Annotated in this window: 52 protein-coding genes (1 of these 52 cut by a window edge); 27 read left to right on the forward strand and 25 right to left on the reverse strand. The window is 56.3% G+C overall.

Going from position 1 to position 56,213, the window contains the following annotated elements:
• Positions 1-537 carry the 5' portion of a carbohydrate ABC transporter permease gene (locus AB8B33_RS28085; RefSeq protein WP_439017877.1) on the reverse strand. It extends 333 nt beyond the left edge of the window, so only the first 537 of its 870 coding nucleotides appear in the window; it begins with the start codon at positions 535-537; its stop codon lies off the left edge, out of view.
• Between the two features lie 63 nt (positions 538-600).
• Positions 601-1,860, reverse strand: coding sequence for an ABC transporter substrate-binding protein (locus tag AB8B33_RS28090; RefSeq protein ID WP_439017878.1), 1,260 nt, complete (start codon positions 1,858-1,860; stop codon positions 601-603).
• 313 nt (positions 1,861-2,173) lie between these two features.
• Here AB8B33_RS28090 and AB8B33_RS28095 point away from each other — a divergent pair, with 313 nt between their 5' ends.
• From AB8B33_RS28095 to AB8B33_RS28105, 3 genes are all read left to right on the forward strand, one after another.
• Complete coding sequence (locus AB8B33_RS28095; protein WP_439017879.1) at positions 2,174-3,238, forward strand: acyltransferase family protein; 1,065 nt, start codon at positions 2,174-2,176, stop codon at positions 3,236-3,238.
• A gap of 275 nt (positions 3,239-3,513) precedes the next feature.
• Positions 3,514-4,710: an acyltransferase family protein gene (locus AB8B33_RS28100; RefSeq protein ID WP_439017880.1), complete on the forward strand. Its 1,197-nt coding sequence runs from the start codon at positions 3,514-3,516 to the stop codon at positions 4,708-4,710.
• Positions 4,710-5,339 (forward strand): SGNH/GDSL hydrolase family protein, encoded by a 630-nt coding sequence (locus tag AB8B33_RS28105; protein ID WP_439017881.1) that lies wholly within the window; start codon positions 4,710-4,712, stop codon positions 5,337-5,339. The genes AB8B33_RS28100 and AB8B33_RS28105 overlap by 1 nt, the downstream gene beginning before the upstream one ends.
• Positions 5,340-5,411: 72 nt before the next feature.
• Here AB8B33_RS28105 and AB8B33_RS28110 read toward each other — a convergent pair whose 3' ends face one another.
• Genes AB8B33_RS28110 through AB8B33_RS28120 form a run of 3 tightly spaced genes read right to left on the reverse strand, consistent with a single transcriptional unit; the run spans position 5,412 to position 8,286 of the window.
• Complete coding sequence (locus AB8B33_RS28110) at positions 5,412-5,963, reverse strand: serine acetyltransferase (protein WP_113320089.1); 552 nt, start codon at positions 5,961-5,963, stop codon at positions 5,412-5,414.
• Positions 5,964-5,982: 19 nt separating this feature from the next.
• Positions 5,983-7,419 carry an oligosaccharide flippase family protein gene (locus AB8B33_RS28115; RefSeq protein ID WP_439017882.1) on the reverse strand — a complete coding sequence of 479 codons (1,437 nt, stop codon included), beginning with the start codon at positions 7,417-7,419 and terminating at the stop codon, positions 5,983-5,985.
• A gap of 51 nt (positions 7,420-7,470) precedes the next feature.
• Positions 7,471-8,286 (reverse strand): glycosyltransferase family 2 protein, encoded by an 816-nt coding sequence (locus AB8B33_RS28120; RefSeq protein ID WP_439017883.1) that lies wholly within the window; start codon positions 8,284-8,286, stop codon positions 7,471-7,473.
• A 207-nt stretch (positions 8,287-8,493) separates the two neighbouring features.
• Here AB8B33_RS28120 and AB8B33_RS28125 point away from each other — a divergent pair, with 207 nt between their 5' ends.
• Positions 8,494-9,660, forward strand: coding sequence for an alginate lyase family protein (locus AB8B33_RS28125; RefSeq protein WP_439017884.1), 1,167 nt, complete (start codon positions 8,494-8,496; stop codon positions 9,658-9,660).
• A gap of 10 nt (positions 9,661-9,670) precedes the next feature.
• On the opposite strand, the gene AB8B33_RS28130 is transcribed toward AB8B33_RS28125, so the two are convergent.
• Positions 9,671-10,165, reverse strand: a complete 495-nt coding sequence (locus AB8B33_RS28130; protein ID WP_439017885.1) for an acyltransferase — start codon at positions 10,163-10,165, stop codon at positions 9,671-9,673.
• A 260-nt stretch (positions 10,166-10,425) separates the two neighbouring features.
• On the opposite strand from AB8B33_RS28130, the gene AB8B33_RS28135 reads away from it, so the two are divergent.
• The 4 genes from AB8B33_RS28135 (at position 10,426) to AB8B33_RS28150 (ending at position 17,341) form a co-directional block, all read left to right on the forward strand.
• Entirely contained in the window at positions 10,426-11,349 is a 924-nt protein-coding gene (locus tag AB8B33_RS28135) for an endonuclease/exonuclease/phosphatase family protein (protein ID WP_439017886.1), read from the forward strand.
• Between the two features lie 163 nt (positions 11,350-11,512).
• The gene (locus AB8B33_RS28140; protein ID WP_439017887.1) at positions 11,513-13,891 is read left to right on the forward strand and encodes a hypothetical protein; all 2,379 of its coding nucleotides are present in this window, start codon (positions 11,513-11,515) and stop codon (positions 13,889-13,891) included.
• A 396-nt stretch (positions 13,892-14,287) separates the two neighbouring features.
• Positions 14,288-16,036 carry a type I secretion system permease/ATPase gene (locus AB8B33_RS28145; protein ID WP_439017888.1) on the forward strand — a complete coding sequence of 583 codons (1,749 nt, stop codon included), beginning with the start codon at positions 14,288-14,290 and terminating at the stop codon, positions 16,034-16,036.
• Between the two features lie 9 nt (positions 16,037-16,045).
• A complete protein-coding gene (locus AB8B33_RS28150; RefSeq protein WP_439017889.1) occupies positions 16,046-17,341 on the forward strand; it encodes an HlyD family type I secretion periplasmic adaptor subunit in 1,296 nt (431 codons plus the stop codon).
• 182 nt (positions 17,342-17,523) lie between these two features.
• Here AB8B33_RS28150 and AB8B33_RS28155 read toward each other — a convergent pair whose 3' ends face one another.
• A complete protein-coding gene (locus tag AB8B33_RS28155) occupies positions 17,524-18,777 on the reverse strand; it encodes a glycosyltransferase family 4 protein (RefSeq protein WP_439017890.1) in 1,254 nt (417 codons plus the stop codon).
• A 65-nt stretch (positions 18,778-18,842) separates the two neighbouring features.
• Positions 18,843-20,108, reverse strand: coding sequence for a nucleotide sugar dehydrogenase (locus tag AB8B33_RS28160; RefSeq protein WP_439017891.1), 1,266 nt, complete (start codon positions 20,106-20,108; stop codon positions 18,843-18,845).
• Between the two features lie 1,032 nt (positions 20,109-21,140).
• Here AB8B33_RS28160 and AB8B33_RS28165 point away from each other — a divergent pair.
• The 3 genes from AB8B33_RS28165 to AB8B33_RS28175 all read left to right on the forward strand — a co-directional run bounded on the left by AB8B33_RS28165 (position 21,141) and on the right by AB8B33_RS28175 (position 25,731).
• Positions 21,141-21,995 (forward strand): calcium-binding protein, encoded by an 855-nt coding sequence (locus tag AB8B33_RS28165; protein ID WP_439017892.1) that lies wholly within the window; start codon positions 21,141-21,143, stop codon positions 21,993-21,995.
• A gap of 584 nt (positions 21,996-22,579) precedes the next feature.
• Positions 22,580-23,779, forward strand: coding sequence for an O-antigen ligase family protein (locus AB8B33_RS28170; protein ID WP_439017893.1), 1,200 nt, complete (start codon positions 22,580-22,582; stop codon positions 23,777-23,779).
• A gap of 620 nt (positions 23,780-24,399) precedes the next feature.
• A complete protein-coding gene (locus AB8B33_RS28175; RefSeq protein WP_439017894.1) occupies positions 24,400-25,731 on the forward strand; it encodes an SGNH/GDSL hydrolase family protein in 1,332 nt (443 codons plus the stop codon).
• A 271-nt stretch (positions 25,732-26,002) separates the two neighbouring features.
• On the opposite strand, the gene AB8B33_RS28180 is transcribed toward AB8B33_RS28175, so the two are convergent.
• The 3 genes from AB8B33_RS28180 to AB8B33_RS28190 all read right to left on the reverse strand — a co-directional run bounded on the left by AB8B33_RS28180 (position 26,003) and on the right by AB8B33_RS28190 (position 30,317).
• A complete protein-coding gene (locus tag AB8B33_RS28180; protein WP_439017895.1) occupies positions 26,003-27,319 on the reverse strand; it encodes a UDP-glucose dehydrogenase family protein in 1,317 nt (438 codons plus the stop codon).
• A gap of 102 nt (positions 27,320-27,421) precedes the next feature.
• Positions 27,422-28,849: a mannose-1-phosphate guanylyltransferase/mannose-6-phosphate isomerase gene (locus AB8B33_RS28185; RefSeq protein ID WP_439017896.1), complete on the reverse strand. Its 1,428-nt coding sequence runs from the start codon at positions 28,847-28,849 to the stop codon at positions 27,422-27,424.
• 43 nt (positions 28,850-28,892) lie between these two features.
• Positions 28,893-30,317 (reverse strand): phosphomannomutase, encoded by a 1,425-nt coding sequence (locus AB8B33_RS28190; protein ID WP_439017897.1) that lies wholly within the window; start codon positions 30,315-30,317, stop codon positions 28,893-28,895.
• Between the two features lie 299 nt (positions 30,318-30,616).
• Here AB8B33_RS28190 and ung point away from each other — a divergent pair, with 299 nt between their 5' ends.
• The 3 genes from ung to AB8B33_RS28205 all read left to right on the forward strand — a co-directional run bounded on the left by ung (position 30,617) and on the right by AB8B33_RS28205 (position 32,994).
• A complete protein-coding gene (ung, locus tag AB8B33_RS28195; RefSeq protein WP_439017898.1) occupies positions 30,617-31,309 on the forward strand; it encodes a uracil-DNA glycosylase in 693 nt (230 codons plus the stop codon).
• Between the two features lie 129 nt (positions 31,310-31,438).
• A complete protein-coding gene (locus tag AB8B33_RS28200; protein ID WP_439017899.1) occupies positions 31,439-32,371 on the forward strand; it encodes a VOC family protein in 933 nt (310 codons plus the stop codon).
• A 14-nt stretch (positions 32,372-32,385) separates the two neighbouring features.
• Complete coding sequence (locus AB8B33_RS28205) at positions 32,386-32,994, forward strand: alpha/beta hydrolase (protein WP_439017900.1); 609 nt, start codon at positions 32,386-32,388, stop codon at positions 32,992-32,994.
• 64 nt (positions 32,995-33,058) lie between these two features.
• Here AB8B33_RS28205 and AB8B33_RS28210 read toward each other — a convergent pair whose 3' ends face one another.
• On the reverse strand, positions 33,059-35,332 hold the full coding sequence (locus AB8B33_RS28210; RefSeq protein WP_439017901.1) for a polysaccharide biosynthesis tyrosine autokinase: 2,274 nt from the start codon (positions 35,330-35,332) through the stop codon (positions 33,059-33,061).
• A gap of 597 nt (positions 35,333-35,929) precedes the next feature.
• Here AB8B33_RS28210 and AB8B33_RS28215 point away from each other — a divergent pair.
• Positions 35,930-36,763, forward strand: coding sequence for a metallophosphoesterase family protein (locus AB8B33_RS28215; protein ID WP_439017902.1), 834 nt, complete (start codon positions 35,930-35,932; stop codon positions 36,761-36,763).
• Positions 36,764-36,777: 14 nt separating this feature from the next.
• On the opposite strand, the gene AB8B33_RS28220 is transcribed toward AB8B33_RS28215, so the two are convergent.
• The 4 genes from AB8B33_RS28220 to AB8B33_RS28235 form a co-directional block, all read right to left on the reverse strand.
• Positions 36,778-37,548 carry a hypothetical protein gene (locus AB8B33_RS28220; RefSeq protein WP_439017903.1) on the reverse strand — a complete coding sequence of 257 codons (771 nt, stop codon included), beginning with the start codon at positions 37,546-37,548 and terminating at the stop codon, positions 36,778-36,780.
• A 150-nt stretch (positions 37,549-37,698) separates the two neighbouring features.
• Positions 37,699-38,379 carry a hypothetical protein gene (locus AB8B33_RS28225; RefSeq protein ID WP_439017904.1) on the reverse strand — a complete coding sequence of 227 codons (681 nt, stop codon included), beginning with the start codon at positions 38,377-38,379 and terminating at the stop codon, positions 37,699-37,701.
• Positions 38,380-38,472: 93 nt separating this feature from the next.
• Entirely contained in the window at positions 38,473-39,681 is a 1,209-nt protein-coding gene (locus tag AB8B33_RS28230) for a polysaccharide biosynthesis/export family protein (protein ID WP_439017905.1), read from the reverse strand.
• 255 nt (positions 39,682-39,936) lie between these two features.
• The gene (locus AB8B33_RS28235; RefSeq protein WP_439017906.1) at positions 39,937-41,004 is read right to left on the reverse strand and encodes an O-antigen ligase family protein; all 1,068 of its coding nucleotides are present in this window, start codon (positions 41,002-41,004) and stop codon (positions 39,937-39,939) included.
• Positions 41,005-41,011: 7 nt separating this feature from the next.
• On the opposite strand from AB8B33_RS28235, the gene AB8B33_RS28240 reads away from it, so the two are divergent.
• Both AB8B33_RS28240 and AB8B33_RS28245 read left to right on the forward strand, forming a co-directional pair.
• Complete coding sequence (locus tag AB8B33_RS28240; protein WP_439017907.1) at positions 41,012-41,215, forward strand: hypothetical protein; 204 nt, start codon at positions 41,012-41,014, stop codon at positions 41,213-41,215.
• 487 nt (positions 41,216-41,702) lie between these two features.
• The gene (locus tag AB8B33_RS28245; protein WP_439017908.1) at positions 41,703-42,296 is read left to right on the forward strand and encodes a transglutaminase-like cysteine peptidase; all 594 of its coding nucleotides are present in this window, start codon (positions 41,703-41,705) and stop codon (positions 42,294-42,296) included.
• 99 nt (positions 42,297-42,395) lie between these two features.
• Here the strand turns inward: AB8B33_RS28245 and AB8B33_RS28250 are convergent, their stop codons facing one another.
• Positions 42,396-43,442, reverse strand: coding sequence for a substrate-binding domain-containing protein (locus AB8B33_RS28250; protein WP_439017909.1), 1,047 nt, complete (start codon positions 43,440-43,442; stop codon positions 42,396-42,398).
• Positions 43,443-43,728: 286 nt separating this feature from the next.
• Between AB8B33_RS28250 and AB8B33_RS28255 the strand changes: the two genes are divergently transcribed.
• The 6 genes from AB8B33_RS28255 to AB8B33_RS28280 all read left to right on the forward strand — a co-directional run bounded on the left by AB8B33_RS28255 (position 43,729) and on the right by AB8B33_RS28280 (position 49,877).
• On the forward strand, positions 43,729-44,763 hold the full coding sequence (locus AB8B33_RS28255) for a Gfo/Idh/MocA family protein (protein WP_439017910.1): 1,035 nt from the start codon (positions 43,729-43,731) through the stop codon (positions 44,761-44,763).
• Between the two features lie 12 nt (positions 44,764-44,775).
• A complete protein-coding gene (locus AB8B33_RS28260; RefSeq protein WP_439017911.1) occupies positions 44,776-45,678 on the forward strand; it encodes a sugar phosphate isomerase/epimerase family protein in 903 nt (300 codons plus the stop codon).
• A gap of 66 nt (positions 45,679-45,744) precedes the next feature.
• Positions 45,745-46,977, forward strand: a complete 1,233-nt coding sequence (locus AB8B33_RS28265; protein WP_439017912.1) for an ABC transporter substrate-binding protein — start codon at positions 45,745-45,747, stop codon at positions 46,975-46,977.
• A 106-nt stretch (positions 46,978-47,083) separates the two neighbouring features.
• Entirely contained in the window at positions 47,084-47,986 is a 903-nt protein-coding gene (locus AB8B33_RS28270; RefSeq protein WP_183743004.1) for a carbohydrate ABC transporter permease, read from the forward strand.
• On the forward strand, positions 47,983-48,810 hold the full coding sequence (locus AB8B33_RS28275; RefSeq protein WP_439017913.1) for a carbohydrate ABC transporter permease: 828 nt from the start codon (positions 47,983-47,985) through the stop codon (positions 48,808-48,810). The genes AB8B33_RS28270 and AB8B33_RS28275 overlap by 4 nt, the downstream gene beginning before the upstream one ends.
• Positions 48,807-49,877, forward strand: a complete 1,071-nt coding sequence (locus AB8B33_RS28280; protein ID WP_439017914.1) for an ABC transporter ATP-binding protein — start codon at positions 48,807-48,809, stop codon at positions 49,875-49,877. The genes AB8B33_RS28275 and AB8B33_RS28280 overlap by 4 nt, the downstream gene beginning before the upstream one ends.
• Before the next feature lie 130 nt (positions 49,878-50,007).
• Here the strand turns inward: AB8B33_RS28280 and AB8B33_RS28285 are convergent, their stop codons facing one another.
• On the reverse strand, positions 50,008-50,199 hold the full coding sequence (locus AB8B33_RS28285; RefSeq protein WP_192730951.1) for a hypothetical protein: 192 nt from the start codon (positions 50,197-50,199) through the stop codon (positions 50,008-50,010).
• A 106-nt stretch (positions 50,200-50,305) separates the two neighbouring features.
• Positions 50,306-50,548: a hypothetical protein gene (locus AB8B33_RS28290; protein WP_439017915.1), complete on the reverse strand. Its 243-nt coding sequence runs from the start codon at positions 50,546-50,548 to the stop codon at positions 50,306-50,308.
• A gap of 1 nt (position 50,549) precedes the next feature.
• Between AB8B33_RS28290 and AB8B33_RS28295 the strand changes: the two genes are divergently transcribed.
• Both AB8B33_RS28295 and AB8B33_RS28300 read left to right on the forward strand, forming a co-directional pair.
• Positions 50,550-50,771, forward strand: coding sequence for a hypothetical protein (locus tag AB8B33_RS28295; protein ID WP_113184867.1), 222 nt, complete (start codon positions 50,550-50,552; stop codon positions 50,769-50,771).
• Positions 50,772-50,909: 138 nt separating this feature from the next.
• On the forward strand, positions 50,910-51,212 hold the full coding sequence (locus AB8B33_RS28300; RefSeq protein WP_439017916.1) for a hypothetical protein: 303 nt from the start codon (positions 50,910-50,912) through the stop codon (positions 51,210-51,212).
• A gap of 6 nt (positions 51,213-51,218) precedes the next feature.
• Here the strand turns inward: AB8B33_RS28300 and AB8B33_RS28305 are convergent, their stop codons facing one another.
• Positions 51,219-51,461, reverse strand: a complete 243-nt coding sequence (locus AB8B33_RS28305) for a DUF6074 family protein (RefSeq protein WP_025668238.1) — start codon at positions 51,459-51,461, stop codon at positions 51,219-51,221.
• A gap of 228 nt (positions 51,462-51,689) precedes the next feature.
• Between AB8B33_RS28305 and AB8B33_RS28310 the strand changes: the two genes are divergently transcribed.
• On the forward strand, positions 51,690-52,469 hold the full coding sequence (locus AB8B33_RS28310) for a DUF1194 domain-containing protein (RefSeq protein ID WP_439017917.1): 780 nt from the start codon (positions 51,690-51,692) through the stop codon (positions 52,467-52,469).
• Positions 52,470-52,485: 16 nt separating this feature from the next.
• Here AB8B33_RS28310 and AB8B33_RS28315 read toward each other — a convergent pair whose 3' ends face one another.
• Both AB8B33_RS28315 and AB8B33_RS28320 read right to left on the reverse strand, forming a co-directional pair.
• A complete protein-coding gene (locus AB8B33_RS28315) occupies positions 52,486-53,406 on the reverse strand; it encodes a TIGR03571 family LLM class oxidoreductase (protein ID WP_439017918.1) in 921 nt (306 codons plus the stop codon).
• 73 nt (positions 53,407-53,479) lie between these two features.
• Positions 53,480-53,623: a hypothetical protein gene (locus tag AB8B33_RS28320; RefSeq protein ID WP_439017919.1), complete on the reverse strand. Its 144-nt coding sequence runs from the start codon at positions 53,621-53,623 to the stop codon at positions 53,480-53,482.
• Between the two features lie 424 nt (positions 53,624-54,047).
• On the opposite strand from AB8B33_RS28320, the gene AB8B33_RS28325 reads away from it, so the two are divergent.
• Entirely contained in the window at positions 54,048-54,194 is a 147-nt protein-coding gene (locus AB8B33_RS28325; protein ID WP_113184802.1) for a DUF1127 domain-containing protein, read from the forward strand.
• Between the two features lie 419 nt (positions 54,195-54,613).
• On the opposite strand, the gene AB8B33_RS28330 is transcribed toward AB8B33_RS28325, so the two are convergent.
• From AB8B33_RS28330 to AB8B33_RS28340, 3 genes are all read right to left on the reverse strand, one after another.
• Positions 54,614-54,781: a hypothetical protein gene (locus AB8B33_RS28330; RefSeq protein ID WP_439017920.1), complete on the reverse strand. Its 168-nt coding sequence runs from the start codon at positions 54,779-54,781 to the stop codon at positions 54,614-54,616.
• A gap of 95 nt (positions 54,782-54,876) precedes the next feature.
• Positions 54,877-55,806 (reverse strand): lytic transglycosylase domain-containing protein, encoded by a 930-nt coding sequence (locus tag AB8B33_RS28335; protein WP_439018867.1) that lies wholly within the window; start codon positions 55,804-55,806, stop codon positions 54,877-54,879.
• A gap of 94 nt (positions 55,807-55,900) precedes the next feature.
• Positions 55,901-56,164: a DUF982 domain-containing protein gene (locus AB8B33_RS28340; RefSeq protein ID WP_439017921.1), complete on the reverse strand. Its 264-nt coding sequence runs from the start codon at positions 56,162-56,164 to the stop codon at positions 55,901-55,903.
• Positions 56,165-56,213 lie beyond the last annotated feature (49 nt).

A 56,213-nucleotide genomic window follows, 5' to 3' on the forward strand; every position in this document is an offset into this window, starting at 1 on the left:
CGGAACGGCCTGCAGGCCGGCGATGTAAATGACGATATCGTAGCCGAGCTGTTTCCAGGTATTGACGAAGATCAGCACCCACAGAGCAAGCTGCGGATCCTGCAGCCATTGCACCTTGCCGAGGCCGAGCGAGGTCAGCGCGGCGTTCACCATGCCGTAATCGGTGGCGAAGACCCAGGAAAAGACGACCGCAATCGAGACGGTCGATGTGACGGAGGGAAGGAAGAGCGCCCCTCGCAAGAGCCGCGAGGGCAAGGTTTCGCGCACGAGATAGCTTGCGACAGCCAGCGCCAGCGCCAGTCTGATCGGTACTGAAATCAGCGCGAAGATGGCGGTGACTTGCAGCGAGTTCCAGAAGTCGCGGGAATTCAGCAGCAGGCGGTAATTGTCAAAACCGACAAAAGGCATGGTCGGCGACAGGAAGTCCCAGTGCCGGAAGCTGAGGTTCACGCTGGTAATGACGGGAATATAGGTGAAGACCGTGATGAAGAGCATCAGCGGTGCAACGAGGAGATAGGGTGTGAGTTTGCGCAACATGGGACCGAAACAGTTGAGACGACGGGCCGTTCAAGGCCCGCCCTCTTGACTTGGGGGAGAGGCTTAGTTGCTGGAACGCTTGGCTTCTTCTCGGGTCTGTTCAGCGAAGTCCTTCATCGTCTCTGTGACATCGCGCTGGCCGAGTGCCATGGCTTCCCACATCTTGTACTCGGTTGTACGCATCCAGGTGACGACAGGCGGGCGAGCACGGCCATGGGCGAATTCGAGCTGCTTGATGGCGACGTCGATACCCTGCTTCTTCGCAAGTGCTTCGGCGGCGGCCGGCTGGGCAGCGCTCTTCTTGTTGATCGGCAGGTAGCCGGTCGCGGCAAACCAGATGGCATTGGCTTCCGGCGAAGCGGCATAGCTGATGAACTTGTAGGCAGCGTCCTGAACGTCCTTCGGCGAGGTCGACAGGATACCGATACCGGCGCCGCCGATTGGAACGGAGCAGACCTTGTTGCAGGGCATCGGGCGGACTTCGAGCTTGTCGCCGAGCGCCTTTTTGGCGCCACCATAATCACCCGTCGAGTTGAGCGAGATGCCGACCTTGCCGGCGAAGAAAGCGTCGCGGCCGACATCCTCATCGGTGACGCCATCGGGAGAGGCGACCTTCTGGTCATGAACCAGCGACGCCATCCATTGATAGGCTTCGATCGTGTTCGGCGAGTCGAGCAGGATATCGTTGGTCTTGGAATTGATCAGTTCGCTGTCGTTGGACATCACGAGACCCCAGCGAGCGAACTGGCCGGGGGCCGCAATACCGCTGATGCCTTCCGCGCCGAGCTTCTCGGTGATTGTCTTCGAAACGGCAAGAATATCTGCGAAAGTCTTCAGCGAGGGTTCCGTCGTAAAGCCGGCACGCGCCAGGATGTCCTTGTTGTAATAAAGGACCGGCGTGGAGGAGTTGAACGGCACGATGTAGTTCTTGCCGTTGTAGACGCCGACCTCACGCGCGTAGTCGTAAAGGTCGTCCTTCAGCGGGTCGGCGTTGAAATAGGGCGTGAGGTCGATCAGCGCGCCGCGGTCGGCGAAGAGACCGTAGCGGGTGACTTCCATGATGACGGCATCAGGCGCACGGTTGGCGGGGATGGCCGCCTGCAGCTTGGCAACGATATCATTGTAGTCACCGACGAATTCGCCTTCGATATGGAGGCCGGGATTGGCAGCTTCGAAATTGGCGATGATCTTGTTCAGCGCCTCGCCGGAGGATTTGCTGAAGCTGTGCCAGAACTTCACGGTCGTTTCGGCATGCGCCGAACCGACCATGGACATCAGGCCGACAACGCTGGCTGCGACCGTATTCTGCAATTTGTTTGACATAAATTTTTCCTCTGCAAAAAAAATTGCATTCCGTTTCAGCGACGATTAGCGCGCAGACGCGACAGCTTCTTGAAGGCTGTGTGAAGTTTTGGTGACGGTGGGAGGCGCGGGATGGATGCTCGCCTAGTCGTCACCTGGCGATGCTGCATCCTTGCGCATGGAAGAGCCTTCATGTGGAAAAAGTCGCACCGCACTGCCGCTGTTCTCGGGGTGGCTTTGTGTGCACTGCGGTAGATTATGCTTCCAAGGTCACCGGCGACATGATATCCCGCTGTCTGCCCGTCTTTCCTCTTCAAGTGCAAACAGAGATCATATGCCCCAGCAAGAAGACACGGCGAATGCGTCGCAGATGAATGCAACCCAACAGCCCGCGGCCAGACCGCAACGGAAATGGCTGGCTGATATCGAACGTCTCAAAGGATTGGCTATCATCCTCGTCGTCTGGGGGCATACCTACGACGCGGCTTTCCCTGTATGGGCGATTGATCTGCGACAGGCGATCTATGCTTTCCACATGCCGCTCTTTATGTTTCTGAGCGGCTATGTCTTCGTCTATGTCGGTGCTCACAAGCTGAAGGGTTCACTAGCGACCTATACGACGAAACGCGCAAAGCGGCTGCTTATTCCGTTTTTCATCATGGCGGCGATCGTCATTTTCGCAAAATTCTTCGCAGGGCAGTTCGTCTCGGTCGACAAGCCCGTTAACGACCTGCTGCTCTCGGTTCAGCATGTCTTCATCCATACCGAGCAGAGCCCGTCGATGTTCGTATGGTACCTGATCGTCCTCTTCTATTTCTCGATCGGTACGACATTCCTCTTTTCGCGCATGAATGTGAGCTTGAACATCCTGTTTGCAGCTTCGATCATCATGTTCGGCCTGCATGTGCTTATGTTCTATAACGATGCGATACTGGACTATGTCTACATCAATCGCATCTTCATGTTTTATGCGTCCTTCATGGCAGGCTGCGTTGCCTGCCTTCACAAGGATTCCTGGGAGGCTTTCGTCGATCGGTATTTCATTCCGGCCGTCGCCGTCTTCCTTGTCCTTCTCTATATCTCGTTCAATTCCGAATGGCGTTACTTCCTCGTTGGTATGACGTCTCTCGTCGTTTTCCACGGGCTGATCCGCTCGCGGCTTTGCAATCAGAGTCGCTTCCTGGAATTCATTGGCCAGAACGCCTTCGCCATCTATCTGCTGAACACGATTTTCGTCGGTGGCGTGAAGGTCGTTTTCGGACGGTTTTTCTCTGTCAGCGATCAGGCACTTCTTCTCCTCGTTGGCGCGACGATTGCAGGCGTCGTGGGGCCGATCATCGTCAAATATGTGATTAGTCGTATCGGCTCGTTGCGGCCGATCGCAGCCGCCATGGAATGAGAAAAACGTGCGGTCAGAATTCAGCTCGACCGGCTGAATTGATGTGCCCTCGCGAAGGAAATCCAGGCTCAGCGGTCGTTATTCTCCAGGAAGCAATCCGGGAGAATCTGCGGAACATGATGTCCGGTGTGAATGGCGGAGTTCGAGGCCAAAGGGTGAGTTATGTTGGCAGGGTGTTTTCGGTTGCTACTCTTGGCTCGATTGAATAGAAAACGCGCGAGCGTTCTATCGCTCGTCCTTCGCAAAGGGCTTCCGAACCGCGTGCTGCCGGGAACGTGCTGAACACGATAACTTGGCAACAGAGCATCAGGTTCATTTTCCAATTTGCTATAAGCGCGCAAGGAACGAACATGCACGAAATCTATCAAAGGGTATTTGGTGCTGCCAAAGGGATTAAAGGTCTCGACGGCTTGCGGGCGATATGCGTTCTCTTTGTACTTACCGACCATGCCGGACTGACCAAAGTTCAGGAAACGGGCACTCTTGCGGTCTGGGTGTTCTTTGCCTTGAGCGGCTTTCTCATCGTACCGATCCTCTTCAAAGCGCGGCAGCGGGTGGAGGCGGGCACATCCGATGGTCCGACCGAGATCGTTCTCTTTATGCGCAATAGAGCTTTGCGAATATTCCCGATCTATTATCTGACACTTGGGCTGATTTTCCTGTCGACGATGACCTTGGTTTCGGGGGACAACGTCGATAAATTCTACGGCAGCATCGGTTGGATTCTGACCTATACGACGAATATTTACATCGGCTTCGTCAGGCACGACTGGCTGGGGCCATTATCCCATCTGTGGACCCTTTCCGTAGAGCAGCAATTCTACGTATTTTTCCCGCTTCTGTTCATTTGGCTGCCATCGCGATTCTGGCGATCCGGCATGCTGATCTCGCTGCTTGTACTGCTTGTGGTTTCCTGCTGGTGGGTATTCGACGACGAGCTTAAATTCCGCGTGAATTCGCTGTCGGGTTTTTATGCCATTGCGGTCGGCGGGCTTTTTGGGCTTGCAGCCAAGCGGCTTGGCTCCATCGACTTGCGATTTTCCGGTTTACTGATCGCCGGTCTAGGCATCGTCCTGGTGCTGCAGCATCTCTATTTCATCCTGAATGGCCATCCCAACGCCGCCTTGATCATCGCGCCGCTCCTGTCCGGATTGCTGATCATGCTTTTGGCAGTCTGCCAGAATTCGACCGCCACCCGGTTTCTTGAGATCCCATTGATCCGCGGTGTCGGTGTTGTCAGCTACGGTTTTTATCTCTTTCACAATCTCCTCCTCGGTCCATCCGGGCGCCTTGTCGCGCTGTTGACGGGGATGCGGGAAGGGACGGCCTTCCAGATCGTCCAGATAGCGACCGCCTTCATTCTCACGATGATCGTGTCGATCATTTCCTTTATCTTCTTCGAGGAAAGGATCATGCAGTTGAAGAAACGCCGGGCGTCATCTGCGGCTGTGGCTGCCGGTTCCAATGGCTGATGAGGTTCTCTGCCGGCCTCGTCGTTATCTTTCTTTTGTCGGTTGCTGATGTGGCCGCGGCACCTCTGAGGATTGTGACGTTCGGAACGTCGTTGACTGCGCGGGGGGGCTGGCAGGCAAGCCTTGAAGAAGGTCTTGAGCGCTGCCTTCATCGCACGGTTGACGTTGCTATCGTGGCAAAGAGCGGAGCGACGACGGAATGGGGATTATCTTCGGTAGAACGCGTAATTGCCGAAAGGCCTGACATCGTGCTTGTCGAGTTCTATGCGAATGATGCTGCGCTGAATCGCTGGATGAGCGTCAGCCGCAGCCGCGGGAACTTCTCGACCATTCTTGAAAGGCTGAAAACCGGGCTACCCGATGCTCGGATCTACATGATGGTAATGAATCCGATGTCGGGTTTAAGGGGTGCGCTCAGGCCCTTTCTGAGCAGTTATATTTCGGCTCATCGCAGCGTCGCGGCCGAACGGAACGTTGTAATCATCGATCACAGCAACGGTTGGTCGATGTTGCCAGCGGAGGAATTGTCGACGGCAATACCGGATGGGGCTCACCCTGTTGCTTCGACTGCAGTCAAGGTTATGGTGCCGACGATTGTCAAGGCGATAGCTGGAGCATGTGCCGAGTGAATTCGCTCCGCCGGCAAGACAAACGCGCGCGAACCAGTTTAGCTAGTTCATCCGTGGATTGGTAATTGCAGCCTATCGGTCCTGGTGTTCAATTGCGGTTGGAGTCTTGGCCGTATCTGGTGTCTTTCGATACTTAATTGCTGCCGGTACGCCGACTGCGATCGCTCCAGCCGGAACGTCTCTGACGACGACCGCGTTCGCGCCGATGACAGCACCTTCGCCAATGACGACGGGGCCGAGAATTTTTGCGCCGGCACCCACGTCCACGCCATTGCCCAGGATCGGCACTTCATTCGGTTTATCGGCCGATTTATTGCCGATCGTCACCCCTTGCCGAAGGCGAACGTCGTCACCGATCCGTACTTCGGAATGAATGATAATTGAGCCGAAATGCTCGATGACGCATCGAGAACCAATCTTCGCATTCGCTCCTATGTAGATTCCGAAAAACACTTCGGAAAATTTTATAAGGAAGAAATGCACGATCTTTAGCGGTATGCGTATCGGCGCAAATTTGATCGAACGGACGGTGCTTCCATATCTGTGGAAAGCAAGTGCCCAAAAGCCCTGCGCAATCAAGGCTCTCTTGTGGCTTCGATAATCTTGGGCAATTTCTCTAAACATGACGCGCTCTCCTCGGAAATTACGCTTGTTTCCAGGCTCTAATTTTTCTTGCTTTGTTCAGCCAACTACGCAGCGCGTCTCGATCAAGCACCCCAATACCTGCGACATAAACGATCACGAAGAGGGGGGCCAGGATTATCGCCCGCAGCAACGCGGGCGAGGCGGGCATCGCATAGGCTCTTACCAAATAAACCACGGCCAGGCTGGCGAAGGATGCCAGGAAAAACGCGCCACATTTACCGAACATCGTCTTCAGTGAAACGTGGGTTTTTCGCGATCCGTAAACTATACCTATCGATATGACGACGATGTGGCAGCAGACGTATACTGTGACGAGCGTAAACACGGTGCTGTGCTGAAGCACCGTCAGTATGATTGCAATGAGCACTGCCGCGCAAACCTGCATGCGCAAAACGATGCGTGGCAGGCCCCACGCGTTCAGCATGACCTCATTGCTATAACCGATCGACTGGGCAGCGCCCAAAATGGCGGCAGGGAACATGATGAGTTCTGAATCGATCCCGTTACTTCCAAAGCAAATTCGCGCAATTTCCGGAGAAAGCGCCGCGATGGAGATAAAAGCGGGAGCGGAAATCATCGAAAGCGAGCGCAAGCTTGAGTAGAACGCTTCCTTCATTTGCGGAGGATTATCGACCAGACGCGATAAATGAGGAAGATTGACGTCCACCATCACGGCCGTCAGCATCTGCGCTATCACGGCTGGAACGCGCGATCCCATGATGTAGAGCGCGAGCGCTGCCGGCCCGAAGAAGATCGGAATAACGATCTCGATCATTCGCAGTGATGCATAGTTCAGGACGCGCGACCCGAAGATGCCGAAGGCGTAATGGAGAATATGGCCGATTCCAGCGAATTGGGGAGCCGCCGGCCGTAAGACCACCGGATACCATAGGAAGACGACATTTATCACCGTCGTCGCCAGGAGCTGGCCAACCATGCTGTAGACGCCGAAACCTAGGAATGCCATTGCCAGGCCGGTAAGAGCGCCGACGACGGTTGATGCCAGAGAGCGGAAGGCGAGGCGCTTGAACTGAAATTCCTTGCGCAGCAGGGCCTGCGGGACATAGCCGAAGCTGTTCAGAACCAGCGACAACCCAACGAGCTGCAATACCGACTCAATACCGGTAACGCCAAGAAGATTGCCGATTTCGGTCGAGAAAACCGTCAGCAAGGCATAAATGGCGAGGGCAAGAGCGAAATTCAGGATCAGAATGCTCGTCGCAATTCCGCGTGTGACGTTCTGCGTTCGAACGATGGCATCACCGAAACCATTATCGGCAAATAATTCGGTCAGCGATACAAGTGCATAGGCTGCCGCGAACATGCCAATTTCGGTTTTATCGAGAATACGCGCCAGCACGAAAAAAGTGATGATCGTGCCGAAGCGCGGCCCCCAATTGCGAACAGCCGACCATATAACGGAACTGCGATTCATCGGCGCCTCGTTTTACCATTAAACGGAGACGTCAAAGGCCCCTTCCTGCGACTAGGCATTCCGCACCGCAGCAATATAGCTTGATAGCGTCAACTTGCCGCTCGCGACCAATGATACTCCGACAAGAAGTTTGCGTATGAACGCGATGATGCCGGGGAGGCTTCGCGTCTTGTGAGCGGCAATGGCGTAAAGCGTGCCAGGGAAATATTTCGGCTTGAGGCTCGAATCGTGATCCCGGTGTCCGACCAGGGCGGCATCGGTGAAAAGAGTGCCGCGGGCCAGGTAGAAAGCCCGAATTGCATAATCCGTGTCCTCGCCGCCGTTCAGACGCGCGCCGACCCCCAGTGCCTCGTCGAATATCTGCAACTCGGGCAGCAATCTCCCACGGAAGAAGAACGTGTTCGACGACGCTCGCGATATCACTTTCTGCAAAGCAGGTTTTTCCGTTGTCAATGCGCTCTTTGTCTCCGGAGTCGAGCTATAACGGCAGAACCAGAAATCAATCTCCGGCTTATCGCGAAAGAGATTGGCGACCAGGGTCAGAAATTTCTCGGGATACCAGCAATCGTCGTCGGGGAAGGCATATATGCTGTCGGCAGTGACGACGCCGGCTTTCACGACCTCTCGAATAAGCAGGTTGCGGGCCGCCGAGAGCGAAATCTGATGATTGATTCGCCGTGTGCTGATCCAGTCCGGAAACTCGGGATCGGCGGCATCATCGGGAACATTCTGCAGAAGAAGATACAGATGGACGTCTATCGATGGGTCTTCGACCTTGGCACGCGCAATCGAGTCAACCATCCTCTGGAGGTGCTCGGAGCGGCCTTGCCTCAGATTGCTTGTCGAGAAAAGCGTAATTTTCGGCATGACTACTCTATTGTTCGGGAACATGTCAGTGGAGCTGGAGCCCCAGCGAGCGGCTCGGCTGGCGACCCCCATCTTGCGGTGCAACATAGACATTGAGATCTGGGTTGAAAAGTAGAAAATAACCCATACGGCTTAACTTCGCTGCAAACACACGTTTATAGATATTGCAACAACCGGCAGTTTCGATCGCCGGATTTGGAGAGTGATATGTCGATGGTTTCGCGGAAAGCCAGACCTTTTAGTTTCACGGTTTCGTGGTTCTTTTCTGGCCTTCTCTTATTCGCAACGCCCGCGGCTGCCGAGCCGCCGCTCCGATACCTGTTCGAGAAAGTGCCCGCCGATACGCAGGAGGACGGTTCTGCCAAAAGAACCCGACCTTTCGTCTGCTCAGTTCCAGTTGCTCCACTGGTCGATATGAGCAAGCTATTTGGTTTTTATAAACCAAGTCAAACCCAGTCAGAGGTCGACCCGGTTGCTATGAAGGCCTACGTGAAGCGTCTATGGCCGACAGGTGCCGTCACGAAAAAAATGCTGGAAATGATGGAGACGGCGCTCGACATGCCTGGACAAGGCAGGAATGCCGCCAACTGCATCATCCGGCAGATGCGCGTCTGGGCTAGTGCAGATGCTTTGCTTGGTAGTGTCGAGGACAATGATCCGCTCGGGCATCGTCAGGCGGTTCTCATCGGAGGCTGGACCAGCATTTCCTTCTCCAACGCTTATGCCGTGGCTGAGGAAGTCTCACCACCGGCCAGCTCTGCTGATGTTCCAATCAAAGCCTGGTTCGCCAAGCTTTCGGATATGATCGTAGCGGAATTCACACCCGCCCCCCGTGAGCGTAAATATGCGTGGCTCGACGGCAACAGCAATCATCGATACTGGGCTGCTGCCGCTGTCGGTCTAATGGCAGTACACCTGCAGGATCGAAAGCGGTTCAACTGGTCGATGGATATATTGAAGTCGGCGCTAGACGAAGTCCCAGAGGACGGCGGGTTGCCGCGTGAGCTTGCCCGCGGCGGACGGGCGCTGAAATATCAGAATTTTGCCATGGACGCGATCGCGATCCTCGTGCGGCTCGCCGATGTCAACGATATCACGCTCGATGCCGACCAGGAGAAGAAGCTTCAGTCAGTCGCCGGATTTGCCGCCACTATGTATCGCCACCCCGACCAACTGGAGACGCGAACGGGGTATCGCCAGGAAGTCGAACCAGAGATGATTGCGTGGATCGACGTCCTGTTACCGCATTTCAAGGGCCGCGATCCGGAATTCGCCGAAAAGCTCGATGCTATAGCTAAGCCCTTGCGGCCGATGACCAATACTTTCATCGCCCTGCCTTCGACGCGCCTGATCGGCGATGAAGGCGCGGAGTGAGAGGCTAGCGCTAAGCCTTGCGAACGTCCGTGCCGCTCTTTTTTTGATCGGCTGCTCTTTCGGCTTCCGGGATATCGGCAAACAGGAACCGGCCGTAAGGGCCGACTTCGATGTTTTCACGAATGATCTTTGCCGGATTGCCAGCTGCGATACAGCGCGAAGGAATGTTCTTGGTAACGACGCTGCCAGAACCGATGACGCATTCGTCGCCGATCTCCACGCCAGGCAGAATGATGCTTCTGGCTCCGATGAAGCAGTGCTTGCCGATCTTGGTATCGCGGTAAACACCGCGCGTTCTGTCGTGAGTCAGGATGGACACGTCGAACGCGACATATGACTTCTCGCCCACATGGATGCCCTTGGGATAGGTCTTGTCCAGGCGAACACTCAACGAGAACGTAGCCGTTGGATGGATATTCATCCCCCAGAACTTCGTATAGTAATGGTACTTAGCTTTTACCAAAAGCGATCTCAGCCAGAGAAATTTGTTCAAGCTGCGTGCCATTAAACACCATCTCCTTGTTGCACGAACATTTCAGTTCCATCGGTGCCGAACGCGGGGCATATAAAGCATGGACGACAGGCCAGTGGAAGCTGCTTTGTGTGCAGTGCGAGAAAAAGCTTTGGATTTTTGAGCTCATTTCGCATGGTGCTAACGAGAATTTTTGTGAGTGTCGCACGACCGTCAGATCGGGTTAACTCATTGTTGCCTAACGGTGTCCGGTCTCATCTGACGTATTTTTCGCACCGCAGGAACCCCGATTGATGAGACATATCGTTTTTTGCGTTGCATGCACCGTGGTCTCCATCGTGCTGTTGATTGTTTGCCTTCGGTATGTCTTGGATATCTGGCCTCTGTTGATCATTGGCGCGCTGCAGATGCAGATCGCAGCGCTATGCTTGGCGATTGTTCTTCTCTCCACTTTCTTTGTTCGTCACTGGTATAGTCTGCTGCTCGGCATCGCCTCTGCCATATTAGTCGCTCACCCCATGCTGATGCTCGGAGAGTTTGCTCAAGCGCCCACGCCAGGCGTCGTGCCTACCTTACGTTTGCTATCCATTAAGATCCTCGATGATGCGGCGGATGATGCCGCACTGCAGCGGACGGTCGACGAGGCGAATGCCGACATCCTCGTCATGACCACAACCGGCTCTCTTGCCGGTCGGCGGGATCTGATGCGCCAATCCTATCCATTTCGCGTCGGCTGCGACGATCCACCCAACTCACGCTGTACCGTTATGCTTTTGTCGCGCCGACCGCTTTCGGATCTCCGGGTCGAGCAGTTGAGTCCGGTTGGCGGCGAACTGGTCTCCGCTATCGTTCCGATCGAAGGGCGGCGCGTGCGCGTTTTCGCGACCCGGCTATCGAAGACCTGGTTCGATACGTTTCACAGCTTCGAGCTCTTCAACATCACCCGTGTTCTGCGGCAGACGAATGAACCTGTGCTGCTTGCCGGAGATTTCAGTGCGCCCGTCATAGTCGCGGACATGCGGTGGTTCCTCGGCAATAACAGGTTGAGCAGCGTCTATCCAGAGCCGGCGACGTGGCCGCTCTCGCTCGGACCTCTCGGCATCAGCAACGATCACGTCTTTTTCAAAGCGCCTCTGTCCGTTCTGTCCGTCAACAGGACCGGCGGGAATGGCCGGTCTGGGTATATCTCACTTCTTTCTAGTATCGCGATTTTATGAACCAGATTCCCGCTTTAAGTGTATTTTGCGCGGCTTGGATGCATTTTATGAGGATCGCTCAGAAAAATGCCTGTTGATTAAACCTTTAGCGATTGGCGCATGCTGATCTTAACCCTGCTCCTACAGGTTGTTCCTGTTGGCACTGTTGCTGCAGGAGTTTCGAATGCCCACAACGATCTATCTCGATGCCACAGCCGGGGAAACCGAACTGCGCAAGGCGCTTACAACCGTTTCCAATGGGGGTGGAACGGTTGTTCTGTCAAAGGATGCTGACATCACCGTTAGCAAGGCCATCTACGTCGCAGTCGGATCAGGTGACGTCACCGTAGATCTCAACGGGGGCACGCTTCACCAGGCCACAGGCTCTGAGAGGGTTCTCGGCGTATTTGGCGCAGAGTCGCCATTGCAGACTGTCGCGCTGGCATCTGACGCGATGAACAACGCAACAATTACCTACACGACCTTGCCGCAAAACATTACGGTCGGCAGCTGGATAAAGGTAACCGCTGACGACAATTTGCCCGGAGACCATGTCGACCCGGGCGATGCCGGCCAGACGACCAAGCTTGGCCAGGCAGCCAAAGTCATCGCCATCAATGGCAACACGGTCACCCTGGAGGGCTCGCTGGTCGAGCAGAACCTTTATGCGACGAATGTCCGTGCCACTGTCTACGCCGAGGGACAATTTGCGATCAAGAACGGCACGATCGATGGCGCAGCCGGCGAATATAACGCAGCCACTGCCGATCTTCTTCATCTGCGCAATCTGGTTGATGCCGTCGTGGAAAATGTCACAGTGAAAGACGGCGGCTTCGGCGTTAACGTTGTCAACAACGTCAACGCGACTCTAAGTGACATTACTGCCACCAATCTCTACTGCGGCATTCATACCGGTTCATCGCTGAGCACCCAGATCAATGGCCTTTTTGCGGAGCATGTCGGGCAGGGTGTTGTGGTCCAGGGTATAGGAACGGCTGCAAATGCCTCAAGTGCGGCCAGCTACGGCGCCGAAATCGGTTTGCTGGCTAAAAATTCGGTCGTCTACGACGCGGCGAATTCGGCGTATGATTTTCATTCCGAAAGCCGAAACGGGGTTTACACGGATGATCTCTCCTTTAATTCCCGAATGTTCGGAGATTTTCGCGGCATAGGAAACGCGTTTACAAACAGCGGAAGTGCCGGCGATGCCTATGGCATACAGTTCTATGAATATGGCGACGGAGATGGTCGCAACTCGCTTGTCGACAACCTAATTCTGCGAGAAATCAAGAACTACGCGTTCATGATATCGAATTCGCCCGAGGCGAATATTGTCAAGAACAGTATCTTCGAGAGCTATCTGGAGGGATACAACATTCCCGAATCGATGGTCAAATTCATCAACACGCTGATTCTGACCAACGTGGTGCCTGGCGACGATACGCTCGTCGGCACGGCGGCCGCAGACAAGCTTCTCGGCGGCCTCGGCGCCGACAATCTATCCGGTGGGGACGGTGACGATTATTTGTGGGGCGGCGACAAGGCTGACGTTCAGACCGGCGGTACCGGACATGATCGCTTCGCGTATCATGCATTGAGCGAAGGAGGCGATATCATCACTGATTTTCAGGTTGGCGGTAACGGCGACGTTATCGATGTTTCGGTGCTCGCCGCCCGGTTGGGATGGGGCAGCGGAAGCGACCTTATTGCCGATGGCCATATCCGCGTCATACAAAGCGGGACATCTGCCGTCGTGCAGGCCAATGATGGCCAAGGCTGGTCGACGCTGGCCACGCTCCAGAATGCGAGTGCGTCAAATTTCGACACGCGCAATCTCCAAACGGCACTTTCAGCGACCGCACAATGGAGCGCCGACGATCCTTCGGCGTCACTACCGTCCCCTACTGCTCACACAGGTACAGATAAAGCTGACAGCTTTGCCGCGGCCAAGGGTGCTGATCTCTATTACGGCTCTGCCGGCGACGACAGCTATGTCTTCAATGACGCGAGAGATCGCGTCACAGGAGAGCTGGCAGCTGGCGGCAAAGACACGATATGGTCAAGCGTCAGCGTAGATCTTCGCAATGAATCGTTCGTCGAGAACTTACGGCTCAGCGGGAGTACCGAAGTCGATGGGATCGGCAACGCTCTTGGCAATCTGATCACCGGCAACGCACAGAGCAACACCATTGCCGGCGCTGGCGGCAATGACTCTCTCTATGGCGGCGGTGGGGCCGACACTTTCTATTTCTCTGAGATGGGCGCCACGAATAAAGATTCGATCTGGGATTTCAGCGAAGACGACAAGATAGCCTTGTCGCAGTCAATATTTGCGGGCCTTGATGCGAACGGCGACCACATTCTCGATCAGTCAGCGTTTGTGGTAGTCAGCAAGCTCGGAGCGCTTGCGACGGGCGCCGGCCCGCAGATAATCTATAACTCGGCAAGCGGCATCGTGTCTTATGATGCAGATGGATCGGGTGAAAAAGCTGCGCAGGACATAGCCTTTATTGGAGCCAACAAAGCGTTCTTCAGCTATGACGACGTGCTTCTGTCTTATTGATTGAAAACAGGTTGTTTAAATCGGGTGCTGGATTCTGCGGCTGACAGCCGCGGCGGTCGCGCGGGGATGGCCTTGCCGTCGCAGCAATTGGTCCGTCTGCCAGCATATTTCAGCCAAAAGGCCGCTCTAGAATGGTTTCTTATCTCTTTTAAGTTACTCTCAAGGTTGCGGAATACTGGCTGCCGAGAGTATCGGCGTTAAACTTACGGAGCGATTTTGTCTCGCCGTCTATTTATTTTACTGTAATTTCTGTGGCATGAGATGTAACTCCAGCAACGATCGCATCGAATGTCTTCAAAGGCGTTCTGAAGTCGAGTGAGAGCAAATCGCCTGCAGGATCTCAAAAGGCGCTGTTTTAGAGGGTGTCGAAGGTTGAATAACGTTGTAGCGGGCTTTATGCGACAGCCGAAGAAAGATACGGGGGCTGAGGCCTTTTCGCGCTGCAAAAGCGCTCTGGTGGCAGTCGCGCTGGCAAGCGCGCTGATCAACATTCTCTATCTCACAGGTTCGTTCTTCATGCTGCAGGTCTACGACCGGGTTATTCCCAGCCGCAGCATCCCGTCGCTGATTGCCCTTTCGCTGCTGGCGCTGCTTCTCTACATTTTCCAGGGCGTCTTCGAAGTCATGCGCAGCCGCATGCTGATCCGTATTTCCGGTGTCTTCGATGAAGTGCTGAGCTCGCGTGTTTTCAAGGCCGTCATGAAAGCACCCGTCAAAACAAAGGTCGAAGGCGACGGATTGCAGATGCTCCGCGATTTCGACCAGATCCGCAGCTTTCTCTCCAGTTCAGGCCCGGCGGCATTTTTGGACCTGCCGTGGATGCCGCTCTACATCGCGATCTGCTTCATGTTTCATCCGATCATCGGCTTCATTGCCGTTGGCGGTGCGCTTGTTTTGATCGCTCTGACATTCCTGACACATAGAAGCGCTCAGACCTCGTCAAAGCAGGCGACGGAACTTGGCAACCGGCGGAGTACATTCCTGCAGGCTGCCCAGCGAAATGCTGAAGTCGTTCAGGCGATGGGAATGAGAAAGGATCTGGCTGAACGATGGCTGGATCAGAACAACGCCTATCGGATGACATCGCGGGCGGCATCCGATACGGGCAATGTCTATTCGACCATCTCGAAGATTTTCCGCGCGGTGCTGCAGTCTGCGGTCCTTGCGACTGGTGCGGTTCTGGTCATCGAAAATCAGGCATCCGGCGGCATCATCATCGCGTCCTCGATCCTCACCTCCCGGTCGCTCGCACCGGTGGAGCAAGCAATCGCCAATTGGCGTGGCTTCGTTGCGGCCCAACAGGCCTGGGCTCGGCTCAAGGACGCTTTCCGCGACCTGCCGGAGAAGGAGAGCCCGCTCAAATTGCGCGCGCCTTACCGCCAGTTGACCGTCGAGCAGCTCGTTAGCGGACCGCCTGGCAAACAGGAGATTACCATTGCAGGTGTTGGCTTTTCGATCAACGCAGGCAGTGCGGTCGGCGTGATCGGTCCCAGCGCCTCCGGCAAGTCATCGCTTGCGCGCGCCGTGACCGGCATCTGGCCATCCTACCGCGGCTCTGTCCGCCTCGACGGCGCCACGCTGGACCAATGGGATGACGGCGATCTCGGCGCGCATATCGGCTATCTCCCGCAGGATATCGAGCTTTTCTCGGGCACGGTCGCCGAAAACATCTCGCGCTTTCAACACGCGCCCGAGGCGGCCGCCGTGATTGCGGCTGCCGAAATGGCCGGTGTGCACGAGATGATTCTGCGGTTTCCCAAAGGCTATGAAACCCAGATCGGTCCAAGCGGCTCGATGCTGTCTGCCGGTCAGCGGCAGCGTATCGCGCTGGCGCGAGCCCTTTACAAGGATCCTTTCCTTGTCGTTCTGGATGAACCGAATTCCAATCTGGACGGAGAGGGCGAGGCGGCGCTGGCCGCAGCTATCCTTGCCGTGCGGCGGCGAGGCGGCATCGTCTTCATCGTCGCACATCGGCCGAGTGCACTCGAAGGCTGCGATCTCGTTCTCATGATGAATGACGGGAAGCTCGCGGCATTTGGACCCAAGGATGAGGTGCTCGCGCGTATCTTGCGCCGCGACATCAAGCCGATCCACGCAGATCGATCGCCGACGCTCAAGGTCGTTGGCGACACGCAGGAGCAGTAAGCTGTGGTGATGTCACAATCTCAACACTCACTTCGGCGCCATGCTACGATGGTTATCGCAATGGCAATCGTGCTTGTGGGAAGCATTGGCGGCTGGGCCGCCACAACGACGCTTTCGAATGCGGTCGTTGGTGACGCGACTGTCATCATCGATGACAACGTCAAGAAGATTCAACACCTGGTCGGCGGTATCGTTTCGGAGATCTCCGTCAGCGAAGGCGAGCATGTGGAAGCCGGTAATGTTTTGTTGCGGCTCGACGGGACATCCGTGAAGGCCAATCTCGGTATCATCAACAGCAGCCTTGCCCAGCTTTATGTGCGAAGAAGCCGTCTCCAGGCAGAACGTCTCGGCGCACCCAGCTTTTCGCTGGATGAACTGCAGGCGAACGGTGTGGATCTGGAAGCAAACAAGCTGCTGATCGACGGTGAGATGCAGCTATTCAAGACACGCCAGTCTTCCATGGTGGGGCGCAAGAAGCAGCTCGAGGAGAAAACGGCGCAGCTCGCCGAGGAGATCAAAGGCGACACCATACAGCTGCAGGCGATCGACGATGCGACAGCACTCGTTAACGAAGAGCTTGAAGCGACGGAAGAGCTTTATGCGAGAAAGCTCGTCACAATGCAGAAGATCAACAGCCTGAAACGGGAGAAGACTGATCTTGACGGCAACCGAGGCGGGCGGGTTGCCGCTCGTGCGCAGGCCGAAGGAAAGATTGCGGAGATCAACCTGCAGATACTGCAGCTCGATGCCGATCAAAGTGCCGACAATTCCAAGGATCTGACTGATGTCGAGGCGAAGATCGCGGAGATGGAGGAGAGGCGGATCGCAGCTCTCGACCAACTCCAGCGATTGGATGTGAAGGCGCCACTTAGCGGCAGGGTCTATCAGCTATCCGTCCATACGGTCGGCGGTGTGGTCAATCCGGGTGAACCCCTCATGCTGCTGGCACCCGATAATCGCGCGCTGACAGTCGAGGGCAAGATTGCGACGCGCAATGTCGATCAGGTCCATGTCGATCAGGATGTCGATATTCGGTTTACCGCCTTCGATCAGCGAACCACGCCGGAAGTTCAGGGCAAGGTCCTTTCGATATCACCCGACGTCATTACGGAAGAGCGCACCGGCGCGAAATACTATCCGGTGCGCATCAAACCGGAGCCGGAAAGTCTCGCGAAATTGCAGGGTATGGCGCTCTACCCCGGTATGCCGGCTGAAATCTTCATCAAGGTCGCCGACCGTTCGGTCATATCCTATCTGACCAAGCCGCTGACCGACCAGATGAACCACACGTTCCGTGAAGAATAGGCGACACGGGGGGGGAAGCCTAATCGCCTAACCCAAGGGGACTATTATTTTCAGATCGTGAAGGTAGCCGAGGCGGGAAAGTGAAGTTTGAACGCCTACTTTGGCACACCCGAAATACAATAGCGAAAAAGCCGCATGATGGTCATTTCATGCGGCTTTTCCTTTGTATTTGTAGATAGCGGTCAGGCCTGACGCTTTACCTTCTTGTAGGCGGCGACCAGGTTGGGAATCTGGTAAGGCCACGCGAGGCTGCTTGCCACGCGCTCCCTGCCGATAGCGCCCATCCGCGCACGCTCTTCCGGATTTTCGAGGAGGGCGACGATTTTCTCGGCGAAATCCTTCGCGTCGTTGGCCTTTGCATAAAGCGAGGCCTCCTCGGCGCTGCGCCTGCCTTCTGTAACGTCGAACTGAACGATCGGTTTGCCGAGTGCCATATATTCGATGATCTTGTTCATCGTCGACTTATCGTTCATCGGATTGACGCGGTCAGGATTGACGCAGACGTCGGCCGTTGAAAGCACTTCGAGAAGATCGTGGTCTGAGACGCGTCCTGTAAACGTCACACACTCCGAAAGACCCATTTTTTCCGCGTCGGTAGCAAGGCCCTTGGCGCTTGGGCCGCCACCGACCAGGACGAACTGAATATCATCGCGGCCCATCTGGTTCTTGATATAGGCCACCGCATCAAGAAGAATGTCGACGCCTTCCTGGGCACCCATGACGCCAACGTAACCGACGAGGTATTTCCGGCCCTTCTTGAGCGACTGGTTCGGTTCGACAGCGACGAAACGAGAAAGGTCCGGACCACTTCTGACAACGTAAATGTCGTCAGCTTTCTTGCCGCCGCGCACCTGAGCGATTTCCCGGTAGCTTTCGTTTGTCGAGATGACGACACGTGCGGTTTTGAAGGTGATCCATTCAAAGCAGCACATCAGCCGCCAGAAAAAGCCGCGCTTCTCATACTTCGCTTCATAAAGCTCTGGATTGATGTCGTGATGATCGAAGATATAGGGGACACCAAAAAGCCGGAACTGAAGAGCGACCAGGAAAATTAGATCCGGCGGATTGCAGCCATGAACGGTATCGAAGCCGTGGCGGAAGAATATCTTCCAGGCGAGGACACTTTCCCAGAAAAGCGCAACACCATATTCCAGCAGGTAGCCGAGCGCGCCGCTTGCATCAAGCGGCAGAGGATGACGGTAAACGTGGATGCCTTCGATGCATTCGTAGCGTTCCGTGAAACCCTTGCCTGTGGGGCAGATGACGCAAACCTGTGCACCGGCGGCCGTCAAAGTCCGGGCCTCCTGCCAGACGCGACGGTCGAAGGGAACCGGGAGGTTCTCCACGATAATCAGTACCTTTCGGCCTTTCAGGGGCAAGGCGCTGACGTCTGTTGCGTCATCAAGGGCTGTATCGAATGTTTGTTGAATTGCCATCGATTGCCTACTCTTGGTAACTCTCAACGAATCGGCCTCCGAAGAGGCCGACGATGTCTTCTTTTCTAGTGCAAAGTATTTGTGTCGACCGTCTTTGCGGCTTTCACGTCTATCTTAGCCAAACTGCCGTTTGTGTCGATCACCAGATCGTATTCGGTGCTTTCGGCGTCTTCCTTCGAAACCATGATTTCGGAGATGGACGGGAGATGCGAGAAGGCATAGCCCATATTCTGACCCAACAATTGCGTCGGTTTGACGGCCGGATCGTAGATGCTGAGCTTGTAGCCTGCCGTGATCAACTTATGCGCAAGGCTAAGCTGGGGGCTTTCGCGAAGATCGTCGCTTTCCGCCTTGAAGGCCAGACCAAGCATGAGGATGTTTGCCTTCGGAGCAATATCGCGCGTAACGTAATCGAAGATAAAGCGCTTATGCGCTTCGTTCGAACGCAGCAGTGAATCGACCAGGTGATTGAAGGCGCCTACTTCTTCGGAGATATGCGCCAAGGCCCTGACATCCTTGGGGAGGCAGGAGCCGCCAAACGGACCGCCAGGACGCATGTAGTAAGGCGAGATGTTCAGCTTGGTATCCGAGACGAAAATCTTGTGTACCGTCTGCGGGTCGATAGCGAGCTGCACACAAACGCGCCCGATCTCGTTCGCAAATGCAACCTTGACGGCGTGCCAGGTGTTGTCGACGAATTTGGTAAACTCGGCTTCACGGTAGCCGGTTACGAACATCGGTGCGCTGATGTTCTTGTAGAGTTCCGTCATGCGCTCCGACGGCTGGCCGTTTTGCGTGCCGACAACGATCTTCGGCGGATTGAAATAATCCTTGATCGCAACGGATTCACGAAGAAACTCTGGGTTATAGACAATTTCGACCGCCTTGGCGAAGTCCTTACCGAGATGCGCCTTGAAGATCGGCGCAATCAGCCCATCAATGGATCCCGGACGGATCGTGCTGCGGAAGACGACGGTCAGTGGCTTTTCGCGAGTGACGTCAACGCTGAGCGCAATCTGGCGCGAAACCTCAGCGATGAATGTCATATTGTGCGAGCCGTCCGCTGCGCTCGGGGTGCCGACGCAAACGATGGCGAGATCGCATTCAGAGAGCAGTTTGCCCACCTGCGAGACGACAGTTAGGCGATTGTCAGCCAGGCCTGCCGTCAGGAGGTCATCAAGCCCCGGCTCATAGATTGGGGAATGGCCTGAAAGGATGAGTTTCACCTTGTCTTCGTGAGGTTCCACGCCGACGATTGAATGACCTTCTTTGAGCAGGCATCCGGCACCCGTGAGGCCGACATAGCCAAGGCCAAAGATTGCAATTTTCATTCGCACGCTCCTGCTGTTTGTGACTTTGCGGCGATAGTCGAAAATTTACATCGATTACGCAACCGCAAAAAAATGAACGTTTCGTCGATGGTCAATTTCGATCACGTTTGTATAGGGCATATGACATTTTCGAAATAGCCACTAAAGGATTTTTTTAAGGAATCGTAGGGATTAAAGATGTTTCTCTGTAAAAAATCTTTTATTTTCAAATACATAATATGCGCCTTCGCGTTGAGTCGAATTAATTTTTACACGTTGTCCGTATCGAATCGGGATCTCTCCAAACATACCGCATTCTCCGGGGCGAAGAGTGTGCAGCGCAGCAAATGTGTGGTTGGCCGACCACAAGACCATCCGCAATGTTCTCTGAACAAGACCTGTATCGGGGGATGCACCCAAAAAAGGCCGAATGAGGTGCTGCTGTTCTGGACTCAACTTTCAGGGCAGTTGCGCGCAGATGTCAAAACGGTCTTCTGCGTATGACGAACCGTTGGAAATCGGCGAATCGGGGCCGATTCGGGTGATGACGACCTGGTGAGCCGATGGTTTGTGGCGTGGGAAAATGAAACGCCTCTCGTTTCATATTATAGTCAGCAATGTCACGAGATCTGCGGCCTACTTTTTTCTCAACTGCTTGCAACTGCAGCGGCCGAGCCCTCTGCTTCCGCTCAATTCCGCGAGTATGGCGCCTATTTTCCTAAATCGCTGTTAGTCGGCCGCAGATTTAATATTAGGAAGTCCTTGAAGTAAACTGAGCCGGCTCAATGTTGGCATCGGGAAATACAAAGATAATCGCAAAACCTCGCACCTGTGACACTATCATGAAAGTATTTCATGAGCGCTAAGGTTCTTAAATGCAATTTTCGAGTATGCAATTTTAACGAGCGAATGCGAGTTAAGTATATTTCCGCAATAGGCATTTTCGCCAGCCGTCAGGGTTTACAATATATTAAATATCCAATACTCAAGTCGGCGAAAGCGAGTAGCGCTTCAATATAAACGTGTTGATTTTGTTTCATAGGGAGAATTGAAATGGCGTACGTACTGGGTAACAGTTCAGATGAAACACTCAAGGGTTCCGCTTTCGCCGATGAGATCCGCGGGCGTGACGGTGCTGACGTTATCTATTCTGGCAATGGTGGTGACAAGATACTCGGCGGCGACGGCAACGATTCTATCACCAGCGGCAACGGTATAGATCACATTTACGGTGGTGCCGGCGACGATGCTATCAATTCCGGGCAGGGCGACGACGTTGTTTACGGTGGTGACGGCAACGACATCGTTGTGTCGGGCGACGGCAACGACATCGTTTTCGGCGGTACTGGCGCCGATAAGCTTTATGGCGGCGCAGGCGATGACTACCTGAGCGGCGGCGACGACAATGACATCGTGCGCGGCGGAATTGGCGATGACCGCATCAACGGAGATGCCGGCAACGATCGCGTTTATGGCGACGAAGGCAACGACATCGTCCACGGCGGCGCCGGCAACGACTATGTCTACGGCGGCGTCGGTGACGACAAGGTACTCGGCGACGACGGTGACGACTTCGTCTATGGCGACGCTGGGAATGACAGTGTCTACGGTGGTGCTGGCAACGATTTCCTCTTCGGCGGCGCTGGCAACGACTACCTCGTTGGTGGCGCGGGCAACGACACCTTCGTTTACGAAAGTGGCTCGGATCGCATTGCCGACTTCACCGTCGGTGAAGACAAGCTGAAGTTCGGCGCCTTCGGCGTCAGCCAGTACAATCTCGCATTCATCGAGTCGCACATGGCGCAGGTTGGCGCAAACACCGTCATCACCCTTGATTCCGACCATATCATAACGCTCGAAAACGTTAACGTGGCGGACCTTCATCCTTCCGACTTCCTATTTGCATAGTCATTGATCGGCACTCTGTGCGGTTTATCTGATTGTGCTCCAACGTCTTGCGCAAATCCCGTTTGACGGTTTCTGGAAGCAGTATTTGCAAAAGGGCATATCCCAGGGTATGCCCTTTTTATTGCGTTATGAGGTGTTTGTTGCCAGCGTTAGCGGTCTCTAGTTAGCGGCGACTACTTCAGCAGGTTTCGTCAGCGGCATGGGTCTGACACAAGATGTAGCAGCCCAACTACCCCGGCGGGAGCGTCTTCCAGCCATCACGCTGACATATATTTCTTGAATATTGCGCCAGCGCTCAGGCGCGGAACGCCCTGTTTCGAACTCTTGACGGCATAAGACAAACAATGGAGGATCATGGTAGATGCTAGCCAGAAGCGCCAGGAACGATCCACCAGATGTTTCGACTTCACTGCAGGATTTAGGGCGCCATCACGTCGGCATTCGCCAGACAGGAAGCGGGATCTTCCGGCACGCTAGATCCGGGTTGTTCAACGCCAGGTCGGAAACTGATTTTTCAGATTCATTGGGAAGGTTGTACGTGATTTTCGCTGAGATTAGGCTCGCGGTTAAAGTGGAAGCGGTGAATGGCGTTTAGAGCAATCTACATAGCGTCGTTGATATTGTTGGTTTTCAATATCGGTGGCGCGCTGCACTTTTCAGGTAGCAATGCAGTTGAAAAGACTTCCTTTTTGCTGGCCGCTTTCGCAATTCTTTTGCGAAAAGGGGCGGATAAGAGCATCCTATTCCTTCTTGTCGGGCAGATATTTCTTGTTTTTGTTCTTGCCGCCGCGACCCCTTATAAGGGTTTCAGCTGGTCGATCTTTTTTGCCTCGCTCAATCAGATTATAATTTTGTTTGCGCTATTGGCAGGCAGAACCGGATTTCGGGATCAACAAGCGATTTGGAAGGCGACCGCATATCTACCTCTCTTATGCGCGGTCTTGGGATTTGCCTATCATTTTACGGGCATGAAGCCGATGACCGCGATCGAGTTCGCGACAGGTCTTTCCCGGTATTTGGGCTCCTTGTCTGCGGCCGCCTTCACGTCGGCGTTGGGTATGTGCGGCGTATTTGCGGCGGTACAACTCGTGCTCGGGGGCCGGAAAGCTTACGCGATACTGGTTGTCGTCAATCTGCTGGTTCTGCTTGCAGCTGGTGGCAGAGCGACCTTGGCTGTCTGCGTCGTGGTGACAGGGGCTTCAGTTCTCATCCAGCGAGGAATCACAATTACGACCAAATTGTCATTGGTCGTTTTAGGCTCGGTAGGCGGGCTCGCTATATTGGCTATTTTCTGGAAGAGTTTCGCGACCCGACTTGCCCAAAGTGGCGACAACGGTCGATTTATCATGTGGGACTACCTGCGAACCGTCATTGCCGAATTTCCGTATACGGGCATTGGCTTCGGACATCAGTTTTTCATAACGCCACACGAAGTTGAGATCCTCACTGGTTCTGCCGCTGCTCATAATGATTACATTCGGCTGTCTGTCGAACTCGGCACTCCTGGCATGATCATCTTTTATGTGCTGCTCACTGCCGCAGTGCTCAAGGCAAGTTTCCGAGGCCGGCGACCGAATGTCGTTGCCATCTTGGCGTATGCAGGGTTCCTGTTTTTGTCCAACTCCGATAATGCTCTGTCATCGCCGCTGGAATTTCCTCTGATATTCTTGGCGTTACTTTCGCGGCATGAAAAACCTTATCCGCGAAAGCTCATCCAGACTCGAAGTTTGCCGCAAATGCGAAGAGGCAGTCGTCCGGCTGCGACGGTTTCGCAAGGGGGATGATCAAAGGAGCTCAGGCAATCTGCGGTCTGCTAGAGGCTGTTTTGCGATGGCTTGAAAGATGCCTGAGACCGATTGCTTGCTTCAGCCTGGAGCGTTAAGAGGCGACGGGGTTAGTCGTGACCCGCGGCGGCACTCTTATATGGAAATGCCTCTCATCTGGTCGATGACATTTTGCTTGGCGAGCAGCATGCGACCGTTGACACGACCACACGGAACGCAGTGTGGTTTATTCCTCCTCCCGATGTTCAAAGTTGGTTTAACGGCGAGAAATATCTGTCCTAGGCGTGAATGCAAACATCATCCTTCAGCACGGTGATTCGCGCCCGCATACTTGCACTTTCCTGGTAGCAAAGATTTTTTCGCCGGTCGTTTCAGAGAGATCCCGATCCTCGGTCATAGAAATGTCGAGCTTGCGGTGATCTCTCGTGCGTCGATCAGTTAAGGGTAAAAGGTGTTTTGCTGTGAATTTGCGATCATATCTTACGTCAATCACTCGCCGTCGCTTTTTGACTGGAACATTGGCCGCAACCGGTGCCGGTCTCGTTGGAAACTCTTATGCATTAGCCTCGTCCTCACCTCGTGCGTTACCGTCTCTGCCGCTCAAGACCGGCGCGAAGGTCATGGCAATAGGACATAGCTTCGTCGCCAACAGCGGCTATACCGTAATCTATCCTGGAAGCCCGACGCCGCGCATTGATACTGTCACCGCGAACTGGCTCGGAACCATCGGGCCGCTTCGCAACATAGATAACCGTTTCAACCTCGATTGCTGGTACGATCCAAAAGTTCCGACTGCGGCCCCCCCGACTGCAAGGCTCGCTGGGGCGATATCGGGCCGTGGCGGAGAGCACATGCCGCAGACTTTGGCGCGATTGCCGTGGTGCCTCGAGCGGAAGCCGGATATCGTTCTCCTGGATATTGCGACCAATGATATCGCAAGCGATAACCTCACCCTGGAAAAGGCAATCGAACGTTATGAGGCCTTGTTGAAACCTCTCCGGGATGCAGGGGTATGGGTTATCTGCCTGCTGCCCGTTGATAGAATAGGCAAGACGAAAGGGACTTGGACGGCAGACGACGCTCGGCACGTGCTTAACAAGGGCCTTACCGAATATCTGGTTTCGATTGGCAGCCGCGAAGGTATCAGGATCGTGGATGATCGTGACGTGCTGGCGAAGGCAATTCAGCAAGGTATCGCTATTACCGAAGACGGCGTTCACCTGAATACCGACGGACAGTGGCTGCGCTACTCTGTGCTCCTGCCGATATTGCGCGATATGGTGACGGAAGGCGACTTCTATAGCAGGGATGTGAAGTTGGCCAACCTGTCGCCGCTTGGCGATTTCTTGGGAGGTGCCGGAAAGCGGTCAGGTGTGACTGGCGTTGTCGCAGATGGCCTTGTGGCAAGACGCGGCAGCGGTCAGAATGACACGATCATGGGATCAAAGGAGCCTCTAGCTGACGGTATCGAGAGGCAGATATTCACGATCAACCCGGCAGCTAACGCCAACGACTCTCGAGTGTGTACGTTGACGCTGTCTTGGGCCGATATGGATCTTGAGAAACTCGGTCTCCATGAGGGGGATTGGGTTGAGGCGGGATTCGATTATGAGTTATCGTCGAGCAATAGCTGGCTCGGGCTGGAGTTTAGCCTTGAGGCGAATAGCCGCCCCGCGATATGCCGTTATTCAGCGGTTGGCGGTATGGTCGTGCGTCTCAACACCACGCAAGATGGACCGCGATTGACGACGCCATTGTCCGGGCGGGCAACCATACCGCGGTTTAAATTGCTTGGAACTGATGATGTTGCAGCTCCGGCGGATTATTTCCGAAGCTCGCTGCGGCCAATCCGCCTTCACTGGAACAAGAACGCGACAGAGACGCTTGTCGCGAAATTCTCTCCAATCATCATCCGCAAAAGCACAGATCCCCGCCCTGCCTGGAATCTGTGATCTTATCGGTCTTGCGGTATCACCTCATCTAAAGTTCGTCCTGAACAAGACCTTCTCGCACACTTCCAGGAGGCTGTTTGGTCGGGAACCCTTTGACGCCTTCAATCTCGGCCCACGCCACTTTAGCAGAATGCTTGTTTAGGTCACTGGAATTGGCTGCGACAATGGGGAAGTCGTTGTCGTGGCAAGCTTCGGGAACACAGTCGTTGCGGACGTCAGCGTCAATATGGAAGCCAGTAAAGCCGGCTTTTTCGAAAGGAAGTAGCGAATCTCACTTCTTTTCGGGTTTCTTGCCGACAGCAAAATAGCCGAAGCCATATTTGGTCACTTCGTTGACCGGATAAATGTTTCGGAGGTCAACGATAACCGGCTTTTTCATGATGGTCTTGAGGCGCTTGAGGTCGAGCGCGCGGAATTCGTCCCATTCGGTGACGATGACGATTGCATCGGCATCCGCGGCGATCTCGTATGGGTCGTTGCCGTAGGTGACCGGGCCGAGCATATCCTTTGCCGCGTCCATGCCCTCCGGATCATAGGCATGCACCGTTGCACCACCATCGAGCAGAGCCTGGATGATCGTGAGCGACGGCGCATCGCGCATGTCGTCAGTGTTCGGTTTGAAGGTGAGGCCGAGGACCGCAATCTTCTTGCCACGCACGTCGCCATCGCAGGCGGCGATGACCTTGCGGCCCATCGCGCGCTTGCGATTGTCGTTGATCGCAACGGTCGTCTCGATCAGGCGAACCGGACTGTCGAAGTCCTGCGCGGTCTTGACGAGAGCGAGCGTATCCTTGGGGAAGCATGAGCCGCCGTAGCCGGGTCCTGCATGCAGAAACTTGTCGCCGATACGCTTGTCCATGCCGATACCTTTGGCAACCTTCTGGATGTCGGCGCCAATCTTCTCGGAGAGGTCGGCAATCTCATTGATGAAGGTGATCTTCATCGCCAGGAAGGCGTTGGCGGCGTATTTGATGAGTTCGGAAGTGCGGCGTTCGCAGAAATAAAGCGGCGCTTCATTGAGGTAAAGCGGGCGGTAGACCTCGCGCATGACCTCGATGGCACGCGCATCCTCAGTGCCGATCACGATACGATCGGGGCGCTTGAAATCGGTAATAGCTGCGCCCTCGCGCAGGAATTCAGGATTGGAGACGACGGAAATATCCTTTTCCGGAAACTCATCTCGGAAGATCCGTTCGATTTCGTCCCCGGTACCGACCGGCACGGTGGATTTTGTCACGACCACCGTGAAGCCCCTGACGGCGGCAGCGATCTCTCGCGCCGCTGCATAGACATAGCTCAGGTCTGCATGGCCGTCTCCGCGGCGGGACGGCGTGCCGACGGCAATGAAGACTACGTCGGCTTCGCCAACGGAAGGGGCTAGATTCTTCGAGAAATCGAGGCGGCCGGCGCTGCGATTCTGCTGGATAATGGCTTCGAGACCGGGCTCGTAGATCGGCACTTCGCCCGCTTCAAGAGCGTTTATCTTGGCTTCAGATTTGTCAACGCAGGTTACATGGTGGCCGAAATCTGCAAAGCAGGCACCCGAGACGAGGCCAACATAACCCGAACCAATCATCACAATGCGCATGGCGTAACCTTCGTTCAACAAAAAGTGGTCCGACCATCAAGGCGGACCACTATCCGTTACAGGGGCGGGGAACCAAGTTCAAGACCGCCAAAAAGCTTAGGTTCAGGTTCTGCCGAACTCGTCGACGATACGGATGATATCGTCTTCGCCGAGATAAGAGCCCGTCTGAACTTCGATGAGCTCCAGCAGAATCTTGCCGGGATTTGCGAGGCGATGGACCTCACCGAGCGGAATATAGACCGACTCGTTTTCGCGCAGCATCTGCACATTGTCCCCGATCGTAACTTCGGCCGTTCCCTTCACCACTATCCAGTGCTCGGAGCGATGATGGTGCTTCTGCAGCGACAGTTTCTTGCCGGGCGTTACGAAGATACGCTTCACCTGGAACCGATCGCCATTGAAGATCGAGGTGTAGCCGCCCCACGGACGATAGGATGTGGGATGCGTCTCAGTCAGCTTCGACGTCTTCTTCTGGCCCGCAAGCAGCTTGACGAGCTTGCCGACTTCCTGGCTCTCCTTCAATGGTCCGACATAAACAGCATCTTCGCTGGCGATGACGGCGACATCGTCCATGCCCTGGACGGCGAGGTGAACGCCATGGGTCATGACGAGCGAGTTGCGGGTGTTGACAACAGTCGTGTTGGCGGCCGCGATGTTACCGTTTTCATCCTGAACGCCAGTTTTCCATACCGCATCCCAGCTGCCCATGTCCGACCACCTGAAGGCGGAGGGCACGACCACCGCCTTGGACGTCTTTTCCATAACTGCGTAATCGATGGAGATGTCGGGGCTCTTTGCGAAGTGTTCGGCATCGAGACGCGTGAAATCGAGATCACGTGTCGCTTTGGATAGCGCCTTGTCGGCTGCCTTCAGCACATCAGGTGCATATTCCTGCATTTCGGAAAGCAGTTCGGCGACCGGGAACATGAAGATGCCAGAGTTCCAGTAAAAGCCACCGGCGGCCAGCATTTGCTCGGCCTTCTCGCGTGCCGGCTTTTCGACGAAGCGCTTGACCTCGTGCGCGCCGCTGGGAAGCTGCTTGCCGATCTCAATGTAACCATAACCGGTCGCCGGCTCCGTGGGCGTGATGCCGAAAGTGACGAGCTTGCCCTTGAGAGCCGCATCCCGCGCCGTGCGGATGGCGTCGAAATAGGCTTGGTCCGCCAGGATTTCATGATCGGACGCCAGCATCTGGATGATGGCTTCCTTGCCGAAATGCTCGGAGGCCAGGCTTGCAGCCGCTGCCACTGCAGCAGCAGTGTTGCGGGCAACCGGCTCCAGCAAGACTGCGGCAAGCGGAATATCGAGTTCGCGGGCCTGTTCCGCAACGAGGAAGCGAAAGTCCTCATTCGTCACGACGACAGGGGCTTCGTAAAGCGCCGGATCGGAAACGCGGACCAGGGTTTCCTGAAACAGCGTCTTGTCCCCGACAAATTGGATGAACTGTTTCGGCGCGGTTGCGCGCGAGAGGGGCCAAAGGCGCGTGCCCTTGCCGCCAGCCATGATCACGGGGACGATTTTCTGTGTCATTGGATACTCTTCCTTGAAATGAACGGCCAGGTTTGTCGCATGCTTACCGGGCTTCTGCCCAGCGCTTAATTCGGGTCAATCCCGCATTCAAAAGTTCTAAGGCGGCTGCCTCTCCTTCGGCTTCCACGTAGCAACGCATTTCTGGCGCGTTGCCCGACGGACGAAAATGAATGATGCGGCCATCACGCAATGTCACGCGCAAGCCGTCAATATCGCTTTTCGAACCGACCTCGCCAATGGGCTGCAGGAATTCTGCGAGATTAGCGTCGGATCCACGCAGGTAGCCCATCAAGGCTGCGCTGGTTTCGACCGGGAAATTCTCAAGACGGTCGGCCGCCGCAAAGGGCAGTTTATATGAGGCCGCAACGATCGAAAGCGGTTCCTTGCGGATTGCGGCGAGCGAAAGCGTTGCCAGCATCGGCAAGAAGCAATCGCGCGTGGGCAATGCTCGCACGCTGTGGCCGTTGATATCGAAGGGTGTTGCCGTCAAGAGCCCACCATTCGCCTCGAAGCCCATCACGAGATCCTTGCCCGCGGCAACGGCCTCTTCCATGCCGGCGATAACGAAGGGAGAGCCGACACGGGTGCGAACGACTCTGAAAGATCCTGCCGCTTCGATTCCGGAATTGGAGGTGACCGGCGTGACGACGGTACCGGCGCCGAGGAAATTGGCAGATATCAATCCCAGAAGGTCTCCGCGCAATGGCGTCCCGGTTTCGTCGGCAACCAGCGGACGGTCGCCATCGCCATCGGTGGAAACAATCGCATCAAGGCCATGTGCGGAGGCCCAGCTCTTCAGAAGGGCGATCGTCTCTTCGGAAACGGCTTCGGTGTCGACGGGAATGAAGGTTTCGGACCGACCAAGGGCGATGATTTCGGCGCCATAATGGGCAAGAATATCGACCATCAGGTCACGGGCGACCGTGCTGTGCTGATAGATGCCAATCTTCATACCTAGAAATGCGCTTGCCGGCAGGAGAGCCGCATTGCGCTCGAAGAAGAGCTGCAGACACGGCGCAGAGTGATCTTCCACTGCAGCCGGCGCGCTCACCACAGCCTCACCGGAGGCTTCGATTTCGGCGGCAAATCGGGTAATTGCTGCTTCGTCCGTTTTGTCGATCTCGCCGTCGGGACGGTAGAATTTGATGCCGTTGCGGTCCGCCGGGATATGCGAACCCGTTATCATCAGGCAAGCGGCCTTTCTTTCTAGGCCGTAAAGCGCAAGCGCCGGTGTCGGGACGGTGCCGCAGTCGAGAACTTTGAAGCCGAGGCTTGCAAGTGCGCCGGCGCAGTTACCGGCAATCTCCGGGCTGGACTCCCGGAAATCACGGCCAATCAGGATGACATCGCCCTTTGCGGCTTTGTTGCTCTGCAGCAAATATTTGCCGAAAGCCATGGCATAAAGCGCCGATGCGCGTCCCGTGAGATCCACCGAGAGACCACGAAGGCCGCTTGTCCCAAACTTCATACGAAACACCCTCGCGCTGTGAACAACCGATTTCTACTGTGCTGATTTGCTTGGGTAAACAGCAAAATTAGGGCATAGTTAAAACGGCAGACGGCATAGAAAAGTATTGCCATCATTTGCGTATCGTTACCAGCACTTTTGGTAATGGTAGAGAATTTCCAATTTATGACAGCTGGAGCACTCTTCGCATCTGCGAGATGGCAAGGCATAGCGTCGCAGCCGTCGCGTATTGTGGCTCTGCGTAATTTTGCTAGAACGGTTTTCGTACATAGGCCGCATCGGTCCGGGAGGTTTGCGTCGTGAACGACACGTCAGTCACTCTTGAAGAGAGTTGGAAAGCGGCACTCGCCGGCGAGTTTGCAAGTCCCTACATGCAGCAGCTCAAGATCTTTCTCGTGGAGCAGAAGCAACTTGGCCGACGGATTTTCCCGAAGGGCGGGGAGTATTTTCGCGCCCTGGATCTGACGCCGCTTGCGAAAGTTAAAGTCGTGATTCTCGGGCAGGATCCCTATCACGGTATCGGCCAGGCTCACGGGCTCTGCTTCAGCGTGCGCCCCGGCGTGCGTATTCCGCCGTCGCTCGTCAACATCTACAAGGAGATGGAGACGGATCTTGGAATTTCGCCGGCACGGCACGGCTTCCTGGAACATTGGGCACAACAGGGCGTACTTCTCCTCAACAGTGTGCTGACGGTGGAGGAATCTCAGGCTGCCTCGCATCAGGGCAAGGGCTGGGAGTGCTTCACCGATGCCGTGATCCGCAAAGTGAACGACGAATGCGAAGCCGTCGTTTTCATGCTCTGGGGCTCCTATGCTCAAAAGAAGGCGGCCTTTGTCGACGCAAGGCGGCATATGGTGCTGAAGGCGCCACATCCGTCGCCGCTTTCGGCCCATAACGGTTTTTTCGGATCCCGGCATTTCTCCAAGGCGAATGCGTTTCTGCAGTCGCATGGCCGTGAACCTATTGATTGGCAGCTTCCCGTCAATCCTTGAACGCTGTCGCATTGTCGTTCACAAAATGGAGACGATGCGTGTCAGCTTGCCGGACTATCAGAACCGGCTCGAAAAGCTCATCTATGACCCATCGAAAGCCCGCCTGTTGCGGGCAGAAAGAGGTCTCAAATGCTCGATCAAATCAAGGGTCTGCACCACGTCACATCGATGGCGGAGGACGCCCGGACCAACAACCAGTTCTTCACCAATGCGCTGGGCCTGCGCCGCGTCAAGAAGACCGTCAATTTCGACGCTCCTGACGTCTACCACCTCTATTACGGTGACGAAACCGGTTCCCCGGGTACGATCATGACCTACTTCCCATTCCCGAAGATGGCGCAGGGGCGTCCGGGCACCGGTGAAGTCGGCACCACGGTCTACTCGGTTCCACAGGGCTCGCTTGGCTTCTGGAGTGATCGCCTGACGAAGCTCAATGTCACCGGCCTGAAGACGGAAGAATCGTTTGGTGAAAAGCGCCTGAATTTTGCCGGTCCCGATGGCGACGGCTTTGCGCTCGTCGAGGTCAAGGACGATACCCGCGCTCCCTGGACGCATGGCGGTGTCAGCGAGGATCATGCCATCCGGGGTTTTCACTCCGTTGCCATGCGGCTGAGAGATGATGGCGCTACGGCCGAACTTCTGAAGTTCATGGGTTATGAGGTTCAGGAAGAACATGACGGCGTCAAGCGTCTCATCATTCCAGGCGGCAATGGCGCGCATCTCGTCGATCTCGAAACCATGCCTAACATTGCCCGTGCGCTCCCAGGCGCAGGTTCCGTCCACCATGTCGCTTTCGCCGTTGAAAACCGCGAAAAACAGCTCGAGGTGCGCAAAGCGCTGATGGACACTGGCTATCAGGTCACTCCGGTTATCGACCGAGATTACTTCTGGGCGATTTACTTCCGCACACCGGGCGGCGTGTTGTTCGAGATCGCCACCAACGAGCCCGGCTTCGACCACGATGAGGATACGGCTCACCTCGGCGAAGCACTTAAGCTGCCGCAGCAGCATGCCCATCTGCGTGCCCTCATCGAGCAGCATCTGCAGCCGCTCGAAGCCTAAGCGGAGGTAGGACGATGACGGACAATGGCTATGTGCACCGGCTGCATGCCGGTGCACCCGGAAAGCCCATCCTTTTCGTGCTTCACGGGACGGGTGGTGACGAGAACCAGTTCTTCGATTTCGGCAGGCGATTGCTACCGGAAGCGACGATCGTTTCGCCGCGCGGCGATGTTTCCGAATATGGGGCGGCGCGCTTTTTCAAGCGAACCGGCGAAGGGGTCTATGACATGGCTGACCTTGCTCGGGCGACGGACAAGATGAGTGGTTATGTCCAGGATCTGGCGTCGGCACATGGCGCCTCCAAAATTCTCGGGCTGGGATTTTCGAACGGCGCCAACATTCTGGCGAACGTGCTTATCGAGAAGGGGCTGTTCGACGCGGCAGCTCTGCTCCATCCGCTCATCCCTTTCCGGCCTCGCGCGAATCCCGATCTTGGCGGCCGCAGGATATTGATTACCGCAGGCCAGCGCGATCCGATCTCGCCAGCCGCGTTGACCGAAGCGCTTTCCGCCTATTTCGAGGACCTGAAGGCACAGGTGCAGACGGAGTGGCACTCGGGAGGTCATGACATCCGGCCGAACGAGATCGAGGCTATCGGCAGGTTCTTTTCGGAATTGGCGTGACCAAAAATATTATGCGGCGAAATTCGCCGCATAATTCATTTCAGATCCTGTTCGAAAAGCACTCTTACGCTTCGTGATAATAGGCGGAGTAGCGATTGTAATAGTACTCGCCGGAACCATAGGAGCGATAAAGCTTCAGCTTTTCCGTATCGACCTTGTTCAGCACGACGCCGATGCACTTCTGCATGAGCTCGGGCTGAACCGCGAAGGTCGTGCGAACGACGCGCCGCGATGTCCGGCCCCACTCGATGACGGCCAGCGAAGCATCGAGCATCGGGCTGATCGCGCGGGCATCGACGACCGGGCCAAGCGGAGGCAGGTCGAGAACGATATAGTCGAAGTGCGCCTTCAACTCATCCAGCATGTTGACCATGATGGACGAGGAAAGCAGGTCAGAGGAGTGCGGCACACGGCGCTTGACGACCGCTGGCAGGAAGGCGAGCTTGGTCTTGCTGTCGAGCAGCAGCACGTCCTTCAGCGGCCTGCCTTCCAGCAATGCTTCCAGAATGCCCTGTTCCGCATGGCGGCCGATGGCGCGCGTCGCACCCGGGTTGCGAAGGTCGGCGTCGATCAGCAGCGTGCGTGAGCCCTGCATTGCAAGGAGTTGCGCAAGGTTGATGGCGATGGTCGACTTGCCTTCGCCCGGAAGGCAGGAGACGACGCCGATGACCTTGCTGCGTGAGCTTGGATTTTCCATGTCGACGGCGATCTTCGCGCTGCGCATCGTTTCGGCGAAGGCCGACAGCGGATGATTGACGACGTAATTGGTGATCCCGTTGCCGGTTTGCAGCCCGCGGGTCGACTCCAGCTCGCTGGCGCCGTTAGCGGCCTCCTTTGCGTCCACAGCAGGTACATGGCCGATATACTCCAGCGACAGGACCTCACGAACCTGTTCACCCGTGCGGAAGAAGCGGTCGCGGAATTCGCGGTAGGCTCCGATGCCGCCGCCGAAGAGCGAGCCAAGTACCAGCGCAAGAGCAAGCACCAGGGGCTTTTTCGGTGCGCTGGCGGATGTCGGTACCTGCGGTCTGGTAATAATGCGCGCTTCCGTGATTGGGAAGGACTGCTGTTGGGTTGCCTCTTGGTAGCGGGCGAGGAAGGTTTGATAAAGATTCCGATAAGTATCGGCGGTGCGTTCGAGTTCACGCAACTGAACTTGCGTTTCGCCCGCGGCGGCCGTCACGCTGGTCGCTTGTGTAACGTTGTCCTGAAGCGACTTTTCACGTGTTTGCGCAACCTGAAGTTCGCTTTGATAGCTTTCCGCGATTCGATTTAGTTCTTCGAACATCAACCGTTGATATTCGGCCATTTCGCTTCGCAAACGGACTGCTTGAACGTGATCTGGTCCCAGGCGGGCAGATATGTCCGCCTCGACCTTCGATGCCTCGAGATACTTTTTACGCAGATCGTTGGAAATCGAGTTATCAAGGACGTCGGTTACGATTGCATCCGTACGCTTGTTGTCGATGATTGATTTAACCCGGTCATATTTTGCTTGCGCCTTTGCCGTTTCGGCTTGTGCGGAGATAAGTTGGGTCGTCAATTCCGAAAGCTGTTGGTCGCTGAGAAGCTGGTATTGGCCGCCAGTGTTGAACAAGCCGTTTGCGGTACGGAATTTCTGGACCGCAAGATCGGACTCGAGTGCCTTTTGTCGCAGTTCGTCTATGCGTTCCTGAAGCCAATCACTCGCGCGTCGTGTCGCTTCGTATTTCGAGTTCAGCTTATCCACGAGGTAGGCATCAGCAATTGAGCCTGCAATCTTGGCCGCTAAATCTGGGGAGGTCGAGGTGTAACTTACCGAAAGAGCATAGGTGCGACCGATACGTTCGACATCCATATTGTCAGTGAGCTTTTGAGCCGCGTCACGCCGTTTGGATTCGACGTCATCGGCGTCGGCGTCATCGCTTGCAAACCAGGTGCGGAACTTAAGCAGCGAACGAAGCATGCTGATCGGCGAGTTATCCGGCGAGGAAAATTCCGGGTTATCCAACAGCTTCAACTTGTCGATAACTGCCGAGCTGATTGTGTCGGAGTTGAAAAGCTCGACTTCGCTCAATACCGATGAGTCGTCCTCTACAGGAACTCCGGCGTTGGAGAGTTGGCTTAGGAGTTCGCTGTTGCCTCGATCGATGAGCACGCTTGTTGAGGCAGTATACTTTGGAACTGCGGTAACAATGTAGATAATTCCCAATACGAGAAATAGAAACGCGGAGAGTGCAACCGGACGCCATTGGCGTGCCGCAATCGCAATCAACTTTTCAACATCGATAGTGCCTCGCGATTCAGAGTGCTCCCACTCGTCGTTCGCATGTTCCGTGACCTTATCTGGTGAAAGCAATCCGAGGCCTCCGTTGAGTTGAGTCATATCGGTAAAAGGTCTGTAGGTGCGCGTAATCAAATGCTTCCAGGAAGCCAATTGAAAGTGGGCGCACGCTACATGAAGGAGTAGCGTCAATCAATGTTTAAGCTCAAGCCGAGACAAAGCGCCCCGGCTTCAATGCCGTCAATTCGCATCAGGCCGCATTGACAACGTGTTTGCGCGGCGGTGATTTCTAGTGACTATCTTAGCATCCGGCAACGCCGCTGTGACACCCCAACTTGTCTGAATTTTATGAGAGGAATTTAGCTTTTTCTCACTGTCTGCATGTAGACTAGGCATGTATTGATGGATGGGTGATCGATTCCGTTCTCAGTGGAAGCCTGTAGTCCGTAGTCATTGTTAAGCCAATCTGGAGATATGTCGAGGTCGTGCGCAGGATAATGGTGGATATCGATAGTGTTAGGCTGGCGCATATTGTTGTTATCTCTCTTCCAAGGTGGCGAATCTATTTTAACTATTCGTTAACCTGCGTCTACCATCTGCGGAAGTTGTGAGGCTGTTTTATGCACGCAGTAAGCTCCAACTACGGTACGGGGTCTCGAGGATCAAAATAGAATGTCGAATTCCCACGTGAAGCGCCATCAAAGCTTTATAAAGCCGACTTTATTTGGGGTGTTTCAGAAGCTCATTGGTAAAGGCAGGGCCCTGCCGGCGGTCCGCGAGCAAACTCGGCAAAGGCTCCATTTTGATCCGGCTGACTTCTCTGTTATCTACGCTATTGGTGACGTGCATGGCTGCCACAGCAAGCTTCTTGAAGCAAAGCAGAAGATATTCGACGATTTTTCGAGATATACGGGCACCGCACTAATAGTAATGCTTGGGGATTACGTAGACCGCGGCGTCTCTTCTAAAGATGTTATCGAGCACCTTAGCAGGCCAACCCCAGCCAATATTAAGCAAGTCGCGTTATGCGGTAATCACGACGACGCGTTTCTGCGATTGCTTGAGGAGCCGAATCTGCTTCCGAGCTGGTATCGCTTCGCTGGCTCGGAAACGCTGAAATCATACGGGATCGACGTCGCCTATTTGCTGAAGCATGGCGACAATGGGGCGGTCGAGCGTGCAATCAACGATGCCGTACCAGCTCACCACAGAAAATTATTGGCTGAAATGCCGTCAATGCTCACTGTGGGAGATATCGTTTTCGTGCATGCCGGGATCCGGCCGGGTATTGCTCTGCCTGAGCAACGAGACCGTGATCTATTCTGGATTCGCGAACCCTTTCTGACGCGAGGCCCCGAGCTGCCTTTGCTTGTGGTGCATGGTCATACGCCTGTTGCTCAACCGTTTTTTGGTAATGGGCGCATCGCCATCGATACCGGCGCGTTCGCCACGGGTAGGTTGACTGTGTTGCGCATCGTGAACCGTCAAGCGGTCTTGCTGAACTGAAGTGGCGGTTTGCCTCAGGGCAGTTTGTCAGGATTGAAGCCGAACCAGGTGAGTGAGCCCTTCTTGTTGGCTGGCAATTGTGTGGCGGCCTGCTTCACATAGGGCAGCAGGGCAGCGCTGATTCTGGTTAATGCCGGCGCGACTTTCCGTGAATCTCCAAGCTTCAGGAGAAGGCGGACATCGCTTTCGACCGTCGTTCGCGCATTTTCAAGCGTTGCTACGTTCAGATGGTTCCAGAAATAGACGCGGGCGAGAAGGGCGAGTTCGTCAGCGGGGGCAAGCCGGGCTGACATCGTCATCAGCCGGGCAATCGATTTTGGTTCTTGCGCAATTACGGCACGAACGATCGCAAGCCTGAGCCAGAGATTACTGTCGGTCGGCATGCAGGAGACGGCATGGCGCATGTAACGCTCGGCGTCGTCTCCAGCCTTGGCCCAGGCCTCGTAGCCCGTGATCTCGTTGGCCGTGTCCAGCCTGTTCAGCACGAGTGTCGTGCCTGCCATGACGATATCCGAGCGGCAATAGTCGCCGGAGACGATCGTGTCGGTGTTGGCTGCCGTCCTGGCGACCGTTTCAGGGCTGATCTGTCCGGATTGTTCAAGTCTCTCCGCAACGAGAAAGATATCAGCAAAGCGCGCTGACTGCCTGATATCGGTAACGGCGAAGGCCAGTAATGCAATGACCGTCAGACTAAAAAGGACAGATAGGGGAGAGGGAAGTGACAGCGCAACCGGGGCCGTGGTCCTTCGTCGCGTTTGTCCGCTTGCCTTGGCGCTCTGAGACATGTCCTACCGGTCCGACCTGCTGCAGGAACGATCGGCTCCACTGCCGGCAACGGCTCGCGCGAGATAGGAGCTTTTCTTTAAATGTTGAAGGGAGAAGAAGGGAGGCCGAACGGCCTCTCCTGATAGCATTACGTGAATTTTGCAAGCGGACTAGATGCTGCCGCTGACAGAATTGTTGATGATAATCGTAAAATTGCCGCCGCCTGAAGCGCCCGTCTGGAGCGAACCCACGCCTGAAGCATTCGTCTGGAGCGAACCTCCGCCCTGTGTGGCGCCGCCGGCATCCGCGCCACCAGCCGGTCCACCCAAACCTGATGCACCAGGACCGCTGATATCACCGCCACCTGCAGGGCCTACGCCCGCGCCGCCGAGTGCTGCAACAGCGGTCTGGTTGGTCAGCGAAGCTTCAAATGCTGTGCGGAAGCTACCGAGCGCCGGGTTGCTGACGATTGCTGCTGCGACAGCTGCCGCAATCTCGTCGGCGAGATCAGAGTGCTGCGGACGGCAAACGTTGACGGCGCGCCCAAGGCCGGCGCCGATAGCTGCTCTTTGAGCATCCGTTGTTGCTGGGTTGGCTGCCAGCGTCAGCAGCGTTGCCGTGACGTTCGTTTCGGTTGCTGCAAGATCGCGAACCGAGCCAGTGAGCACGCTGTCGGACGGATTGCCCGTGAGAATGCTTGCCGGCGTCGCGTTAAAGGCGCCCATCTGCGAGCCGCTTGCCGCGCCCGGACCCGAAAAGCAGTTGCCTGCAAAGGACGAGGTCGCAAAGCAAAGGGCGCCGAATGCGAAGACAGCCGTACCTTTTAATATATTCTTCCCTGCTTTTACCATTCCCAGCCTCCAAAGATAACGGAGCTTATAACATAAACTCCGATGAGCACCAGTCCGTTCAATGTCAGGTGCTCGAAGTATCGTTTAATATATTTAATTTCCAAGATCCTGGACTGCGTCGCGGGTATCGAGGGCATCGTTAGAAACGCCTCTGACCGTAGATGTAACCGAGTTCAGAATGTCGAGGAACTTCACGAGCTCAACAGTGTGTGCGTTGGAGATATACATGACGTCCTTGTCCGTCATGCGGAACTCCTGAACTGCGAAAAGGGTCGCCGGATCGCGCAGGTTCGCCCGGAAGATGACCGGCACCTGGTCGCTCTTAAAGCGGCTGGTGTCGATATTCAGGCGTTGAAGAGTGCTGCGGTCGACCTTTCGATAGACCACGACTTCGCGCGGATCTGCACGCGAATCGAGGAGACCGCCAGCCTTCGCCATGGCTTCGCCAAGGGTCAGGTTCGAATCCTCGAAGTCGATGCGGTTGTTGATGCCGGATGCGCCAAGTGCGATGAAGGTTCGGCGCTCATGCTCGACCGAAACAGTGTCGCCCGGCGCGAGGTAGATGTTTTCGGATGGGTTCTTCAGCAGTGTTTCGTAAGCGATGGTTGCCGTTTTACCGCGACGCTGCAGCGTGACGTTGGTCTCGATATTGGGAGTCGTGAGGCCGCCTGCCTCGGAGATCGCGTCAAGGATACGATCACCGGCCGGCGAAAGAACGATCTTTTGTGGATCATTGACGTCGCCGACGACGGCTACCTCCGAAGAGCGGCTGGTGGTGGTCGTAAGAACGACCTGAGGCTCGATCGCGCGGCTCGCCAGCTTGTCTTCGATGTCCTGCTCGATTTCTTCCTTCATGCGACCGGCAGCGGGAACGCGGCCTGCGTAGGGAATGCTGATCGTGCCAGCCTTGTCGATCGTCTGCTGCGGCAGGGTGATGTAGTTGCCGGGGCGGCTGCCCGCGTCGGATGGGATGAAAAGACCGCCCGACTGAGCTTCGAAAATTGAAACCTGCACGACGTCGCCGAAGCCGAGCGGGATGTCCGGAGCCCCCCCGCGACCGCCGCCGAATCCAGTCCGCAGAGAGCTCGACGGGATCTTATCGAAATAGGGCAGAATCCCCTTGTTAAGATCGATCAGAACGTAGTCAATTCCAACCTTTCGCTCTGGTGTCGTGACCTTAATTGCTGCAGCGCGGTCGATATCCGTATGGTCCGGACCGGACCTAGGGAGAGAAGTGCAGCTGGAAAGCACGATCAGCATCGATACAATGATGCCGCCGCGTCGAGTTACAGGAATGCCCATCATGACCCTACTTGGTAATAGCACTAAAACTGTCTAGCCCGCTCACAACTTCAATGACAAGTAAATATCCGACTCTGTCAGATACTGCATACCTAACAGAAGGTTATTGTGGCAATAGCGCAACATGGATTGTCCCATTTATGGTAAATTAGAGAGGGTTGATACGTTAAGATTCTGTGGTAATTCGCATGCAACCCAAACGAATATTCTGATGTTCTTTAGTGGCGATTTTATGGGCAGCCAGCCTTCAAATCGTCATATTTCAAGGATCTCCGCTGAATGCTCGATTCTTAAGCCGGATGGAAGATCTTTCTTGTTATCGCCGACCCTTTCTTCGCGCCCGCAGCAAATGGAGATAACTGTCGCAAGAAATGCCATGAAAAAAATGGCAAAACCGGGTATTTGAATCGAGAAATCGACGGCGGAATGAGCCGCCGTCAACAAGGTGCCAGCGCAACCCAAAATTGAATAATGTCTCAGCCGACGACGAGCCTGATAGCCACTCCAGAAGGCCCGCATGAGCACGAAAAAGATCAGGCAGGTGACGAGCGGGAATATTATTCCGAGAGTCAGAAAGCCTTCGAGATAGGAGCTATGAGCCCTGTCCACGATGCCGCCAATTCCGCAATCGGGTGTCCGGTAGGCCGAAAAGACGGTGCGGAACGTGCCGAAGCCCGTTCCCTGAAACCAATTCTGTGAGAGGGCATGCATCGTATCGGACCAGACGCAGAAGCGATCGTCATCAGTGCCTCGCTGGTCTGCACGCAGGATGGCTCTTCCGCCGAAAATAGCGGCGAAAACGAGAATAAGGGCGATCGCACTGGCTGCCGTTAACCAATTTCGGGTCACAGAGCTGCCCGCTTGAGGAAGCAGCCTGGAGCGTCTGCTCTTCCACTGGCGGGCGAGATAGGGGAGGTAGAAGATCGAGCCAAGGCCTGTTGTAAACAGTCCGGCACGAGACTGGGTAAGCATCAGCGCGGTCAGGCAGGAGAGGCTGAGGCCAGCAAAAAGCCAGAAACCGAGGCCCTCCTTGAAACTGCCGGATGGCGCGGATGAAAAGCCGAAATAGGCGCGGCCATTTTCCGAAGCAAATGTTGCAAGTATCAGAAAACTCAGCCCCAGGAAGGTCGCTGCCGTGTTGCGGTTGACGAAGACTGCAGTGAGGCTGTCGAGATAATAGCGCTTGCTTTCAGTCAGCAACATCTTCGGAAATAGCAGGAACTGGCCAAGCCCGAAGAGCGAGATCAAACCTGCGCCAACAGCAAGCACCATCAGGATACGGCGCGCCCGCTTGTCCGTATCTGCAACGATGAGGCCGGTCAAAAACGTCATGACAGGCAGCGCTAAGTACAGGAGCGAAGTGAGTGTGTCGGCTGGCGCGACTGATATAGTGTCTCTCGATGCGCCGGCGAGCGCGTTTACATCCTTCCAGATCGGATTGATGAGGGATGGCCACGGGATACGCACGGTCTGCATGACGATCCAGACCGAGGTAACGATGAAGAGAAGCAGCGCCCATACGAAGACCCAGTGAGCACGCCGGGGCTCACCGAAAAGCAGGAGTGCCCCAAGGCTCAGCGCGAACATGCAGATCGCGACGGCCGCGAAAGGCGTTGCATCGACCAGACCGAACGGAATGACAGCAGCCAGCACCACCGTGCTGTAGAGGCCGGCAAGTATGGTCTTCAATCTATCCGTCACAGCCGCGGCCAAACTTTGAAAGGTCGGCCGCCCCTCCGGCGCCGCTGTGCTTGTCTCTGCAAGAATTCCGCGACTTTTGCAACCCTGCGCCATTCTGGTTCGACAATCGCCCCAGAATTGGTGGGGGCCCATTCGATCGCCTCCAAAAAACGCACTTCGTTAAAATTGTTGGGAACGATTTAAAAGGATCGAGAATGCTCCCTCCGTATGTTCCCCGTCATTGGCTGGAGCTGAATAGAACTTCGACCAAGGATCAAAAGCCGGATTTCAACCGGCATGAACATTTGACCGCGTTGCGGTCGTCGAAACGGGGTACGAAAATGTTTAAGCACGCACTGATTACGGCGGTGACGCTTGCATCTCTGTTTGCGGTTCAGACCGCGCAGGCGGCCGGTCCAGGCGGTATTGCCCGCGGATTGAAGACAGCGCCGGCATTCAGTTATATTTCTGAAAAGCGCCGAACTACGGCACCTTTCGCGCATGTGATGTTCTGCGCGCAAAATCCCAACGAGTGCGCGGCACGCGGCGGAGCTTCGGAGGTTTCGCTGAGCGCGTTCGCAAGCAAGCAGCTTCGATCGGTCAATGCCTCGGTCAACCGCTCGATCCGCCCGGTCAATGACCGCTCTGATCAGGGCGATGTCTGGCAGGTGAATGTGAAATCCGGTGACTGCGAGGATTTCGCGCTGACGAAGCGTGATCATCTCATCGCCATGGGGTGGTCGCCGAAGGCGCTGCGTATCGCCGTCACCAAGACGCCCTATGGCGAAGGCCACGCCGTTCTCGTCGTCAAGACCGATCAAGGCGATCTGGTGCTCGACAACCGCTCAAACGCGATCAAGGGCTGGAAGGATACGGATCTTCGCTGGCTGATGATCCAGTCGGGCGACAACCCGCGGGTATGGTACGAACTTTGATTGAAATCTGCCGTGGCGGACGAAACCGGCGGCATAAGTGGTTTTGAGCGGAGTCGTTCGTCTCTTCTCGAGGACATGGATAGAGTGACGCACATTGCGTCACATTTCAGGTTCTCTGAAAAAAGCATCACTTTCCCCAGGCACAAGCTCCAGCGGCCAAATCCGGTTGCGCGCACCACTGCGGTGGATCTCCGAATAGGCAGGCATGCTGGAAAGCAAGGTTTCGGCGAGCGCTGCACCAAGGTCGCGTAGCGACATGCGAAAGCAGGTGAGCGTCGGCTGCAGGAACTTGGCGCGAGGTTCCTCGCGAAAGCCGATGACGGCGAGATCGCGGCCCGGAACGATGCCGGCTTCGACCAGGCGACGGTAGAGGCCGATCGCCATCAGTTCGTAGATCAGGATGATCGCCGTCGGTCTGTCTTCTATCAGCAGCAACTCGTCGCCAGCCTGGTAGCCGCCCTGTTCGCTTGATTTTACGCGGATCACAAGCTCCGGATCATATTCGATCCCATGCTTTTCCAGAGCTTTTCGATAGGCCTCCACGAAGACATAGCCGAGATTGATTTCGCCTGACGGTGCGGCAATCGCGATGCGGCGATGCCCCTTGGCGACGAGTCGATCGACAGCGCAGGTCGCGACACCTTCGAAATCGAGGTCAATCCAGGTGAAGTTACCGCCGCCGGAAGAGCTGCGACCGAGTGCGACGAAGGGAATCTTCGCTTTGATGAGCAGATCGATACGTTTGTCGATGCGTTGAGTTGCAGAGATAATCATGGCATCGACGACACGGCGCGCCACCATGCGCTTCAGATATTCGTAGGGGTCTTCGTCGCTGGGGCAGGGGAGCATGACGAGATCGAGCTTATGTCGCGAGAGCACGCTCTGCAGCCCGCCGGTGACGCCGAGGAAGAAGTTGTCGCTGTTTTCGACCGTCTCCTTGCTGGATTCAATCATCAGGCCGATGACGTTGGTCGTTCCCTGACGAAGGCTGCGGCCGGATTGATTGGCGACATAACCGAATTCTTCGGCGGCAGCCAGCACCCGCTTGCGTGTCTCCTCGTTGACATCGGCCTTGCCGTTCAGCGCACGCGAAACCGTCCCGATCGATATATCGAGATGTTCTGCGAGCTGGCGGATACCTTTCATCTGAGCGATCTTTCTTTCGATGCGATCATCTCCTCTTATTGCCATGGGAAAACGTTTACGGAAAGCAGTTGCCATGAAGGCGGAATATATTTTTGCACGCTCTGAAAAAAAATCTTGTTGCTGCATTGCCGAAGGTTTTGCCTAAGCGCCCGTTCGCATTGTGATTTTTCGCAGCATTTTGTCGAAATGCACTGGCATTGACAGCAGTAAACGTTTCCGCTTAGTATCGTAAACGTTTACGGAAGGCGTTTCGGGAGGAATCTGAAGCGCACCGCTGGAGGAAATCGTGAAATTGAATGCCGTTCTGTGCGGGTGCGGAGCTATGTCTAAAGGCTGGCTGCGTGCTATCAAGGAAACGCCTGATCTTGCCGAGGCAATCGAGGTCGTCGGCCTGGTCGACGTCAATCCCGCTGCTGCCGAGAAACTTGCCGAGGAATTCGGCTTGAGCGCGGCTCGCATCGGCACTGATCTCGCTGCCGTCATCGCCGAAACCAAGGCGGATATCGTCTTGGACGTCGTTATCCCGACCGCACGTTTTGATGTCGTGTCAACGGCCATGAAGGCCGGCTGCCACGTGCTGAGCGAAAAGCCGATGGCGACTTCGCTTGCCGAAGGCGCCGCACTCATCGATCTCGCCGCCGAAACTGGCAAGATCCATGCGATCATTCAGAACCGTCGCTTCATTTCCGGTGTGCGCCGCCTGCGTCGCTTCGTCGAAAGCGGTGCGATCGGCGAACTGACCGGTATTCATTGTGACTTCTTCATCGCTCCGCATTTTGGCGGCTTCCGTGAAGAGATGGATAATGTCCTGCTGCTCGACATGGCTATCCACACTTTCGACGCCGCCCGCTACGTGGCCGGCAAGAAGCCGCTCGCCGTCTATTGCGTCGAGCGCAATCCGAAGGGTTCCTGGTATCGCCACGGCGCCTCTGCCAATGCAACTTTCGAATTTTCCGACGATGTCGTCTTCACCTATCGCGGCTCCTGGTGTGCCGAAGGCGAGCGCACGAGCTGGGAAAGCCAATGGCGGATCGTCGGCACAAAGGGCATGCTGACCTGGGACGGTGAGGATGGCTTCAAGGCCGCCGTTTCGGGTAACGAGCCCGGTCTGCTTCATGGTTTTTCATCCGTCGAGGTTCCCGCACCCGAGCGTGCTGAAGAAACCCACGGTCATGCCAGCGTAATCGCAAGCTTCGTTGAGGCGATCCGCACCGGCAAACGGCCGGAGACGGCCAGTTCCGACAATATCAGAAGCCTCGCCATGGTCTTCGGTGCGATCGAGAGCGCCAAGACCGGGCGTCGCGTTGAAATTTCAGCATAAGGATTAGATGACGTGAGCAACCCCGCCAAAGCCATTCGCATCGGCACCATGGTCAGCGCCTCCAAGGGCGGCGCCGACAAGCGCATTGCCCAGATCGCCGATATGGGTTTCGAAAGCTTCGAGCCCTTCTTCTGGCAGACCACCAACGGCCAGGATCTTGCCGAACTCGGTAAGCGCAGCGTGGAGGCGATCGGCGATCGCGACATCACGATTTCAACACTCGGCATGTTCGGCAATCCACTCGAGGAGACCGAGATGGACCTGCAGACGCTGCAGGGCTGGAAGGACTGCATCGACAACGCTCATCACTTCGGCGCCACTTGCGTTGCCGGCTTCACCGGTCGCATCCGGGGCAAGCCGCTGACTGAGAGCCTGCCGCGTTACAAGCAGGTCTGGAGCGAACTCGCCAAGCGTGCCGCCGACAAGGGGATCAGGATCGCCTTCGAAAATTGCGCCATGGATGGCAACTGGGCGACCGGCGACTGGAACATTGCCCATAATCCCGATGCCTGGGAACTGATCTTCAACGCGACGCCCGACGACAATATCGGCCTGGAATGGGAGCCGTGCCATCAGATGGTCTATCTGATCGAGCCGTTGCCGCAGATCCGCAAATGGGCCAGCAAGATCTTCCACGTCCACGGCAAGGATGCGACCATCCGCTGGGATGTGATCAAGGAACACGGCATCTTCGGCAAGGAAAAGTTCGTCTTCATGCGCACGCCGGGTTTCGGCGACAGCAACTGGACCGACATCATCTCCGAACTGCGGCTTGCCGGCTGGTCCGGCTCCATCGATATCGAAGGCTGGCACGATCCAGTCTATCGTGACGCCCTGGAAATGACCGGGCAGGTCTATGCGCTGAACCATCTGAAACATGCCCGGGGCGGCGATTTCGTCGTCGATCCGGTATGAGTGAATATGGTCGGCGTGGAGGAAATCGCCGGCTATTTTAATGGATAACCACAAAGGAGGAGAACCATGGCTATCCGAAAATCAGTAATTCTGGGCGCGCTGGCGCTCGCCGGCGTCTCGCTCTTCGGCCTGTCTGCCAAGGCGGAAGACGTCAAGCTGACGCTCTGGTCGCTGGACAAGGACACCCAACCGGCGCCGAACCTGGTCAAGGAATTCAACGACCAGCATAACGGCATCACCATCGAATATCGCCTGATCCAGTTCGATGACGTCGTCACCGAAGCGATGCGCGCCTATGCCACCGGCCAGGCGCCCGATATCATCGCCGTCGACAATCCCGAGCACGCGCTGTTTTCATCGCGCGGCGCCTTTCTTGATCTCACCGACATGATCAAGAGCTCGAAGGTCATCAAGCCCGAAAACTACTTCCCCGGACCACTGAAGTCGGTAGAGTGGGACGGCAAATATTTCGGTGTGCCGAAGGCGACGAACACGATCGCCCTCTACTACAACAAGGACATGTTCAAGGCGAAGGGCCTCGATCCGAACAAGCCGCCGCAGACCTGGGACGAACTTGTCGAGGATGCTCGCAAGCTGACCGACCCGGCCAAGAACGTCTATGGTCTCGCCTTCTCGGCCAAGGCCAACGAGGAGGGTACCTTCCAGTTCCTCCCCTGGGCCCAGATGGGCGGCGGCAGCTACGAGCACATCAATGCTGACGGCGCGGTGAAGGCGCTCGAAGTCTGGAAGACGATCATGGGCGAGAAGCTCGCCTCGCCTGATACGCTGACCCGCGGCCAGTGGGATTCGACCGGCACGTTCAATTCCGGCAATGCCGCCATGGTGATCTCCGGTCCCTGGGAGCTGGACCGCATGGTTCAGGAAGCCAAGTTCGATTGGGGCGTAACGCTGCTGCCGGTTCCGAAGGAAGGTGCAGATCGCTCTTCGGCAATGGGCGACTTCAACTGGGCGATCTTCTCGACCAGCAAGCATCCGGCTGAAGCCTTCAAGGCGCTCGAATATTTCGCCTCGCAGGACGACAAGATGTTCAAGAACTTCGGCCAGCTGCCGGCCCGTTCCGACATCTCCATCCCGGAAACCGGCCAGCCGCTGAAGGATGCTGCCCTCAAGGTCTTCCTCGAGCAGCTGAAATACGCCAAGCCCCGCGGTCCGCATCCGCAGTGGCCGAAGATCTCCAAGGCGATCCAGGACGCCATCCAGGCTGCACTCACCGGCCAGATGAGCCCGAAGGACGCGCTTGATCAGGCTGCCGACAAGATCAAGGCAGTGCTCGGCTAATATCCGCATCACCGGATGGCCACCGGCCATCCCACCCTTTTCCTCCCGGCAGGGGCTGTCTCCCGCGAAAGCGCCAGGCAGCCCCGTTCGGAGCATCGGAGGACCCATGAGAAGGATCCTTTCCAGCGTCAGAGATGGCCGCGGTTTCGATATCGTGCTTGTCGCCTTTCCGCTTGGCTTTCTGTTTCTGATGGCAGGTCTGCCGCTCATTTACAACGTGGTGATGAGCTTCCAGGAGGTTGACATGTTCAGCCTCGGCACCTTCTCGCGCCCCTGGGTGGGCTTCAAGAATTACACGGATCTTTTCGCGCAGCCGGAAACGCTGCCGATCCTCTACAATACGGCGATCTTTGTCGTCGGCTCGATCGCCGGCCAGTTCCTGATCGGCTTCGGCCTGGCGCTGTTCTTCTGGGTCAATTTCCCCGGCGCATCCTGGCTGCGCGGTCTCTTCCTCGTCTCCTGGGTCATGCCCGGCCTTGTCGTCGGTGCGATCTGGAACTGGATCCTCTCGGGCGATTTCGGCGTGCTGAACTTCATCCTGAAGGAAAGCGGCATCATCTCCGGCAACATCTTCTGGCGTTCGGACCCGCATTATTCGCTCTACGCCGTCATCATCGCCAATATCTGGCTCGGCACGTCCTTCAATATGATCCTGCTGTCCGTCGGTCTCTCCGGCATTCCAGGCGATCTCTACGAGGCTGCCGAACTTGACGGCGCCACGGCTTGGCAGCGCTTCTGGACGATCACGCTGCCGATGATGCGCTCGACAATCGGCGCCATCATCGCGCTCGGCCTGATCTTCACGCTGCAGCAGTTCGATCTCTTTGCCGCCATCACTTCAGGCGGGCCGAACAACTCCTCCAACGTCACGCAATACTGGGCCTGGGATTTGTCTTTCCGCCAATATGATTTCGCCAAGGGCGCGACCATTTCCGTCATCATGATCGTCTTCGTGATGTTCGCCTCTGTCGTCTACGTCCGCTCAACCCGCCATGAGGTGCGCGGATGAGCGAGACTGCACGCAATCGCCTGATGCTCGTGATCGCCATCATCATGGCGGCGATCTATCTTTTCCCGCTCTATTGGATGTACATCACCGCGCTGAAAAGCGGCTCGGAGATGTTCGCCACACCCCCGAGCTTCTGGCCGGCCTCGCCGCAATGGAGCACCTATGCCTATGTCTGGGAAAGCCGGAGCATGGGGCTCTATCTCTGGAACTCGCTGGTGATTGCGATCGGCGCGGTCGTCATCATTACGGTGCTCGGAGTCGGCTGCTCCTATGTGTTGGCGCGCTACCGCAACATCTGGGTGGATATCGGCCTCTTCCTGATCCTTATGCTGCAGGTTCTGCCGGCTTCGCTGATGATCACGCCGATCTTCGTCGGCTTTTCTCAGATTGGCATGCTGAACTATCCAAGGCTTGCCGTCATCATCGCCATTGCCGCAAAGAGCATGCCGTTCTTCGTAGTACTGGTGCGGGCCACCTTCATGGCGGTTCCGATGGAGCTCGAAGAGGCTGCCCTCGTCGACGGCAATTCGCGTGTCGGCGCCTTCTTCAACATCGTGCTGCCGCTTGCCCGCAACGGCATTCTGGTCAGCGCCATTCTCATCTTCATGCAGGCCTTTGGCGAATTCGTCTATTCCAAGTCGATGATCCAGGCGGCCGAGCTTCAGCCGGCGAGCGTCGGGCTCAACTCCTTCATGGGGCCGAACACCAATGAATGGAACAACATCATGGCCTACGCCACGATGTATGTGACGCCGATCCTTGCCATCTTCGTTCTTTTGCAGCGCCGCATCGTATCCGGCCTCACCTCGGGAGCCCTCAAATGACCCCTCAGATCGAGCTTGCCGGCGTCAACAAATATTACGGCGCCTTCCATGCTTTGAAGAATATCGACCTCTCCATCGCCAAGGGGACCTTCGTCGCGCTCGTTGGCCCTTCCGGCTGCGGCAAGTCGACTCTGCTGCGCTCGCTGGCCGGGCTGGAAACCATTTCCGATGGCAGCCTGAAGATTGCCGGCGCGTTGATGAACGGAGTGCCGCCGCGTAAACGCGATGTCGCCATGGTATTCCAGTCCTATGCGCTCTATCCGCATATGACCGTTGAGGAAAACCTCACCTACAGCCTGCGCATGCGCGGCGTTGCAAAGGCGGAGGCGAAGAAGGCAGCTGAGGAGGTCGCGGCTACTACAGGCCTTTCGCATCTGCTGAAGCGCTATCCGCGTGAGCTCTCCGGCGGCCAGCGCCAGCGCGTCGCCATGAGCCGCGCCATCATCCGCCACCCGAAGGCTTTCCTCTTCGATGAGCCGCTATCCAATCTCGATGCGGCCCTGCGCGTCCATATGCGCAAGGAGATTCGCGCGCTGCACGATCGTCTGCATGCGACCTCGGTTTATGTGACGCATGACCAGATCGAGGCGATGACCATGGCCGATCATGTCGTCGTGATGCGCGATGGTATCATCGAGCAGCAGGGCAGGCCGCTCGACCTTTACGACAAGCCTGCCAACAAATTCGTTGCCGGTTTCATCGGCTCGCCCGCGATGAACTTCATTCCGGCGATTGCCGGCGAGGATGGAAAAGGCCTGACGCTCGATCTCGGCGCGCTCAGGCCGCAGATCGCCATCGACCATCAGATCCAGCCAGGTCGCAGGGTCACCGCCGGCATACGTCCGGAGCATATCGGCATCACCAATCAGGGGCAGGGGAGCTTTGACGTGCCTGTCGCGGTCGTCGAATCCACGGGTTCCTCGACCTTCATCACTGCTGCGACGACACCCGAAATGACGATCGTCGAAACGGGCAGGGGATCGGTTCAGCCGGGCCAGGCGATCGGCGTCACCGTCGATCCGACGCAGGTACATCTCTTTGACGAGACGAGCGGCGTCAGAATTTGAGATCTGGTTTCGAACTGATTGGTTCCCGCAGCAGCCTAATGCGGGACACCGTGCGACCATGACTTATCAGGGATAGATCTGATTGCCATATTCTCGGCCGCCATTATCGTCGGCCGAGCAATTGCCGTGCTTATCGAGCGAGCGAAGCCGGCGCCGCTTGCTTGGCTGCCACCTCTGTATCGTGCGGTCGTTCGTCGGAGTTTGCCCATACGGCCACAGCAAGTCCTGCGACGATAAAGTAGGGCAGTTTGCTTGAAAGCTTGAGCTTGCCGGAAACGGCATTGCCGCGGGTGCATTCAAAGCCGGACATTTCTGGGGTCATCAGTACCTGTCTCGTGTGAATATCACGCCGCAAACATAGTACATGCAACGATTCGAATGAACCCCCAGATTAGGGGATATACAAGAAGTTGCTGACACCAGGCAGATCAGCGTCCGCCCTGATGGCCCGAACCCTCACCAAGGTCGATCTTGCGCAGGATGAAGGCGAGTGGCAGAACTGCGAGCGATAGCCACATCAGTGTGTGGAAAACGTCGATATAGGCGAGATAGCTCGACTGGGACAAGCTGCAGAAGATCGCCGGCTTCGACGCCGGATATCTGTCGCTGTCGATCGAAGCGCGATAATAACGTCTGTTATGGGAAATGTCAGACCCAACAAGCGAGTGCATCATGATCAACCGTTACATCAAACCTCGAGACGAAGCGCTGACATCGGATGACCTCGCCACATGCCAGAATGTGCTGGATGTGCTGAAGGCTGAGTTCGGGCTTGCCGATGACGACGAAGATGTGGCCCGTTCGGCCGCGATCATCATCGAACTCTACCGTCAGGGCGTGCATGACGAGGAGCAATTGAAGACGCTTGTCTTTGCCACGCGCGGCAAGATCTGAAGCCAGCACGTCTTCAATGTGAATGGATCGATCTGGTTTGCCATCCTCCCAAATCCCACCTCTATCGCGCGGCATCAACGCCTGCTGTTGCGATCGAACCCCGCAGGCGCTGCTAACCCGCCCGCATCAGGAGGTCTTATGAGAAGTTTGATTTTAGCGGCTGCCTTCTTAGTCCCCACAGCTGCCTCTGCTCTCGACGCCGTGGAGGTCAATGCCCGCGACCATTCCTGCCGCGAGCTCGCGCAGATTATCCAGCAGAAAAAGGCCGTCTTTGTTCGCATGGGCATCGGAGGCCGGAGCTTCCGTTACCCGCCTGCGCGATGCCGGCTGGGCGACAAATATGATGTCGCAAGGGTGCGCGCCGCCAATGGGGAAATATGCGTGCTCGACTACGAGTGCGTTTACGACCCGCAATCCTTCTACAATCGCTTTCCCAAGTAATGCTTTCTATCGCTCTGCCGCCGCGGCGTAGACGACCTGAAGCTCCATCTGTACCGCATCCATGAACAGGGCGGCCTGCCGCGAGAGTTCGTGATCGCTGCAGCCCTGTTCTCTCAAATTGGCCGCGAACCCGGCCATTTCCGACCGCCAGAAGCGGTTGGCGGCCTCGCCGTGAAGGTTCTGAAGGGCCTCGGCGCAGCGCCTGATATCGGCTGTGCGTCGGTCGGCGGGAAACTGCAGAAGCGGCATGCTATCTCCGTCATTGCTGGGCGAATCGCCAAGTGTCCCGCAGAATGGCTGTGAGTTCTTCACAAGTGGTGAAGCCGATCGCGAAGACATGACTCTTCAAATGCTGCCCGTTCGTTCGAGGGCACCCGACATCACTGAAAATTGACAGGATGCACGCTGGCAGCACTCGCCGTCTCGCCAAGCTATTATGTTAGAGTTCCCGGCATAACGCAGTGATGGGAAGTGATGATGCTGACAACACTTGCGATGCTCGCGAGCCTGTCGGGCGCTGCCGCCACGATCGCGCAATCAAGCCAAAACGAAGTCGATGTCGAACTGGTGCTAGCCGTCGATACGTCCCGTTCGATGGATTACGAAGAGGTCCGCATCCAGCGCGAGGGCTATGTCGAGGCGTTGCGGCACAAGGAGTTCCTCGACGCCGTGAAAGGTGGCCTGACCGGGCGGATCGCTGTCAGCTATTTCGAATGGGCCGGCTATGTCGTGCCAGGCTCCGTCATCGACTGGCAGGTGATCGAGACTGAAAAAGATGCACTGGATTTTGCCGACAAACTGGAAGCGCGGCCGATTGCTACGCAGCGCCGTACATCCATATCCGCAGCGATCGTTCAAGGAGCATCGATGCTTGCCGCGAGCCCCTACAAGGGTCATCGCGAGGTGATCGACGTTTCCGGTGATGGTCCAAACAATTCCGGCGACCCCGTCACACCTGCACGCGATGCGGCTCTGGAGGCGGGCATCGTCATCAACGGACTGGCCATTATGCTGCGACCATCCGATGTGCCCGAGGGACTCGACAAATATTACGGCGACTGCGTGATCGGCGGCCCCGGCTCCTTCGTCTTGCCTGTCCATAAGATCGAGGATTTTGCCATTGCCGTTCGCAGGAAGCTGGTCTGGGAAATTAGCGGGCTCGAACTGCCCGCACAGATCCGCAAAATTGAGATGAACCAGCCCACAACGGACTGCCTTATTGGCGAGAAGACTTGGCAGAATTTCTTCGATCGCTAACCGCGTACCTCAGAGATTATCGAGACGCCTGCAGTTCTGCGGCCTGGTTCAGTCGTGGCAGAACTTCCCGCGCGATGATCTCAAGATCGGTGAGAGCCTCGCGCCCATTGACGAGCAGGTTGAAAGCAACGTGGTGAACGGCGAGATTGCGGAGGGAAGATAGAGCGGCGAGCAATCCTTCTGGTCCGGTTCGATATCCGAGATTGATCTCGTCGATGTGGTCTGATGGCGTATCCAGGAGATCAAGGGCCATGGCCTGACCCATGCCCCGGAATTCAGTGGTCGTACGCTGTACCGCCCCATGCCATAGGGCTATCCGGTCCTTCTGTGCGCCGAGGGGCCGGTGGTAGGTCATCCAGGCGCCGGCGTTTCTGGCGATCCATTCGAGTGATTGCGAGGAGGAGCCGACGGCGACCAGTGGAAGGCGCCGCCCGCTGCGCGGACGGATCTCGAATTGGTCCTCACTTGTCTGCGAGCCGACATCGCCGTCAAGCGCATTGCTGAGTGCAGCCCAGTTGGACCGAAACAATTCGCGCCGGTCGTCGACATTGCGGTCGAAAGCCGCAAACTCTGACGGGCGGTCGCCGGAACCAAGGCCGAGAACAAACCTGCCCGATGATAAGGCGTCCATCGACAGGGCCGCTTTGGCAACATGAAGCGGATGGCGCAGGGGCAGAACGATTGCGCCGGTCGCCAATGCGATCGAACGGGTAGATGCCGCCAGCGCACCAAGCAGCACCCAGGGGTCGGAATGCCCGATGGGATCAGGATAGGCGGGGCTGTTCAAGGGGACGTCGCGGACCCAAATTGCCGAGAAGCCGAATTCATCGGCGCGGCGCGCAAGCTCCAACTGAAGACCGAAGTCGATGTCGTGCCGCTCTCGCTCCTGCATGGGGAGAACGACACCGATCGTCAGCCGTGAATCTTCGAAGAGCATCAGTCATGTCCAGCACCGCCCACCTGCACTTGGGTGATCCGGGCAAGCTTTGCAATAGGATGAGATGCTGCGGCTACCAGAGGGCGACCGGCGCACTTGCGAGAAACTGCTCGAGAGCAGAAGTGACCGCGGGGGCGACGGCCACGATCTCCTCATGGGCGGCGAAGACGAGCAGCCCCAGCAGTGAAATCATCGATCCGACTTCCAGGGCAGGCATGGGTTTAGCCCCGGACACTGGAATGCTGGTGGGTAGAGCGACGACGGGTGGCCGGATCGCATTTTGCCTATTGTCGTTTGCGGGATGGAACAGGCGGGCAGGACGAGGGTGAGCGAGACGGGATTTACTGCATATTCCAGGATAGGTTTCGCAGACTGAGCTAGACATCGAATGGCCCCTGATCGGCTTCGGAGGATCGTGGGGATCAAATGGGGCTTCGGCAGGCCTCCTTCAAACTATACTCACGGATAGGAAACTGCCTCAGAAAAGGCCATAAGCCTGCCTCGTCATGCGTTTTGTGCATAGGTGAACTGTAGTCTGAACGCTACTCATTCCTGCAACCCCATATTATATATTTCTCATCAAAGCGAACGAAGCGCCGCTACCTGGCAGCTGTCGCTGGACCCACGGAAAGGGGATTATAATGAGCATCGCACGCACCTTCAACAACTGGCGCAAGTATCGTCAAACCGTTACTGAGCTTGGCCGTATGTCGAGCCGCGAACTGAATGACCTAGGCATTGCTCGCGGTGATATCCGCGACGTCGCACGCGCCGCCGTCGGCCGCTAAGACCAGTTCTTAATGAATACCAAACGCGCTCGCCTGATGAAGGCGGGCGCGTTTTTTTGCATCATAAGAGCCCTTCGTCTGACGCATAACGCATGGCAGCTTTGCAAATATGTGCCTAGAAGACTGGCAGCGACCGGCCTATATTCCAGTTCAACGAAGCGATGAAACTCCTCCCTCGTCGCTTTGTCCAAGACGCGGCTTACCTCCTCCCGAGCCAGCGTCTACGTGGCGGCATCCTCCTCCCGCTGCCACGCGTCATAAAAGGCGTCTGCTGGATCTCCTCCCCCGGCAGACGCCTTATTCTTTTCGGGCAACGGCCCCAGTCACCAATAGTCTCGATAAGCTCTATCGGGGTTCTGCGGGTATCGTTCACCAGTGCAGATCCTGGACCGGTACTGGCGGTCGCCGATTGCGATCCATCAGGTGGAAGGGCTATCCTTTGACGGCTCCCGCCATGGGCGACCGGGTGCGATCGGATCGCTTGCCGGAAATGTTTCCTCAAGCGACTCCTCCAGAAAGTCGTCCTGCTCCTGTTCGGAGGTGTCCGTCTCGCTGGGCCTGTTGGTAGCTTCGGCAGCTCTGATCATTTCAATCCCCTTGATGCTTGGCCCGCGAACGTAGCAAGCCTGGCGGCACTTCGGCACTAAACTGTCGGATAGGCTGAGCCGCGATGTACTTCGGATTAGCGGTTTCGGAAGACAGTGCAGGCAACGCCAGCGGCGCGGATCGTACTGCAGAGCTTGGTCGCTTCGGCGCGGGTCTCCCGGCCGATCCTGGCGGCATAGCGCGGGCGATAGCCGAAGTTTCCGCCCCTCTGGCGCACGATCAGGGCGCGCTCGGTGTTCAGCGGTTCGGGAAGCTTTGTGAGCGATATAGTGAAGAGCCGGTCGGCCACGGACGGATTGTAATGGGCGGCAAGCTGTACGCCCCACGGCGCCCAGTCGGCCGATCCGGTCAGGACCGGTTCGTTCATTTGTCGGGTTTCGGCAAGCGCCACACATGCGTCACGGAACGGCATGCCGTCCCGCAGCTCCGGCGCAGCGGTCTCCGGAGGGCTGTCCCGCCAGGTCTCGACGGTCTGCCCGGTAATCGCGAACACATAGTCGCGGGTCTCGATCGGCAGGCGGTCGGAGGAGAGAAACCGGCTGAGGCCGGATTCACCGGCATTATAGGCAGCGGCGGCAAGTCCGAGATTGCCGAAACGAAGCCTGAGTTCGTCGAGATAACTGGACGACGCCTTGAGCGCCTGGACGACATCGAAGCTGTTTTCCAATGCCCTCAGCCGGGCAGTGCCCGGCATGAATTGGGCAATGCCCTCCGCGCCTTTCGGGCTGACCGCTTCAGGGCGGAACAGGCTTTCGCGCCAGATCAGCCGGGCGAAGAAGGCAGGTGGGATGTTATGGATCGCTGCGAAACGGTCCATGACGGCGCAGAGATCGGCATTGAAGTGATCTTTTCGAATGCAGAGCGTTTGCCCGTCACCGGCGTCCCCCTGGTAAAGGCAAGCCGCTCCTGGAGCGGATGGCTCGGCAGCGCTGGCCGTGGTCGCCAAGATACCCCACGCTGCGGAAACCAGCGCCGCAGCCACTAAGCCTATGCCGCATCTCATCATCGCCAAACCTTGCCTGGCGACATCGTCGCGGTTTTCAGGCAAGACGGCAAGCTTCAGTTGTCAGTCCCGCGGCCCTGGCCGCGGGCGACTGGCTTCAGTGAACAACGGTCAAGATCGCAATGCCGGCTTCAGCTGCCGCACGGCGAATAGCGTTCTGCAGTTCGCCGACATCGATCTGTCCGCTGATCGCGTCGACGCAGGCCTTGACGGCCACGACATATTCCTCGCCGTCTTCTGACGGCCAGTCCGCTATCAAAACCTCAGCGGCGTCTCTCAACGTTCTGAGGACCCTGTATTTTTCCCGGCCACCCAGCATCAGCACCAGAGGGGGAAAGCGCTCGTATGTGTTCCATTCCATTACACTTGGTCTCCCCAACGTAAGGATATTGGTAACGTTGCAAGAACCA

The sequence above is a fragment of the Rhizobium sp. 768_B6_N1_8 genome (assembly GCF_051811225.1).
In the GTDB taxonomy this organism is placed as follows: domain Bacteria; phylum Pseudomonadota; class Alphaproteobacteria; order Rhizobiales; family Rhizobiaceae; genus Rhizobium.

Coding starts and splice junctions, on each gene's coding strand:
- AB8B33_RS28155 (WP_439017890.1), bottom strand. CDS start 18,777: ATGGCAATTCAACAAACATTCGATACAGCCCTTGATGACGCAACAGAC.
- AB8B33_RS28340 (WP_439017921.1), bottom strand. CDS start 56,164: ATGGAATGGAACACATACGAGCGCTTTCCCCCTCTGGTGCTGATGCTG.
- AB8B33_RS28225 (WP_439017904.1), bottom strand. CDS start 38,379: ATGGTAAAAGCAGGGAAGAATATATTAAAAGGTACGGCTGTCTTCGCA.
- AB8B33_RS28105 (WP_439017881.1), top strand. CDS start 4,710: ATGAGGTTCTCTGCCGGCCTCGTCGTTATCTTTCTTTTGTCGGTTGCT.
- AB8B33_RS28165 (WP_439017892.1), top strand. CDS start 21,141: ATGGCGTACGTACTGGGTAACAGTTCAGATGAAACACTCAAGGGTTCC.
- AB8B33_RS28295 (WP_113184867.1), top strand. CDS start 50,550: ATGATCAACCGTTACATCAAACCTCGAGACGAAGCGCTGACATCGGAT.
- AB8B33_RS28315 (WP_439017918.1), bottom strand. CDS start 53,406: ATGCTCTTCGAAGATTCACGGCTGACGATCGGTGTCGTTCTCCCCATG.
- AB8B33_RS28270 (WP_183743004.1), top strand. CDS start 47,084: ATGAGAAGGATCCTTTCCAGCGTCAGAGATGGCCGCGGTTTCGATATC.
- AB8B33_RS28285 (WP_192730951.1), bottom strand. CDS start 50,199: ATGACCCCAGAAATGTCCGGCTTTGAATGCACCCGCGGCAATGCCGTT.
- AB8B33_RS28135 (WP_439017886.1), top strand. CDS start 10,426: ATGAGACATATCGTTTTTTGCGTTGCATGCACCGTGGTCTCCATCGTG.
- AB8B33_RS28230 (WP_439017905.1), bottom strand. CDS start 39,681: ATGGGCATTCCTGTAACTCGACGCGGCGGCATCATTGTATCGATGCTG.
- AB8B33_RS28180 (WP_439017895.1), bottom strand. CDS start 27,319: ATGCGCATTGTGATGATTGGTTCGGGTTATGTTGGCCTCGTCTCGGGT.
- AB8B33_RS28170 (WP_439017893.1), top strand. CDS start 22,580: ATGGCGTTTAGAGCAATCTACATAGCGTCGTTGATATTGTTGGTTTTC.
- AB8B33_RS28330 (WP_439017920.1), bottom strand. CDS start 54,781: ATGATCAGAGCTGCCGAAGCTACCAACAGGCCCAGCGAGACGGACACC.
- AB8B33_RS28095 (WP_439017879.1), top strand. CDS start 2,174: ATGCCCCAGCAAGAAGACACGGCGAATGCGTCGCAGATGAATGCAACC.
- AB8B33_RS28150 (WP_439017889.1), top strand. CDS start 16,046: ATGTCACAATCTCAACACTCACTTCGGCGCCATGCTACGATGGTTATC.
- AB8B33_RS28220 (WP_439017903.1), bottom strand. CDS start 37,548: ATGTCTCAGAGCGCCAAGGCAAGCGGACAAACGCGACGAAGGACCACG.
- AB8B33_RS28245 (WP_439017908.1), top strand. CDS start 41,703: ATGTTTAAGCACGCACTGATTACGGCGGTGACGCTTGCATCTCTGTTT.
- AB8B33_RS28160 (WP_439017891.1), bottom strand. CDS start 20,108: ATGAAAATTGCAATCTTTGGCCTTGGCTATGTCGGCCTCACGGGTGCC.
- AB8B33_RS28205 (WP_439017900.1), top strand. CDS start 32,386: ATGACGGACAATGGCTATGTGCACCGGCTGCATGCCGGTGCACCCGGA.
- AB8B33_RS28125 (WP_439017884.1), top strand. CDS start 8,494: ATGTCGATGGTTTCGCGGAAAGCCAGACCTTTTAGTTTCACGGTTTCG.
- AB8B33_RS28110 (WP_113320089.1), bottom strand. CDS start 5,963: ATGTTTAGAGAAATTGCCCAAGATTATCGAAGCCACAAGAGAGCCTTG.
- AB8B33_RS28175 (WP_439017894.1), top strand. CDS start 24,400: ATGGCAATAGGACATAGCTTCGTCGCCAACAGCGGCTATACCGTAATC.
- AB8B33_RS28310 (WP_439017917.1), top strand. CDS start 51,690: ATGCTGACAACACTTGCGATGCTCGCGAGCCTGTCGGGCGCTGCCGCC.
- AB8B33_RS28305 (WP_025668238.1), bottom strand. CDS start 51,461: ATGCCGCTTCTGCAGTTTCCCGCCGACCGACGCACAGCCGATATCAGG.
- AB8B33_RS28140 (WP_439017887.1), top strand. CDS start 11,513: ATGCCCACAACGATCTATCTCGATGCCACAGCCGGGGAAACCGAACTG.
- AB8B33_RS28265 (WP_439017912.1), top strand. CDS start 45,745: ATGGCTATCCGAAAATCAGTAATTCTGGGCGCGCTGGCGCTCGCCGGC.
- AB8B33_RS28190 (WP_439017897.1), bottom strand. CDS start 30,317: ATGAAGTTTGGGACAAGCGGCCTTCGTGGTCTCTCGGTGGATCTCACG.
- AB8B33_RS28120 (WP_439017883.1), bottom strand. CDS start 8,286: ATGCCGAAAATTACGCTTTTCTCGACAAGCAATCTGAGGCAAGGCCGC.
- AB8B33_RS28320 (WP_439017919.1), bottom strand. CDS start 53,623: ATGCCTGCCCTGGAAGTCGGATCGATGATTTCACTGCTGGGGCTGCTC.
- AB8B33_RS28240 (WP_439017907.1), top strand. CDS start 41,012: ATGACAGGCAGCGCTAAGTACAGGAGCGAAGTGAGTGTGTCGGCTGGC.
- AB8B33_RS28275 (WP_439017913.1), top strand. CDS start 47,983: ATGAGCGAGACTGCACGCAATCGCCTGATGCTCGTGATCGCCATCATC.
- AB8B33_RS28250 (WP_439017909.1), bottom strand. CDS start 43,442: ATGAAAGGTATCCGCCAGCTCGCAGAACATCTCGATATATCGATCGGG.
- AB8B33_RS28300 (WP_439017916.1), top strand. CDS start 50,910: ATGAGAAGTTTGATTTTAGCGGCTGCCTTCTTAGTCCCCACAGCTGCC.
- AB8B33_RS28335 (WP_439018867.1), bottom strand. CDS start 55,806: ATGATGAGATGCGGCATAGGCTTAGTGGCTGCGGCGCTGGTTTCCGCA.
- AB8B33_RS28130 (WP_439017885.1), bottom strand. CDS start 10,165: ATGGCACGCAGCTTGAACAAATTTCTCTGGCTGAGATCGCTTTTGGTA.
- AB8B33_RS28115 (WP_439017882.1), bottom strand. CDS start 7,419: ATGAATCGCAGTTCCGTTATATGGTCGGCTGTTCGCAATTGGGGGCCG.
- AB8B33_RS28325 (WP_113184802.1), top strand. CDS start 54,048: ATGAGCATCGCACGCACCTTCAACAACTGGCGCAAGTATCGTCAAACC.
- AB8B33_RS28215 (WP_439017902.1), top strand. CDS start 35,930: ATGTCGAATTCCCACGTGAAGCGCCATCAAAGCTTTATAAAGCCGACT.
- AB8B33_RS28290 (WP_439017915.1), bottom strand. CDS start 50,548: ATGCACTCGCTTGTTGGGTCTGACATTTCCCATAACAGACGTTATTAT.
- AB8B33_RS28280 (WP_439017914.1), top strand. CDS start 48,807: ATGACCCCTCAGATCGAGCTTGCCGGCGTCAACAAATATTACGGCGCC.
- AB8B33_RS28090 (WP_439017878.1), bottom strand. CDS start 1,860: ATGTCAAACAAATTGCAGAATACGGTCGCAGCCAGCGTTGTCGGCCTG.
- AB8B33_RS28145 (WP_439017888.1), top strand. CDS start 14,288: ATGCGACAGCCGAAGAAAGATACGGGGGCTGAGGCCTTTTCGCGCTGC.
- AB8B33_RS28185 (WP_439017896.1), bottom strand. CDS start 28,849: ATGACACAGAAAATCGTCCCCGTGATCATGGCTGGCGGCAAGGGCACG.
- AB8B33_RS28200 (WP_439017899.1), top strand. CDS start 31,439: ATGCTCGATCAAATCAAGGGTCTGCACCACGTCACATCGATGGCGGAG.